Here is a 57,671-nt window from a genome sequence, read left to right on the forward strand (position 1 = left end):
TTGGCCAGCGAAGGGCCGTTTACGCCCCACTTGCGGACGTTCGGGGCACTTTCGGGAGCACCTGAACGCCGTCGTTCTTTCAGCTTGCCGCCAAATGACCGTTGGCGACCCCCAAGAACGGCCCCTCGGGTGCAATTGTGTTAGCTCTGGGTGCGTCCCAGCAATGTCGTGAGTACGGCCGACAGCGTCCGGAAAGGAAATGGCTTGTTGAGCACCGGACGCCCCGGATAGTCGGCACTCGTTCCCTTGTCGGTGTAACCTGTCGAGAACAGGAACGGCACGCCGCGCGCGACCAGGGCGTCGGCCACGGGATAGCTTCTCGTCCCAGACAGATTGATGTCCAGCAAAGCGAGGTCGAAAATCTGGGAGCTGATCAGGGCGAGCGCATCTGTCACCGTCGCCGCGGCCGTCACGGAACTGCATCCAAGTTCGCCGAGCATGTTCTCGATCGACATCAGGACCATCATCTCGTCCTCGACGACAAGCACGTGGCGATCGGAGAGAAGGTCATCCATTATCGATCCCCTTCGGCGCCGGCATGTCGATCGTGCAGATTGCCCCACCGGGCGCGAATTCAAGATGGACCTCGGCGCGCAGCTCATGTGCGAGACCGCGCTCGAGAACTTGAGACCCGAACCCTCTTATCGAAGGCGCTGCGACCGGTGGTCCGTTGCTTTCCTTCCAGACCAAAACAAGGCGCGCGCCGGCTGTGGAGGGCTGGAGCGACCATGAGATCCGGACCAGTCCGGTTTCACTTGAGAGCGCCCCATATTTCACGGCATTCGTCGCGAGCTCGTGAAACGCGATGCCCAAGGCCAAAGCCATGTTGGGCGGTACGCCGATATTGTCTCCCTCTATCGAAACGCGCTCCGACCAGCCCAAAGCCGCTCCGAACGGCTCCAGCGCCGCCTCGAGCAGATCGTGCAGTCCGGCTTCCTGCCAGCTGACCTGGGTCAGGAGGTCATGCGAACGCGACAGAGCAAAGACCCGCGATTCGATGGCTTCGCGCAGGGCCTCAGGGTCGAGCGACGCTTTTAGCGCCTGTGAGACGATCGACTGGACCGTGGCCAAGGTGTTTTTGACCCGATGGTTCAGTTCGTCGATGAGCAACTTTGCATGTGCCCGCTCTTCCCTGTGTCTAGTGAGATCGACGAGAGAGACGAAATGCTGCACGACCTCGCCGCCTTCGTCGCAGACCGGACTTACAAAGGTAGAAGCCCAGAAGGCGCTCCCGTCTTTGCGGCGATATGGGATATCAAGAGTAGCGCCGCGCTGGCTGCCGAACTCCTGCCTGACTTCGGAAATGGTCGGCGCATCGGACCCTTCGTCAACCAGAGAGTCGAAGCTTATCCCGAGTAATTCTTCCCGATCATACCCGGTTAAGCCGAGAAAACTATCGTTCGCGAATATGATATGATTGCCGGCGCTTCGCGCGTCGGTAAATACCATCGGCATTCTGGTTTTCTGAGCAGCGACTACAAATGGACCGAGGTGTTTCCGAAAATTCTCAACCTCAGATTCGGCACTTTCCTGTTCATGAGAATCCAAGTTTTTCATAATAAATATTAATAACCTAGATTAGGCCGTTAACCAAGAATATTCCCAGATCCTCTTAAAATGTGAGTTGACGTCGGTTGAACGAAGACGCCGGATGAAGCATTGCCCGAAATTGATTGTAACAAAATCTGCGTCCGCCGAAAGCTAATGGGGGCCAACCTCAAACGAATGTTAGACGAAACATCGAAATTGATGTAATCGTTTGAAATCACCGACAGCTTCTGGCCAAACGATGACTGAGAGACCGCGACGCGCTCCCGCCTAAACGGAGCGCGTATATCCGATTATCCTAAAACTGATCTTAGTCCGATGTTGAAACAGTTGGAGCAGTCGGCTCGGCTCCCCGCGTCGGATCGCACCGCGATCCTGGCTCTTCCTCACTTCATCCGGAACCACGGCACGGGTGAATTCATCATCCGGGAAGGAGATGAGGCATCCCATTCGTGCGTGCTGCTTTCCGGCTTTGCCGTCCGGCATAAACTCACGGGAAGTGGTGCCCGCCAGATCCTTTCACTCCATTTGGAAGGTGATCTGGTCGACCTCCAGAACTCGCTGCTCGGTTTTGCGGATCACAACGTGGAAACGCTCTCTCCCGTCGAGGCGGCATATATTCCGGTGAGCGTGATTACCGCTATCGCCGCGAACCACCCAGTGGTCGGCAAAACCATGTGGCGCGAGTGGGTTCGACCTGAATATGCGTGGATCACACGGCGTTGTTCTCCAGATTGATTGATCGATCATACTAACCTAAGTTAGCCAATCGCTGACCAACGTCTCAGGGTGTCAGCGACTGAGAGACAGTAGGGCTCCCCCTTTTTGCGGATGGAAAAGCCCATGCCCCGATATTTTTTCGACATCGTAGACGGCGAAGATCTTCCCGACGCGCAGGGTTCGATGCACGCGGACCTAGCGGCGGCGCGCGTCGAAGCGGTTCGCTATGCCGCGGAGGTTTTGAAGGAGATGCCAGAGCGATTCTGGAATTGTGAGCAGTGGACGATGTCTGTCTACGACTACAACCGCCTTCCACTGTTCACCCTGAAATTCCTAGCCGAGGATCTCGGCCGGATTTCTCCGCAGGCCGATCCCGTCTCCTAGCTAAATGCCCGTTTGGTCAACGATGATTGGCCACGCGCCCACTGGTTGCGCGGTCAGCTGAATCCCGAGCACTGGCAAATGATCGAACGTCAGGCGACCGGCTTCGCCACAACCCGGCATCAAAAGCTGGTGGAAGTCGCGTCGCCCGTGGCACTCCGAAGAGTTCCCGAACTGGTACGAGGGGCTTCCCGCAGCCGATGGTCGTGCGACGTACGGTGAGGCGTGCTGAAGGCGGGAAGTCGTCATTCGTGGCCTGCATCGAACCGAGACCGCTGCCCCGCGAACTGCCTGAGAGTCCGCAAGGGGTCGTTAGCCGCCATTCCCGGAGGTCCGACCCGGAACGGCAGCTATTGGGCGTTCGGTTCCCAAAAGCTGTCGGTCTGCAAACCACCATTCCCGGACGTTCGCTGGCGATCATCGGCGTGACCGCTTCTGAACGGCGGGAAGCGGCGGTTAGCTGCCGTTGGTTATTGCCAAGCGCTCTGCTTCGATAGCCAGAGCGGCAAGTTCATCTCGTTCCTCGGCGCCGACGGGCAGCGCTACGAGGGCAGCGCGCCGCCGAAGATGATCCACCTCACAGTCTCGCAGAGGACAGGACGTAAAATCGTCCCAATCCCAATCACCGCCCGAACCGTCGAGAAAAGCACGGATCGTCAGTGCGGCGTGTGCGGCTTCCTGCTGTCGATCTCTCATGCCATGAGCCTAACTGCATGCGGCAAATGTTCGCAATTGAGCGTTAGCCGGCGTTCGAGCGAATTAGCGACGAATGACTGCTTTCTGCCCTTTCACCCCGAAAGCGGACCGACCTCAATCCACCAGTTGCGGTCGTTCATCCAATCGTTCGGATTCCACATTGCGGACCGGCGGGGATGCGGCGATCATCGTTGGCATGACAAACCGATGGTTTGAACTTTTCATGGCGTTTGTGCTGGCAATCGGCGCGATTGGCCAGCTCGTAACGGGCCAGATTCAGTTGCCCGGAGGTCCGCCCGATTGGCGCCAGGTTGACCGACATGCTGATCCCGGCCGGTTCTGGGCGTTCTTTGTCGGCACAAGTATCGTTGCGATCGCACTCGCTATCGATGGCAGCTTTCATCTTATGTGAGCCGGAACCGACCGGACCGCTTTCCACCAGTTGCGGACATTCTGCGATGACCCAATTGCGGGCGCTTTGGACCGGCAGCCAATGGTGGATTCCTGCCTTACCGGTTTTAGGCGATGAAGCCCGGATAGCGGACATTCGGGTACCGATCTCGATCGGCGCCAGCGCACCCACTTTCGGACATTCTACCTACTCAAGACGGAGCCCCACAGCAGACGTTCGTTCATGCATCTACACACGCGGCTGGCTGCCGCCGCGCACTGCGTCGGTTGATGACGACCTGCAACCCCGCGCTAAATCCCAAAGCATCACATAACGAGTTGCCCGCCGATCGCCCCTTCGAGGGAGCCATGCCAGCCGGCAAGTGCAGTTTACGATGGCGACGCATGCGGGCGCCGACAGAACCGAAGCCGAGCAACATCATCGCCCAGGTGGCCGTCTCCGGCACGGCGGCATTGGTAGGCGTGAAGGTGAAGTTGATTCGCGGCGGTGGCATGCGGGGATCCACCGTTCCGTCTCCGCGGAATGCGCCTGTCCCGCCGGCGAACCGCCCGGTGCCGCCCAAGATCGTATAGTTGAACACCTGGTTGAACGTGCCGTCGCCGGCCGCCACTGCCTGTCCGACGATCGTGCCGTCAAACTGGTCGCTGTCGAAGAATACGGAGAAGATGCCGTGGACCGGCCCCGTTGCTCCGGTGATGCAAATCGAATGACTGTAGGTGAAGGCACCCAGGGACGACTGGCCGGATGAATTCGGACGCGCGATCATTCCGCGCAACGGCAGCGGCGCGCAACTCGCATCGGGCATCACCGTCGCAGTTGCACTCAGCGTGCCGCTGAAGTCGATCACCGCCGCGCTCGCCGGAACCCCGTTTAGACAGGCCGCCAGCAGGAGCGCCGTTCCTGCCGTAGTTGACCTACTGATCTTGAACATTCTCATCTTGAAACTCCCAGATCATAATCAGTGCGGCTCGTTCGCCCACCGACACCGCATGTTGATGGGCGCTGGAAAAAGGTGAATGATGCCGATCTGATCTTTGGCTGATGGATTTCCGGGGACGGGCCGATCGTGAACCCTTGGACAGACAAGGATGTTACTTCGCTCGCGCATTGCGGAGACCTGCGGCTGGGCGCGACCATCGTCCGACCCTCGATCCGCAGCCTGGACGGCCCGGAAGGCTCGATCAGGGTAGAGCCGCGAGTCATGCAGGTCCTTGTCGCTCTGGCAGACGGCACGGTTCGCACACGAGACCAGTTGGAACATCTGTGCTGGAACGGCCAGCTTGTGGGGGAAGACGCGCTCAATCGCGCGATCTTCGAGCTGCGGCGCGCAGCCAAGGCGATTGCCGCCGGTTTCAGTATCGAGACGATTCCCCGGATCGGCTACAGGCTGATTGAAGAAGCGCGCGATGCTTCTGTGCCCAAGGGCGGTTCACCGGTCGAAGTAGCGCCGGAGACAAGAGCGCGGAGGATTTCACGCCGGGGCCTGCTCGCAGGCGGCGCGGTCTCGGCTACGCTCGCGGGCCTCGGCGTAGCGGCGATCATAAACTCGAAACCCGATGCGCGGCTCGCCTCTCTTCTCGATCGCGGTCGACAGGCGCTGCGCGAAGAACTGCCGGACGAGAGGGATCAAGGGGTCCGATTCCTGAAGCAAGCGACGGAACTTGACCCAGATCGAGCCGAGGGCTGGGGCCTGCTTGCGCTCGCTTACCGCAACACCGCCGAGAATGCAGAGCCCGCCAACGTCTCCAATGCGGTTCGTGAAAGCGAAGCGGCGGCAAGGCGTGCACTGGCGCTCGACCCGAGGGAGGGCAACGCGCTCACGGCACTGGCGACGATCCGTCCTTATTTCGGCGACTGGGTTGCGGCGGAAGATCGACTGCGTCGGGTGCTTGCCATCGCGCCGGATAACCAAGCAGCCATGAACCACCTCGTTACTTTGCTACAATCCGTGGGGCTGGATCGCGCATCGTGGGATTGGAACGAGAAGGTTCTTGCCCAAGACCCGCTTTCGCCGATTCCGCAGTTCCGGCGGGCCTACAAGCACTGGATTTTTGGCAATGTGGCGGCCGCGGATCAAGTGAGCGATCGCGCGCTCCAGCTTTGGCCGCGCCATCCGGCAGTCTGGAACGCGCGCCTGCTGATCTTCGCCTTTACCGGACGCCCCGCCGCGGCGCTGGCAATGATCGAGGATGTGGCAAGCCGGCCGGCGACGTTTGGCGGCCCGGCGCTGGCGCAATGGCGGGCATCGCTGATTGCGCTCCAGACCCGTTCGACCCGGGATGTCGCAGCGGCGCGTGCGCTGAATCTGGAGCTCGCGCCGCGCAGCCCAGGCTTCGCAGTCAATGCGATCCTCATTCTATCGGCGCTTAATGATCTAAATGCGGCTTTCGCAGTCGCTGAAGGGCTGTTGTTGCGGCGCGGGCAGTTTGTCGTAACGCTGTGGACGGGCCACGGACAGATGCCCGTCAACGACTTGCGCTGGCGACGGACACAACCTCTGTTCATCCCGGCCACCGCGAACATGCGGGCAGACCCGCGATTCGGCGGACTATGTCGCGAGATCGGCCTGGCTGCCTATTGGGATCAGCGCGGCGTTACTCCGGATTACGTCACACGAACGACTTGAGGTCCGATTTTCGATGTCCGGATCGTCGCGGGCTATAAATGGACGGATCGGAAAAGGCCGCGGCAGCGGTGCCAACCGATTCCGCGTCGCGGCCAGTATGCTTTTAGTCGGTGCGTTTCGCTCGGATAGTTCGCAATCAGACTTGATTCCCCGAAACCGGCCGTCTGCCTTCGGCCAGGTTCCGCCATTCGCTTAACAGTCGAAAGCCCACACAGGAAGGATGGCAGCTTTTGGCGATCCGGTCCTGATAGCCGTCGGTCCGCTAGCAGCCAGCTTGTGCCGAAAAGCAGCAAGTCGAACGGCGGCTTTCGGGCACCGCGACGAGCGCGAGAAACGGCAGACTTTGGGCGCGTTGCGGCCGCAGAGGAAATTAAGCCGCCCGGGACACGATCGGCACGAGCGCGCGCGCGACCAGCTCGTCGAGCCCTTCGGTGATGTAGCGCGAGTAATGCTGCTCGATCATCGCGACCGAAGTGTCGTGCAAGGCGGCGACCAGCCGGATGGGCAGGCCGGCGCGAAGCCCTCGCACGATCAAGCTGTGGCGCAGCGCATAGGGGATCGTGGCGACCGGCAGGCCGGCCTCGGCGACCGCGCGCTTCCACAGCCGGGTCACTTCGGACGGCGTCGACCAGGGGCCGCGGTCCACCCTCTCCCACTTCATCGGCCCGACCTGGCGGTGACGCCAGCGCTCCAGAAGCGGCGCCGAGGCCGGCCGGCCGGCGACGATCGGGGCGAGTGCCGCCAGCGTGTCCCTGCCGACCACGACCCGCACATATTGGAGCACGCGCTTCTTGCCCTTGAGCGACTGCGGGATCATCAGCCGGCCGTGTTCGGTCTGGACGTCGTGGACCTTCATGCGGGCGAGCTGCGAAAAGCGCGCGCCGGTGGCGGCGAGCAGGACGACCAACCGCCCAAAATCCTCGTCGAGCGCCAGCGAGGCGGCGACGATCCGGCGGACGGCATCGTCGCTGAGGATCTGGTTGTCGCAGGCAGCGGCGGCGAGCAGCTCGGGCGCATCGAGCTTGAGCCCGTATTTGATGACGATGGGAAAATCGGCCGGGAGGGAGCGCCGGTGGACATGGACGGCGGCGTTGAGCGCTGCCTTGAAATCGTTGACGATGCGCTGGAGCGTCGAGGGCGGCAGGCGGCGGTGGCGAAGCTGCCAGGCGAGCAGGTCGCTCTCGGCGAGATCGCACAGGCGCACGGGCGAGAGCTTGCGGTCTTCGAGCACATGGTTGGTGAAGTTGTAGTGGGCGTCGGAGTTGATCTGGCGGCCGGCCTGCGAGGCGCGGCGCGCGGCGCGCACTGCGATATAGGCGTCGACGGCGGCCGCGACGGTGATTTCGGGATCGCTTTCGGGGGCCCCTCCCCGCTTCTGGAGGTCGATCCAGCGCTGGGCTTTCTCGTTGGCCTGGCGGAAGTCGAGGATCTCGATGCCGTCGGCCTCGTGCACGTCGTCGGCCTCGCCGATGATCGCGCGGACATAGTCTTGGGTCTTGGCATTTTGGGCAATGGTAGCGCGCGGCCCAGGAGCCTTTGGTCTCGCCGCGGAAATAGCCGACATGGGCGCCTTCGGAGAGCATGCGCCAATAGGGTTTGTCGCGCGGCTTCAGCCTTGCCCGCGCGGTCTTGGCCTAGATCCTGACTTCCTTGAGCGAGCGCGCCATTTCCCTGCGCCTGCAAATCTGGCCGGAATACTAGCCAAACCTGCCCGGACGCGCAAGGAGCTTGTCAGCCTAAGTTGTTGATTTTCAAGGCGCTCGAGCACGTCCGAAGGCGTTTTTGGGAGGCTCTTTCACGACTGAAACACGGGTTCGATTCCCGTAGGGGTCACCAAGTATTTCAATGACTTAGCGGAAATAATCGCCGATTTTCGGGCGATTTATCTCATATTTCTCTCCTAAAGATTCTGGAACGTCCGGGGATTGCCTCGGACCTGATTGCAAGCTCACGATCGGGCGAATCAGCGGCGATCTCAGCAGAGGGACTTAGGGACATCCCGAGCCGGACTTGAGCGGAAGCTCCATCAAGAAGGCGAGCGTACATCGAGGGATCCCTAGGCCCGGGCCCGTCGCAGGTTCGAGTGTCTTTCGCCGCCCGCCTGACAGTTGCTGGCGAGCTGCGCACTTGGGCTGGGCAGTAACCCAGTAGTTTAGTCTGCCGGGACAGGTGCGGTACTGGGGCGCATGATCAACGCATAGGGAAGCTGACATTCCGTCGCGATCGCATCGCCCCCGCTGACTTGCGCTCGCATCAGCAAATCCACTGCGGTGGACCCCATCTCGGCATTGGGTTGACGCACCGTAGTGAGTTGGGGCCACGCCATGCGTGCGATCGGTGCATCGTCGAATCCCGCCACGGAAAGCTGTTCCGGCACAGCAATGCCGTGGCGCATCGCCACGACCAATACGGCGAGCGCCATCTCGTCATTTCCCGCGAATACGGCGGTCGGACGATTCGAATGACCTAAGAGCAACTCAGCAGCCTCGAGACCGGAGCGGAATGAAAAATCACCCTGGAGCACCCACGTGTCCGCCACCGCTAAACCCGCCTCCGTCATCGCTGCGCAGAATCCCTCAAATCGGCGCGCCGCGGCGTGGTGGGTCGGGTTGCCCTGGATAAAGGCGATATCGCGATGGCCCATGGCAACCAGCCGCACCGTCATCTCGCGCGCCGCACCGTAGTCGTCCATGTGCACTCTTGGCGTTCGACCAGGAAAATCGCCGGGCGCGATGCGAACAACGGGTACTTGGTGCTGATCGAGCAGGTCGAGTAACTCGGGCAGGTCGCAAAGCGGTGGGGTAAGTATCGCACCACCCAGCCGCACGACGCGCAGCGTCGCATCGCACTGCTCCAGCCAATCGGCGCGGTCAGGCTCGATCTGCTCGATCACCAGATGGTAACTGAGCGCACGACAGCGCGTGAGCGCGCCGCGCTGGATGTCTGCGGCATAGCCCGAAGCCGGATCGTCGAAGAACAGGCCGATCAAGAAGGAACGTGAGCTCGAAAGTCCGCGGGCAAAGGCATTTGGCCGATAGCCGAGCTCATCGACCACCTTCTGCACTGCCTCACGCAGTTCCGCGCGCACATAGGATTCACCGTTGATCACGCGCGAGACCGTTTTCGGGGATACGCCCGCGCGCGCCGCAACGTCCTTGATGGTGATGATGGTCATATCGTGACGTCAACCTTACGGCTCGGTTACACTTCCGGCAATCTGCGGGAATGGATGCCGGTCGAGGCGTCAATCGACGGGCGCTCGAGCTGGTGCCTGGGGTCGGTGGGGAGCCTTGCCCGCGCGGACATTATCGCCGTGGCGGGACAATGCAACGCGTGCGCCCGGCAAGGTTGACATCGATGTCAGATCGAGTCAGACATCGCTGTCAGATCCCGAGATCGGGACGATGCGCTTCCGCTAAAGGAAGCATTGGAGGGGGTATGCACAACGAGTGCACCGTTGCGTTTCGCGCAATTCGCGCCCTTCTTCCGCATAGTCCCGGCCGTATTGACGGTCATCCGTTTAGTCACCCCTCCGACCACCCCAAAGCGTCGGATATTCGCGGCCATCGCCTGATCTTCGGGCGATGGCCGCGCTTTTTTTTCGTGATGGATCGGACCGCCGACGGCGGTGCCGCCGCAACGAGCCCTCTGATGGAATTTTGTCGATAGATGACCCTGAAGCACGCCTCGATCGCAGTCGCCCTGCTGATGTCCGCCGCCCCTGTCGCCTTGACCGCGCAACAGGTTCCGCAGGCGAGTGAGGCGCAGCAATGGCTCGACAAGAGTCTTACCGCCGAGGCGCGGGCGGGCGCGCTGGTGAAAGCGATGACGCGCGAGGAAAAGCTGCGCTATGTCCACGGGCTGTTCCCGCCGCGCATCGATCCGCAGCCGAGCGACATGATTCCTTCGGCCGGCTATGTGCCCGGCGTGCCACGTCTCGGCATTCCCACGTTGCGCGAAAGCGACGCCAGCCTCGGCGTTGCGAACCAGGTGGAGCAGCGCAAGGGCGATACGGCGACCGCCCTGCCCTCCGCCCTCACTACCGCAGCGACCTTCGATCCCGAATATGCGCGGCTTGGCGGCGCGATGATCGGGGCAGAGGCTCGCGCCAAGACTTTCAATGTGCTGCTCGCCGGCGGCGTAAACCTCACGCGGGACGCCTGGAACGGCCGCAACTTCGAATATCTGGGCGAGGATCCGCTTCTGGCCGGCGCTATGGCCGGCGCAGCGGTGCAAGGCGTTCAATCGAACAACATCGTTTCGACGGTGAAGCATTTCATCCTCAACAGCCAGGAAACCGGCCGCTCGGTCCTCAATGCCCGAATCGACGAAGCGGCGCTGCGCGAGAGCGACCTGCTCGCGTTCGAGATCGCGATTGCCGTGGGCCGTCCGGGATCGGTGATGTGCGCCTACAACCGCATAGACGGCGATTATGCCTGCGAAAGCCATCGCATGCTGACCGACGTGCTTCGGGGCGACTGGAAATATTCCGGCTGGGTGATGAGCGACTGGGGCGCCGTGCATTCGACCGAGAAGGCGGCACTGGCGGGGCTCGACCAGCAATCGGGCCAAGAGCTCGACAAGCTGATCTATTTTGGTGCGCCACTGCAGGCGGCGATCGCGGAAGGCCGCGTTCCCGAGGCGCGGCTCGACGAGATGGTGCACCGCATTCTTGTCGGCGTGATCGCGAGCGGCCTCTATGATCATCCGACGCCGGCGACCGCCCAGCCGATCGATTACAAGGCGCATGCCGACGTGGCGCAGCGCGTCGCCGAGGCGGGAATCGTCCTGCTGCGCAATGAAGGCCAGGTGTTGCCGCTGGCCAGACAGGCGAAGCGCATCGTCCTGATCGGCGGCCACGCGGATGTCGGCGTGCTCTCGGGCGGCGGATCGAGCCAGGTCCGCTCCGTGGGCGGCGTGCCGGTGGAGATCCCGCTGACCAGCGGCGCGGCGGCGTCGTTCGCGCGCGTGACGTGGCATAGCTCGTCACCGCTCCGCGCGATCCGGGTGCTCGCGCCGCAGGCGCAGGTGACCTATGTCGACGGCAGCGATCCCGCCGCGGCGGCGGCTGCCGCGCGCAATGCCGATATCGCGATCGTCTTTGCGACGCAGTGGACCACCGAAGCCCAGGATCCGCCCTCTCTCTCGCTGCCGGACAATCAGGACGCACTTATCGCGGCGGTAGCGAAGGCAAATTCGAAGACCGTCGTGGTGCTGGAGACCGGCGGCCCGGTGCTGATGCCGTGGCTCGAACAGGTCCCGGCGGTCGTCCAGGCCTGGTATCCCGGCCAGCGCGGCGGCGAGGCGCTCGCCGCGATCCTGTTCGGCGACGTAAACCCTTCGGGCAGGCTCCCGATCAGCTTCCCCCGCACGGTGGAGCAATTGCCCCGGCCCACACCGGTCGTGCCGGCCGGCGGAACACCCGATTCGGCGAGCAACGCCGGCGCCGGCGATGGCAGTGCGCTCCCTGCATGGGATGTCGATTACGGCGAAGGCGCCAATGTCGGCTATCGCTGGTACGCCGCGAAGAACGACAAGCCGCTGTTTCCGTTCGGCTACGGCCTCAGCTATTCGACGTTCGGCTTTTCCGGCGCCAAATTCGCGGGCGGTGCGGCACCGAGTGTGACCTTCACCGTGCGCAACGACGGCAAGCGCGCCGGGGCGGTGGTGCCGCAGCTCTATGTCGCCGCGCCTGATGGTTCGCCGCTGCGATTGGCAGGCTGGAAGCGCCAGACGCTCGCGCCGGGCGAGGCCGCGCGCGTCACGATCACCGCCGATCGCTACGCCCTTGCCCGCTGGCGAGCGGGATGGAAGATCGCCGGTGGAAAGTATCGTTTGTCGTTAGCGCAAGATAGCGAGCACGTCATTGCCAATGCATTGGTCGATATTGAAGCAGGTTTCGTCGAAAAATGACTCATTTGAGGGAGCTTTCTGCCGTTATCACTTGACAACGTTGTCGTTTTATTTTTGTTAAACTGGATAGGTCCATCGAAAATCAAGCCGACCGGCAGTGTCGGCATGGGAGGGATGTATGAAGAACTTCAAGCAATTGACGCTAAGCCGCACCGTTTCTTTGGCCGCACTCGCCGCGGCTCTCGCAATGCCCGGCATTGCCGCGGCGCAGACCGCGGACGCGCCGGCCGCAGATGCCCAGGCTAGCGACGCGCAGGCGCCGGACGACCAGAACACGGACATCGTCGTGACCGGCGTGCGCGCATCGCTCGAACGCTCGATCGCGATCAAGCGTGACTCGAACGGCATCGTTGATGCGATTTCCGCGGAGGATATCGGCAAGTTCGCCAACACGAACCTCGCGGAATCGCTCCAGCGCATCACCGGCGTGTCGATCGACCGCGTGAACGGCGAAGGTTCGACCGTCACGGTCCGCGGCTTTGGCGCGCAATACAATCTCGTGACCCTCAACGGGCGCCAGCTCGCCACGTCGAACATCGTCGCCGTCGGCGGCGACCAGAATGGCGACGGCGCAGGCGGCTTCGGCCGTTCGTTCGACTTTTCGAACCTCGCGTCGGAAGGCGTGAAGACGCTCGAGGTCTACAAGACCGGGCGCGCGGCGATTCCGTCGGGCGGCATCGGCGCAACGATCAACATCGCCGGCGTGCGGCCGCTGGACCAGAAGGCCGGCTTCACCGGTTCGCTCGGCGCCAAGGCGAGCTATGACACGAGCGCCGACGACTGCATCGAGTGCGGCAGCCACGTGACCCCCGAATTCTCGGGGATTGCGAGCTGGACCAACGAGGATCAGACCTTCGGCGTGACGCTGTTCGGCAGCTATCAGAAGCGCAACTTCAGCTTCCCGAGCCAGGCGAACAATTATTGGAACATGCCGACGCTGACGGACTTCCTCGATCCGTCGAAAGGCTTTGTGCGCTCGACGACGAAGATCAACAACATGCCGACCAACACCAATGTGCTGGTCGCGGTCCCCGACGATTACCGCCACCACTTCTCCGAAGCGAGCCGCGAGCGGTTGAATGGCCAGGCGGTCATGCAGTTCAAGCCGACCGACTCGCTGACGCTGACGGTGGACGGCCTCTATGCCCAGTTGCGCGAGTCCGAGCGGCGCTCGAGCCAGTCGAACTGGTTCAGCCGTCCGTTTGACGAAGTGACCTTCGACGACGCCAGCAACGGCATCGCGACGACGAAGTACCTCCATGAAACGCTTACGGGCGTGAAGGACGAAGGCTTCGAGAACGCCTATCGCGCGCAGAAGAACAAGCTGTACGACATTGGCGGCAACGTGAAATGGGATGTCGCCGACAATTTCTCTATCACCGCCGACGGCCATATCGGCAAGGCCGAGAGCTTGCCCGACAATCCCAACGGCCAGACTTCGACCACGGTGGCGTTCAACGGGAATATCGTAAGCTCGCACTCGCTGAGCTGGAGCGACGACGGTTTCCCGACCCAGACGATGACGATCAACGACTGCTATCAGCAGGTGTCGCCGACCGGTACGCCGTTCAAGAACGGCAATTGCAACGGCGTGTTCGATGCGGGCGATCTCTCGGCCGCAGTGCAGCGCCAGTTCGCCTCGACCCAGACGCAGGACATCAAGGAAGCGCGTATCGACGCCGGTTGGGATCTGGGCGGCGGCAGCCGCTTCGATTTCGGCGGCGACTATCGCACCACCGATACGCGCCAGACCCAGGTCAACACGCGCCAGGTGCTGGGCGACTGGAACAACGCGCTGCCGCCCGACGTCGCTGCGTTTGCGCCGGGCCTGGTCCAGCAATATTGCCTGGTCTGCCAGTTCCACCACAACAGTGCGATCACCGACGCCGTGAGCCAGATCGCCTGGCGGGCGCAGGACACCACCGCGCTCTACAACGCGCTCTACAACCACTATATCGGCATCACCAACGACGGCATCAACCACCAGAACAACCTCGACAACAACAGCGACAACCGCGTCAAGGAAGACATCTGGGCAGCCTATGCGCAGATGACCTGGAAGGGCGAGATCGCCGGCCGCAAGACCAGCCTGGTCGCCGGCGTGCGGTTCGAAAGCACCAAGGTGCATTCGACGTCGCTGCAGCAGGTACCGATCGCGGTGGTGTGGCAGGCCGATAACGACTTCACCGTCCTCAATTCGGCGGATCGCCAGGCGGTGACGGGCAAGGGCAGCTATAACAATCTGCTGCCGTCGTTCGACTTCCAGATCGAGCCGCTCGACAATGTGATCGCCCGCGTTTCGTACAGCAAGACGATCTCGCGCGCACCGTACGGCAATTTGTTCGCGTCGACGAGCGCTGGTGCGCTCAACAACCCGACTTCGCTGGGCGGTACGGCAAGCGGCTTCCAGAACGACACCGGTCTGAAGCCGCTGGATTCGGATAACTTCGACGTCTCGCTCGAATGGTATCCGCACAAGGACGTGTATCTGTCGGTCGGCTTCTTCGACAAGCGGGTGCACAACTTCATCGGCAACACGGTCGTGCAGCGTAACCTGTTCGGCCTGCGTGACCCGACTGCGGGCCCGAACGCAACCACGGCGCGCAACATCGTGACCGGGCTTGGCGGCGACATTACCAACGTCAACCTGTTCACCAGCGCTGCCGTGCTGCAGAAGTATAACGGCAACGTGGCCCAGGCGACGACGGAGCTGACCGCGAACTATTCGGCGGCCACGCGCACGTTCGACTCGACCTATATCAGCAACATCCTCGCCACGCTCGACGTCTCGCCGACCACGGGCGATCCGTTGCTGAACTTCGCGGTCAACACGCCGATCAACAACAAGGACGCGGAGATCTACGGCGTCGAAATCGCCGGCCAGTATTTCCTCGGCAATACCGGCCTCGGCATCGCGGCGAGCTACACGCTGGTCCGCGGCAATATCGGGTTCAACGTCACCGCGGATCCGAACGCGAACCAGTTCGCGCTGGTGGGCCTCAGCGACACGGCGAACGCGACGCTGATCTACGAGAAGTACGGGATCTCGGCGCGCCTCGCCTATAACTGGCGCGGCAAGTTCCTGAGCGACGTCAACCGCGGCGCCGCCCATAATCCCGTGTTCAGCGATCCGTACGGCCAGCTCGATCTGAGCCTGTCCTACGATCTCACGCGGAATATCTCGCTCACCTTCGAAGGCATCAACCTGCTGGAAGAAGGCGTGCGCAGCTACAGCCGCGATTACATCGACACCTGGTACGAAGCGGAAGGATCCGCCCGTTACCTGGCCGGTGCGCGCTTCCGCTTCTAAGCGGCCGCGACCAACATGACGGAAAGGCCGCTCCCCGGAGCGGCCTTTCTTGTCTATGCAAGGGGCCATCATGAGCCAGCCCGTACTTCTCAATAATGTCGATCACGCCGATCTACGCGTGGTGCTCGAGCGCCGCGCGGCGTTCGGCGATACGGTCAACCAAGCGGTGGTCTTCCCGACCGAATTCGAGGCACTGCAACGCGAATATGCGATTCTGTTCCGCCGTGACGCCGCCGGCGCCTGGCGCTCGACGGCCCTGCTCGGGCTCGATGCCGACGAGAATCTGTTCCTCGACGGCGAGCGCTGGGACGCGAACTATATTCCGGCGCTGATGCAGCGCGGCCCCTTCTCGATCGGCCTGCCGCGCCCTGGCGAGCCGGGCGAACCGATGATCCATATCGATCTGGAGCATCCCCGTATCAGCCGCAACGAAGGCGCGCCGCTGTTCCGCGATCATGGCGGCAACTCTCCCTATCTCGATCAGGTCTCCGGGGTCCTGCAGACGATCTTCGTCGGCGACCAGGCAGGCCCGGCGATGTTCGCGGCGTTCGAACGCGCCAACCTGCTCGAGCCCGTCATGCTCGACATCGAGCTCGAGCACGGTGCCCATTACAAGATTCCGGATTGCTATACCGTCGACGCCCAGCGCCTTGCGCAGCTCGACGGGCCCGCGCTCGCTGCGCTCCACCGCGACGACTTCCTGCGCTGTGCGATCTGGCAGAGCTCGTCGCTCGAAAACATCCGCCAGCTCGCTGCGCGGAAGGAACGGCGCCGGACCTGAAGCGCCTCCGATGTCTCACCCTCGCATGAACGGACCGAACCAATGACCGAAGCACCACGCAGCCGGGTCGTGATCGCTGGCGGAGGGACGGCAGGCTGGGTCGCCGCTGCGGCGCTGATCCGCCATTTCGGGCCGCTGCTCGACGTGACGCTCGTCGAATCGGATGCGATCGGCACGGTGGGCGTGGGCGAATCGACCATCCCCACGGCGCGCACCTTCCATGCGCTGCTCGGCATTCACGAGCACGTCTTCATGCGGGAGACGAACGCGACCTTCAAACTCGGCATCGCGTTCGAGAACTGGAATCGCGACGGGGATCGCTATTTCCATCCTTTCGGCACGATCGGGCGATCGCTGCCGCTTGCCGAGTTCCAGCATTTCTGGCTGGAAGCGCGCGGCCGCGGATTCGGTGGCGCCTATATCGATTATTCGCTCGAGGGCCAGGCGGCTGCGGCCGGCAAGTTCGCGCTCGGCGATCCCGCTCCGCTCGCTTATGCCTATCATCTCGACGCGACCGCCTATGCAAAGTTCCTGCGCTCGCTCGCCGAACCGGCCGGCGTGCATCGCGTCGAAGGTAAGATCACCAGCGTCGAGCGCGACAGCGAAAGCGGCGATATTGCTGCTTTGGTTCTCGACTCGGGCGTGCGCATCGAGGGCGATCTCTTCATCGACTGTACCGGCTTCCGCGCGCTGTTGATCGAGGGCGCGCTGGAAACCGGGTTCGACGACTGGGGCGAATGGTTGCCCACCGACAGCGCGTTCGCCGTGCAGTCGGAAACGACTGAGGCGCCGGTGCCCTATACCCGCGCGATCGCGCACGGCGCCGGCTGGCGCTGGCGCATCCCGCTGCAGCACCGCATGGGCAACGGCCTGGTCTATTCCAGCGCGCATCTTTCCGATGACGAAGCACGGTCCCGTCTGCTGGACGCGGTGCCAGGCAAGCCGCTCTTCGATCCGCGGCTGCTCCGCTACCGCACCGGCGCCCGGCGCAAGATGTGGAACCGGAATTGCGTATCGCTCGGCCTTGCGAGCGGCTTCATCGAGCCGCTCGAATCGACAAGCATTCACCTGGTGATGATCGCGGTCACGCGGCTGCTGCAGAATTTCCCGTTCCGCCGCGATACGGAAGCGCTCGCCGAGCGCTTCAATGTCCAGTCGCGCGCCGAGTGGGAGCATGTCCGCGACTTCATCATTCTCCACTACAAACTCAACCAGCGCGACGACACGGACTTCTGGCGCGAGCATGCGGCGCGGGCGATCCCGGATACCCTCGCCGAACGCATCGCGCTCTTCCGCGAAGCCGCGATCGCCTATCAGGGTTCGGACGATCTGTTCCGCATCGACAGCTGGAACGCGGTGATGATGGGCCAGGGCATCATGCCGCACGATCATCACCGCATGCCGGCCATGATGCCCAGCGCCGATCTGGAGCGCGCGCTGAGCGACCTGAGGGCGGGCATTGCGGCGACGCTGCCGACGCTGCCGAGCCACGCCGATTTCCTGGCGCAATATTGCGCACGGGCGGAGGGCAACGTTGCTTAGAATCCGCCAGTCGTCGGTTCCGCGAACTGCTGTTTGAGCGATGCAGTCAGGGACTTTGAACGCAGGGATATTGCGAGAGGCCAGCGATTCTCAAGGCTACATAATCTCGTACGTGAGGACGCTACGTTTTATCTCTCGCGTCACCGGCTAGCCTTGAACGCCTCCCAACGCGCCTGGCGCTCGTCGCGATACGCGGGATTGAGTTCGGCGATCATATCTCCGCGATACAATGGCAGGCCGCAGGTTTCGCACACCGGGCCCAATCCCGCCGGGCCGCCACAGGTCTGGTGGGTATAGTAGATCGCCCGGCCTTCCTCAGGCGACTTGCACCACGCCTCGCCCCAAGCGCGTAGCGCCAGGATCACCGGATAAAAGGCCTCGCCTTTCTCGGTCAGGTGATATTCGTGTCGCCGCGGCCGCTCGCTGTAGAGCCGCCGCTCGACCAGCCCATCGGCCTCAAGAGCCTTCAGGCGCGCCGCGACCATCTGCGGCGTGGCGCCCGTCTGCGCCTGAATTTCCTCGAAGCGATGACTGCGCATGAACAGCTCGCGGAGGATCACCACGGTCCAGCGATCGCCAACGACGGCCTCGCTGCGCGCAACCGGGCAGAGGGTTTGGGGAGCGTTATCATCCATAAATATAGTCACTTTTATTTTCATAGTCACTTGAAGCTATGATTGTCATAGCAAATATGGGCTGCCGTTGCAGCGGATGCAACCGGCCCGCTCCGACGGCCGAGATTCAGAAAGGAAATGACGATGGAAGCGTACCGCACCCATCCGAACGAGAAGCTTCTCTACACCGCCCGGACTCACACGATCGGTGGTCGCGAGCAGGGCCATGCCCAAAGCTCGGACGGTCAGCTCGACGTCCGGCTCTCGATCCCCGGCTCGAGCCGGCCCGGCACCAATCCCGAACAACTACTCGCAGCGGGCTGGTCGGCCTGTTTCGAAGGCGCGCTCGGCCGCGCGGCACGCGCGCACGGCGTCAAGCTTGAGACCGGTCCCGAGATCGATGCCGAGATCGACCTCAACCAGGCCGACGACGGCCTGTTCCTCCGCGCCCGGCTCTCGGTGACCCTGCCCGGCGTCGACCGCGCGGTCGCGGAGACGCTCATCGCTGAAGCCGAGCAAACCTGCCCCTATTCCAAGGCGCTGCGCGGCAATGTCGATGTCGCCATCACGCTGATCTGAAAGGATTTATCATGAACGACCATGAAATCGTCGATTCGAGCTTCTCCGCGATCATCAATGCGCCGCTCGACAAGATCGATCTGCCCAAATGGGCCTTCACGCTGCCCGAGCATGAATATCAGGGCGCCTCGCCCGCGCACGTCGCTGCTGGCTTCACCACCGCCCCAGATGGCAAGCGGATGTCGATCAATGTCGAGGTCATCGGCGGCAGCCCGATGGTGCAGCATTATGTCGAGACGCTGGGCGAGAAGCACCATCTGGTCCTGGAATCGGTCTCCGACGTGTTCACCCCCACCGGCCGCACCACGATCCACGTGCTGTGGGAACTGAGCGTCAAGGCGCTCGACGACGGACGCGTCGAGTTCACCAACCATGTCCGCTCGCGCGCGACTGAGGAGCATCTGGCGTTCCTCGATCGCCAGGGCATCCCCTTCGAGGTGTTCCGCGCGCAGCGCCAGCCCATGTCGATCGCCCATAACCAGGGCGAGACGCCGCTCTTCGCAGCCAGCATCGAACGCGCGGCGTTGGGGAACTAACCGCTTGTCGCGTCAATACTTCAAATCTGGAGGCGCCCTCCACACGGCGGGTCAGCAGCCACTCAAATCTATGAACAAATGGAGAAACTAGTCATGTCGAGGCTTGCAATCATCGGTACAATCGAGGTCGTGCCGGGCACGAGAGAGCGGCTTTTGACCGCGCTGGCGGCGCACAAGGCGCGTTGCCTGGCCAATGAGCCCGGGACGCTGCAGTTCGAGATCCTTGCCCCGCGCGAGGAGGAAGCACGCGTGCTGCTCTACGAGGTCTATCAGGACGATGATGCATTCGAGGTGCATCGAAACGGACCGTCCATCGCGCGATTTCGAGAAGAGACCGCGAGAATGGTCGAAGGCCTTCATGTGACGAAGTGCACGTTCGTGCCCTAACCACGAAAGGGCCGCCCAAGGTTGGGGACAATAGCGTCCGATGTCGTTTGGCCGCCCGAGTGCTCAACACGCCTTAGTCGAGGGATCGGAAACGTATCGCCGTCCCGCCGCCGGCCGCCAACGCCAGGGTCAGCGTGTCTGCCCGCGTCACGATACGCTTTTCGATCCGATAGGCAGTCGGGTTGGTCCGATAGTCCGCGCCTGGGGCGTCCGCGTAGATCTGCGCCTCATAGCGCTTGCCTGGCGCCAGGAAATCGAGCGGCTGCGAGAGGGTCCGCATGTTCTCGTCGGTGATCGCGCCCAGATACCATTCGCCGGCCCCTCCGCGCTGCTGCCGGGCAACCACGACGAAATCGCCGATCTCGGCCTGGAGCGTGCGCGACGTCTCCCAGTCGGTCGGCACATCGCGGATGAACTGGAAGGCGTCCGGACGCACGTCGTAATTCTCGGGCAAATCGGCTGCCATCTGCACCGGCGAATAGAGCACGACATATTCGGCCAGCTGCGTCGCGAGCGTCGATTGGACGCGTAGCGTCACGTCGGTCTGGCCGTGCGCAAGGTCGAAGATTCCCGGCGTGAAATCCATCGGTCCGCCCAGCATGCGTGTGAACGGAAGGATCGCGAGATGCTCGGGCGGATTGGTGGGTATGCCCCAGGCGTTGAACTCCTGACCCCGCGCGCCCTCGCGACTGATCATGTTCGGCCAGGTGCGCCGCAGGCCGGTGTCCTTCACCGGCTCGTGCGCGTCGATCGCGATGCGGTATTTCGCGGCAACCTGCGCGACCTTCAGATTGTGGCGGACCATGTATTGGCCGGCAAACCATTGCAGGCCGCCATCCGCATCGACGATGTCGCCACTATGGTGGACATAACCGGTCTTGACCACATGGACGCCAAGCTTGGCATAGAACGCCATCGCGTCCTCGAGTTGCGCCTCGTAATTGACGACCGCGCCGCCGGTCTCGTTATGCCCGATCAGCGCGACGCTCTTGCTCTTGGCATAGGCGGAGAGCCCGGGGGCGTCGAAATCGGGATAGGATTTGGTGAAGCTGAACTTGTCGCCATTGGCGATCCAGTCGCCGTCCCAGCCCTGGTTCCAGCCTTCGACCAGCACTCCGTCGAAGCCGTTCTTGGCGGCGAAATCGATGTACCGCTTCACATTCTCGGTGTTCGCGCCGTGCCGATAACCGCTGCCCCAGGTCGAATGCTTGAGATGCATTTCCCACCACACGCCGACATATTTACCGGGCTTGAAATAGCTGACATCGCCCAGCTTGTTGGGCTCGTTGAGATTGAGCTCGATCCGGCTGTCGGCAAGCGCGCCGGGCGTGTCGCCGATCAGCACCGTCCGCCACGGCGTGGTGAACGACCCGGTCTTGCGTGCAGCGACCCCGTCCGGCCACGGCATCAGCGACGCGGTCAGCGTGCCCGTGCCGTTACCCGCGAGCAGCATGCTCGGGAAATCGACCAGGGCCGCCTCGTGGAACGACAGATACAGACCGTTCGCGCCCTTCAGCGTCAGCGGCGTCTCCGCCAGCGTGATCCGGCGGGCATCGGTCTGGGTATAGAGATACTCGTCGCGCTCCTGGCCGAGCGCCTGATACCACCAGGCCTGGTAGGATCCGACCGGGCGGAACTGGGTGCGATCCGCGGTCACCTTCACCGCCTGCCCTGCCGGTATGCTCGCATAGCCATAGCGGAATCCGATGCCGTCATCGAATATCCGGAAGGTCACGTCGACATGGGCGTTGAGCGATGTGTCGCCCGTCAGCGTGACTATCAGCTCGTTGTGCCGATCGCGGATGACGCGCTGTTCGCCCCAGGGCTGCTCCCAGCTCGTGTCGACCGAGCTCCGGCGCGGATTGCCGATGGCGCTGAAGCGCGCGCTCTGTTCGCCGTCGAAGCTCAGCCCGAGTTCCGCCGGTGCCAGTATCTCGGTCCCCCGCCGCATGACCGAATAGAGCGCCCTGCCGCCCTCCACGTCGACACACACCTCCAGGACATTTCCCGGCGACTTGGCGCATTCGCGTGCTTGGGCGACGGCCGTGCTCGACAGGAGAGCCGCAAGGGAGAGAGCGAGAGGGCGGAACATGGAGAGTCCTTTGCTTCGGAGTTTGGTCGGCAGGCGGCGGGGCACGGTCACGGTCCGCGCGCCAACCTGATTCGCAATTGCTGCTTGAGTGCTGCACGATCGCGCGACGCCATCCTGCCGAGCGGCCCGCGCAACATCGCCGGCAAATGATCGGTGCGGTCGCCTTCGCTCTGGAAGACATAGGCGGCGAACATCGCGCGCCAATATTCGCGCTCGGGCGCCGGAAGGTCCTTCAGCGCCAGCAGCGCGGCGAGGAAGATATCGTGCGGATTCTCCAGCCCGTCGGGCTGCGCGCCCCACCAGTAATTGACCATCGCGTTATAGGGCGCCGCGGAGGTGACGTGATGCCACCAGTAACGCGGCATGACGATCGCATCGCCCGGCTCGAGATGCGCGACCCGGGCGGCGGCGAGCGCGGCGGCGAAGCGCGGAAAGTGCGCGAGATCGGGCGCCTCCGGATCGACCAGCGACAGCGGCGGTGGATTGTCCGGCGGGCCGATATAGAGATTGCCGACCTGATCGGGCGGAAACAGCACGAAACGCCGCTGGCCCGCGATCACCACCGCCAGGTTGTGGTCGCGGTCATTGTGGATCTGCGTCTTGACCGGCCCGCCGAGCCAGAGCCGCGGCGTCGTGTCGCCCGGCACTAGCGGCATCGGGTTTTCCGGCGCGAAGCCGGGCAGTTGTGCAAGTGGCAGCATCTGGATCGCCACGACCGGCGCCTCGGCCCGGCCGGCAAGCGCGGCAATCCGGTCGAGCGTCTCGCCCAATGGTCTTTGCCGCTTGGTGAAGCTGAACTCGCTCAGATCGGGTCCATAGCCGAAGTGCCCAAGCGCAGCGGCCGGCGCTTCCATTACAGGTACGGAAACACCCTCGCCCATCGCCCGCAAATAGGTGTTGAGCACATCGGGCGAGCGGCGCCCGGCCGCCACCGATGGCCACAGGGCGGCGAGCCCCTGGACGACGGCCGGCTGGCCCTGTTCGACCAATTCGGCCAGCGCTTCGGGCGTCGAGACACTGCGCTCCGCAATACGCGGCAGATCATCGAGCATTGTCATCGTGGTGCGGCCGGCCGCAGACCGGCGAGATACTGGTCATGGTTGGGTTGAGCGAGCACCTTGTCCTTGATGAAACCCAGCATGCGGCGGAATTCGGTATGCATGAGCTCCGGCGCGACCGGGTCGATCTCGGGAATCCAGCTGTTGGAGATCAGCCCGTGACCCAGGAACAGCGCGTGCCAGCTGTCGTTCGGAAAACTCTCATCCTCGAGCACCGCGATCTGGCCACGTGCCGCAAAGGTATCGATCTTGTGCGCCAGTGTGACGGGGCAGCAGCAGGCGCGCGCCTTGTCCCAGAAGTCGCCGGCATAGCGGGCCAGCCGGTAGTGCGCCGCCTGGAAATCGCAGAGCCGGTCCAGCAGCCGCGCCATCGCCTCGTTATAGTCGCGGCGCTCGGCGGCGAAGTCGGCGGTGGCGGGAAAGCGCGACAGCAAATGGACCAGGCTCAGCTGGACGCCAAGCATCTCGATGCCGTGCAGCGGATCGAAACGCGCGGACGCTGGCCCAATTGCCACGCAGTTCGCTACCCAAGGTGCCCCGTGTCGCCCCGGATCCGAGGCCAAAAGCGAGACTTCAGCGGGCACGAAGCCACAGAGCGAGGGCAGCCCGTCAAACACCTTCTCCTCGGCTGCTTCGGTCGAAAAGGCAGCGACAAGGTGCGTCTGCTCCTGGCTGGGATGGAGGCTCGCCCAGCCCCAGTCGGTCGCGACGACCTGGCCATAAGCCGGAATGCTGCGCATCCGAGGACCCCGCGCGCGCAACACGCGATCGGCGGGAACGATATCGCGCCAGCTCAACCACTCGGTCCCCGGCATGTGGCCGATCAGCAGCCCCAGATCGCTGGCATCGACGAAAAAGTCTCCCGCGACCCGCAAGCCGTCGTCCAGCCCCACGGCCGCGATCGCGCCATTGTCATGCTTCTCGACAACTAGGCCGGCAGTTTCGTGCACAATCGTGCCGTCCTGCTTCACCAGCGCGCGGAGGCTCCGCGCATAAGCGGCCGCGGGCAGGTGATAGCCATAGTCGGTCCGGCCGAAGATCTCGGTATCCGCATCGGGAAGCAACATGCGGCCATTGAGCGCCGCCGCTTGTGTCAGGCTGAAATCGCCGAACGCCGCCGCGAGGCCATGACGCCGCGCCTTGAGCCAGTAGGCAAGGAATTCCTTCCCCTCGACCGGCGCGCCATGCGAACCATAAGCGTGGAAGAACGGCGGCTGCATGCCCGCACCATCGATAAATCGCTGCCCTAGCGAAAAGCTGCCGCGCGTCGCCCTGAGCAAATTGGTCTCGGAGATGCGCAGGATGTTGTGCAGCGCTTCGAGGGCCGGCTGGGTGACATAGACGTGCGAGGCGTCGATCGTCGATGGCAGCGAGACGACCTCTACCGTGACGCCCGCGGGCGCAAGCGCCGCGCGGATCACGCTGGCCGCAAGCCAGAGCGGCGCGTCCTGGCCGACCAGGACGACGCGCGAGACCGGCCCGCTCACGCCGGCACCCGATCGAGTACGCAATAGGAATCGATGAAGTCCGCGTGCGAGGTCATCGCGCTGACGTTCAGCGCAATCCGGTTCGCGAAATAGCCGAGCCGTTCCTCGATATCGTCCAGTTCGAGCGCATCGGCGAGCCGGTCATAGGCGCGAGGCTCGACGCCCTGGCCGATCAGCACCGAGAGCCAGCTGTCGCGCGCGAACAGGCCGAACCGGTAATCGGGCGCCGCGCCTCGTGCCTCGAACAGGGCGATCTTGTGCTGCAGGCTGTCGGGCAGCGCCATGGTGCGAACATGATCCCATAGTGGCTCACCCAGGCGCCGATTGGCGGTGTAGTGCAGCACCAGGAAATCGCGGACGCGATCATATTGCATCTCGAACAGCCGGTTGAACTCGGCCGCGAGACGGGGATCCGCGCGGTCGCCCCCGCGCTTCGGCATCAGCGTGATCAGATCGTGCACGCCCGCCTGGATCAGGAAGATGCTGGTCGATTCGAGCGGCTCGAGAAACCCGCTCGCCAGCCCGATCGCGACGCAGTTGCCGCGCCAGCCCTGCAGCCGGCGCCCCGCCCTGAAGCGCAGCAGCCGCGGCTCGGCGATCGGCGCGCCGTCCAGCGCGGCGAGCAGCGTCTCACGCGCGCGGTCCTCGTCGGTGAACCGGCTGGAGAAGACATAGCCGTTGCCGGTCCGGTGCTGGAGCGGAATACGCCAGGTCCAGCCGGCCTCGCGCGCGGTGGCGCGGGTGAAGGGCGTGAAGTCCTCGGCGCGTTCGCTCGGTACCGCCAGCGCGCGATCGCAAGGCAACCATTCGCTCCAGTCCTGCCAGCCGACCTCCATCGTCTGGCCGACGAGCAGCGCGCGAAAGCCCGAGCAATCGACGAACAGATTGCCCGCGATCGCCTGCCCCGATTGCAATGTTAGCGCGGTGACGTCGCCACTTTGGGGCGCGCGCGCCACGCTCTGCACCATGCCTTCGATCCGCGTCACGCCGCGTTCGATCGCCCAGCGGCGCAGGAACTCGGCATAGAGCCCGGCGTCGAAATGATAGGCATACGAAAAGGTCGAGCGGATCGAACCGGGGTCTTCGTTGGGAAATTCGAAGACGCGCGCGCGCGCCGCCATGACCGCGAAGGAATAGGCCTCGATCGGCTTGACCGCCCTGCCCGCCTGGCGCGCCCGCAGCCAGTGGTGCTGGAACTGCACGCCGCCCCAGGGCTCTCCGAACGCGCCGAAGGGATGGATATAGCTGTCGCCGGGCCGGTCCCAGTCGCGGAACTCGATGCCGAGTTTGAAGGTCGCGCGCGTCTCCGCCATGAAGCGCGCCTCGTCGATGCCGAGCCCGTCGTTGAAGATCTTGATATGCGGCAGCGTGGCCTCGCCGACGCCCACCGTGCCGATCTCGTCGGATTCGATCAGGGTGATCTGATAGTCGCGCGGGTCCAGGTGCCGGACGAGCCCGGCGGCGCACATCCAGCCGGCGGTCCCGCCGCCCAGGATGACGATCTTCAGGGGGTCGTTTGCTTCGCTCTCAGTTGGCATGGCCGACTGCTCCTCGGCACCCAAAAAGGGCGCGCCGCCACGAAGGGATCGCGGCGGCGCGAGGGAGGGTAGTCAGAATTTCGCGCGCACTCCGAACTGGAAGCGGCGGTCAACCCGGCTCCAGGCGGAGTCCTGGAACACCGGCTTGGCATTCGGTGTCGCCGGCGAGTCCCCGAAGATCTGCTGCTGGTAGACGCTCTTGGTGTTGAGCAGGTTCGAAGCGTCGACGGACAGTTCGACGAAGCGGTTGACCGAGAAGCGGAGCGACCCGTCCAGATATCCCGCCGCCTTCTGGAACACCGGCAGCCCGATGCAGCAGTCGAGATTCTGGGTCAGGTACCGCGAGCGCCAATTATAGGCGAGGCGAAAGCCGACCGGGCCCTTTTCGTAGAGCATGACCGCGTTGAACGTGTGATCGGAGATGCCCGCCAGGCGATGCGAGTCGATCACGTTTCCGGTTCCGCCCAGCGCCGGCTGGCCGATGCCTACCGCGCCGACATCGCCGCTCGACGAGGCGTTGATCAGGTTGGAATTGTTGATCCCGGACTGGTGGACATAGGTGTAGTTGAGCTGCGTGCCCAAACCGCTCAGCAGCCCCGGCAGGAAGTCGAAGAACGACTGGTACGCCGCCTCGAAACCCACCAACTCGCCGCCGTCGTCCGCATTGTGCGGCCCGAGCAGCTGGATCGTCTGGGTCGAGCCGTTATTGGTGAAGGTGCGGTTGAACTGGCCGAAGCTGATGCTGTTGTTGAGCTTCTTGTAGAAACCGCTCAACGTGAACGAGCTGCTGCGGCCCATATAACGCTCGAACGACAGGTCGAACTGGTCGGCCGTCACCGGTTTCAGACCGGCATTGCCGGCATTGGCTGCGAAAATGAAATTGTATCCGACGACGTTCGCGGCGGTGTGTGCCGCGTTCGGCGAGTTATAGACGATATAGGGCGAGTCCGGCCCTGTGTTGGACAGGAACGAGTTGATCGCGACGGTGTTGCGCAGATAGCCGAAATCGGGACGCGACAGCGCCCGCGAATATGCGAAGCGGATGAAGTTCTTGTCATCCAGCCCGAACCGGACGTTGAAGCTCGGCAACCAGTCGGTCGTCGAGGCCTTGTAGGTGTTGGCCGTGGCGCTGCCGTTCGCGAACCCCAGGATGGCGGGCGTCAGATAGCAGCTTGGATTGACGATGTTGTTGCCGGTCAGTGGCGTGCCGCACGCCGGCAGGTTGTTGAAGACGCTGGCCGCGGGGAAGGCGACGCTGCCGTCGCTAATCTCGCGCGTCTTGACTACGCGCACGCCAACATTGCCGACCACGTTGACGCCGCCGATCATCTTGTCGTCCCCGCCGAAGCGCAGCATCGCATAGGCCGCCTCGGTCTTCTCGCGGACCTCCATAACCTCGCCCGGCGTGAAGCAATCGTCGACGGTCGCCTCGGCTCGGTCGCAGATCGCGGAATAGCCCGGCAGCAGCGGCGAATTGGTCTTGGCGGCGCTGAGCGAATTGATCAGCCGGCCGAAATCCTTCAGCGTGTCGCGGTTGAGGAAGACGAGCGAGCCGTTGTTGTAGACGTTGCCGTCGTACAGGCCACTCATGTCGTAGGATTCCCAGATCCCCGCGCCATAGCCGGTGAACGGTGCGTGTCCGGCATTGCCGCCGCAATTGCCGGTGTTGGTCGGATACGCTCCGCCGGTAGTGTTATCGATGTTGAAGCCCGGCCCGTTGCAGTTCCAGTTCGCCGCGATCGGGGACCAGTTGAAGGTCGAGTAGCGCACCTTCTGATGGCGATCGGCATAGCGGACGCCGACCTTCAGCGAGTCCAGCCAGCCGCCTTCGCCGAATTCATATTCCATGTCGCCGCGCAGCGCGACCTCGTCGGCATTATTGTCCTCGACATGGCCCTGGATGAACGGGAGCCAGTAATTGTGCGGATTGGCGAGGCCGCCCGTCGCATAGTTCACGTTCGAACCCGGCAGCAGCTTGATCTGCGGCGTCCCGTCGCCGTTCACGCTGTACTGGTAATTCGCCATCGATCCGGTGGCGACCAGAATATCGTTATTATAGGTCGAGGCCTCGATATATTGGCCGTCGAGATTGACGTGCAGTCGGTCGCTCACGTCCCACTTGATGTTGCCCGAAAAGTCGCGCGTGCCTTCCCGGTGGGCGAAATTGCGCGCCTCGTTCTGCAGGTAGAGGCCATCGCGGAGCGTCGAGCAGACCGACGGTGCGGCGCAATTGTTGACGAAGGGGATGCCAGGGACCGCCGAGCCGGCGTTGATCGCCGCCTGCACGCTTTCCCAGGTGCCGCTGAAGCTGCCATGCGGCTGGGTCAGCGTGCCCGACTGGAGCATGCCGTCCGCCCCGAACACCAGCGGCCCCGTACCGTCTGCCGGCCCGATGTTCGATGAGGTGCGCGGGTTGAATGCCGGCGTATTGAAATAGGTGCCCTCGATGATCGCGTGGCTCGCCCGCTCGAACCAGCCGTTGCGATAGTGCGAATCGACATATTGCACGGTCGCGCGAAGGGTGCCGCTGTTGTTCTCATACTGGCCAGCAACCGCGATGCCGCGGCGCTTGCGGTCGTAGTCGACCTCGGAATAGCGGATGCCGTCCGGAATCAGCGCGAAATTGGTGCCGCCGAACGGATTGGCCGTGCAGCCGATCGCGCCGCCCGAGGTGACGTTGCCCGCGGCCGGCGTGCCGAAGCCCGCGGTGCAATAGGTGTCGATCTTGTCCATGATCACGCTCTCGGTACGCGTGATCACATGGCTCTGGGCATAGTCCGCCAGCAGACCGAAACGGCCGATCGGCGTCTCCCAGGTGTTGCTGATCAGCGCCGAGAATTCGGGCGTCCAGCGCTCCGAGCGATCGCCATAATTATATTTGAAGTTGCCGGTGACCAGCAGGCCCTTCTGATCGAACGGCAGGCGCGTGCGCAGGTTGACAGTGCCGGCGATGCCGCCCTCGATCATCTCCGCGGTCTGGTTCTTATAGGCATCGACGCCGGCCAGCAGTTCGGGCGAGACGTCGTTGAACTGGAGTCCGCGCGCCGAATCCGCCGAGAAGCTGTCGCGGCCGTTGAATTCGGTCCGGACCTGAGGGAGGCCGCGGATCAGCACGCCGGTTGGCTCGCCCGAGGGGTGGGTGCTGTCGTCCGCGGATTGGAGGCGATTGACCGTGATGCCCGGCACGCGGGCCAGCGCTTCGGCTGCCGATTTGTCCGGGAAGGCGCCGATATCGGTCGCGGTGATCGAATCGACGAAGGTGTCGGCGTTCTTCTTGATGTTCTGCGAGGTGTCGAGCGCAGCACGGACGCCAACGACGACGATCGCCTGGCCGTCGTCGGTCGCGTCTTCGCCCGCCTGGGCGCTTGCGCTCGATGCCTGTTGTGCCTGTGACGGCGTATCGGCGGTCTGCGCGTGTGCCGCCGAGGCGAAGCCCATCGCCGCCAGTGCGCAAAGCGAAACGCCGCAATTCAATGCGCGAAATCGACGACTCGAGTCGAGGTCTCTCATGCCTTCCTCCCCTTTTGTGCTCCGCTTTTGCGGAGGCGTTATGGGCGCGCGGTATCACCGGCGCTGCAATCTTTGCGTAAAATTGCGTATTTTTGCATTGCTTGCAAGTGGGATTCTTTGGGTAGCGCTACCAGTTTCCCGCACATTCCCCTCCTATGAGGGGGTTTCATTCGCGAAATTGGAGATTCCTCAGCATTGCCGGCGGGTAGATTTAATGCAATATTGCATTAAATCTCTTGGCTACGGCGTCCCGATGGAATGGTGAGCGCGAGGCAAGCGCCGACGATAAGCGCGGCAGCGCCGACGATCAGCGCGCCTTCGGCATGGCCGTCGAACGGCACGCGCACGACGAACCCCATGGTCGATGCCGCGACCAGCTGGGGCAGGACGATGAAGATGTTATGGATGCCCATATAGACGCCCATCTTCCGCGCGGGCACGCCGTCCGACAGCATCGCATAGGGCAGCGAGAGGATCGCCGCCCAGGCGATGCCGATGCCAAGCGCTGGCAGCCACAGATCGTGCGCCTGATGCATCGTGGCGAAGCCCAGCATGCCGAGCGCGCCACAAGCGAGACAGATGGCATGGCAGGCACGCCGGCCGATGTGCCGCGCGACGAACGGCAGGAGCAGGGCTGCGACGGCGGCGACCGCGTTATACTCGGCGAACAACATGCCGACCCAATCCGCGCTTTCGCCATAAGCGGGCGAGGCCGGATCGACCGTGCCGAAATCGAGCGCGGCAACGGCCGGAATCGCGTACACCCAGAGCGCGAACATTCCGAACCAGGTGAAGAACTGGACGATCGCCAGGCGCTTCAGCACCAGCGGCATGTGGAGGATATCCTCGACGATGACGATCATGCCGATCGAGGCGCGGCCGCTACGGCGCAGCAGCACCGCGCCGAACTGGAGCACGCCGAAAATGGCAGCGATTCCTGCAACCAGATAGAGCTCGCGGGCGGATCCCAAGAAAGCGGTGACCCCGGCAAGCGCCAGCCCGCCCGCGGTCCAGGCAATTCCACTGAACACCAGTGCCGCGGCGCCGCTCGCGCTGGGCACCTCGGGATGGGGCACTTCTTCCGGGCCGGGTGCGAGTTGCTCTGGCGGCCGCTCGCGCGTCGTCGCCACCGACCAGCCTACCGTCGCCAGCAGCACGACGGCGCCGATCACATAGGCGGCGCCGACCGATTCCGCATGCGCGCCCGGCGATTGCCCGCCCAGGCCGAACCAGTTGGTCAGCATCCAGGGCAGCGCCGAGGCGAACACCGCCCCTGCCCCGATGAAGAACACCTGCAAGGCATAGGCCGAAGTGCGCCGCGGCTCGGGCAGCGTATCGGCGACAAGCGCGCGGAACGGCTCCATCGCGATGTTGATCGCGGCGGTGAGCAGCCACAGCATCAGGCTTGCCGACCAGAGAGTCGTCGCGACCGGCATCGCAACCAGTGCCAGTGCGGTGAGCAGCGCGCCCGCCACGATATAGGGCCGGCGGCGGCCCAGCGGACCCCAGGTACGGTCGCTCAGATGCCCGATGACCGGCTGGACGAGCAGCCCGGTGATCGGCGCCGCGATCCACAGCAGCGCCAGTTCGTCGACATTGGCGCCGAGCGTCTGAAAGATGCGGCTGGTGTTGACGTTCTGCAGGCCCCAGACGACCTGCACGCCGAACAGCCCGAGGCACATATTCCAGAGCTGCCAGGCCGGTGGACGGAGCGACGGATCGGAGCCGAAACGCCCCGCGCCGGACGATCGCCGCTTGATCGCTTGCAAAGGGCCCCTCTCAATGCGCTAATGGGCCGTATTCGGCATCGCCGACAGCTTGGGTCCAATGGGCAGCAATAGCAATAACAATACCACCCTGCAGGATCTGGCACGACTGGCGGGCGTGTCGGCATCGACGGTGTCGCGCGCACTCAACGATCATCCGCTGATCAGCACGCGGACCAAGCAGCGGATCTGGGCGCTCGCGCGCGATCACGACTATCCGTTCAAGCCGACCATGCCGACTGGCCCGATCGGCGCCGTCGGATCGATCGCGATCGTCACCCCGGTGATGCGCGGCCGCCCTCTCCCGCTGTCGCACCCCTTCTTCCTCGAGCTGCTGGCCAATATTGGCGAAGCGGCACGCGAGCGGGACTGCGACTTCACCGTCAGCCATAGCTCTCCGACCAGCTTCGACGACCTCGTTATCGCGACGACGACCAGCCGGGCGGACGGTGTGATCTTCCTCGGCCAGAGCATGCTTCACGACGAGTTCAACCAGCTGGCGGATACCGGCGCGCGCTTCGTGGTGTGGGGTGCGCATCTGCCGGGGCAGCGTTATTGCTCGATCGGATCGGACAATCTGCTCGGCGGCAGGCGTGCCACCCGGCACCTCGCGCGACTGGGCCGCAGCCGGATCATCTTCCTGGGCGGCAGCGATCCCGAAGCGATGCAGCGCCGCCGCGGCTATCTCGACGCGCTGACCGAAAGCGGCCTGGAACCCGATCCCGACCGCATCCTCACGGTCGAGTTCGAGCTCGAATCCGCCTTTGCGGCGGTAAGCGGCCTGCTTCGCCGCGGGGTGAAGTTCGACGGGATCGTCGCAACGAGCGACCTGATCGCGCTGGGCGCGATGCAGGCGCTGCGCCGCGGCGGGGTCTCCGTGCCGCAGGACGTCTCGGTAGTCGGCTATGACGATATGCTGCTGAGCCGCCTGAGCACCCCAACGCTCACGACGGTGCGCCAGGATACGTTCGAGGCCGGGCGGCTGCTCGTCTCGCGGATCATGGACAAGGACGATCATCAGGAAAGCAAGCGCTTGCCTACTGAACTTATCGTTCGTGAGTCCTGCGGGGGCTGAGGGAATACGGCACGGGATGCACTGAGATGGCGACGCCTTCGATCGAGGACCGCAAGCACGCCGCGGCCGAGGCCGCAGTGGCGGAAGTCGCGAGCGGCATGATCGTCGGTCTCGGCACCGGCACCACCGCCGCTCATGCGATCGCGGCGCTTGCGGCACGGGTGTCGGCCGGCCTCGCCGTCGACGCGGTCGCCACGTCGCACCGTACCGCCGAGGCCGCGCGTGCCGCCGGCATCCGCGTGATCGATTTCGCCAATGTCGCCGCGATCGACCTGTGCATCGACGGCGTCGACGAGATCGACCCACAGTTGCGCGCGATCAAGGGCGCCGGCGGCGCGATGCTGTGCGAGAAGATCGTCGCTTCCGCCGCCGCGCGGATGATCGCCATCGCCGACTCTTCCAAGGACGTGGCGCAACTCGGCGCCAAGCCGGTGCCTGTCGAGATATTGCCGTTCGCGCAGGCATTTCTGGAGCGGCGGATCGAACGCCTCGGAGGGGTACCGTCGCTGCGGATGGCTGCGGACGGCGCCGCCTTCCGCACCGATCAGAACAATATGGTACTCGATTGCGCCTTCGGTCCGATCGCCGATCCCGACGCGCTGGCGACGTTCCTGTCAAATTTGCCAGGCCTGCTCGGGCACGGCCTGTTCCTGCGCGAAATCGACACCATCTATCTCGGGACGGAGGTGGGTGTCACCCGGCGCGACAGGCGGTTCTAGGTTTACGTTCGAAATCCGGTGTCCGGCGGCATCCTTCCCATTGGTTCCTCGTTTGGCGCTTACAAGGATCAAGGATGACGATGATCGAAGCTCCCACCGCCGCCGCGGGCCTGCACGAAGACGGCTCCCCCACCCGCCTCGCGATCGACACTATCCGCACCCTGGCCATGGATGCCGTGCAAAAGGCGAATTCGGGCCATCCGGGCACGCCGATGGCACTCGCTCCGGTCGCCTACACGCTGTGGCATGATTTCCTGCGCTACGATCCGGAGGCGCCGGACTGGCCCAATCGGGACCGGTTCGTCCTGTCGGTCGGACATGCCTCGATGCTGCTCTATGCGGTGCTGCATCTCGCCGGGGTCCGCGAGATCGACGCGGACGGCAAGCCAACCGGCAAGCCGGCGGTGAGCCTCGACGACATCAAGGCATTCCGCCAGCTCGACTCCAAGACGCCGGGCCATCCGGAATATCGGATGACCACCGGCGTCGAGACCACCACCGGGCCCCTCGGCCAGGGCTGCGGCAATTCGGTGGGTATGGCGATCGCCGAGTGTGCGCTTGCCGCGCGCTTCAACCGCAATGGCTTCACGCTCTTCGACCATGACGTCTTTGTGCTGTGCGGCGACGGCGACATGATGGAAGGCGTCTCGTCCGAGGCGGCATCGATCGCCGGTCACCTCAAGCTCTCCAACCTGTGCTGGATCTACGACAGCAACCAGATCACGATCGAGGGATCAACTGCCCTCGCTTTCGACGAGGATGTCGGCAAACGGTTCGAGGCCTATGGCTGGAACGTCCTTCATGTCGACGACGCCAACGATACCAATGCCGTGGAGCAGGCCCTCGCAGCGTTTCGCGCCACCGACGATCGTCCGACCTTCATCCTCGTCCATTCGGTGATCGGCTGGGGTTCCCCGCGCGCCGGCAGCGAGAAGGCGCATGGCGAGGCACTGGGCGAGGACAATGTCCGCGCGACCAAGCGCGCTTATGGCTGGCCCGAGGATGCACAGTTCCTGGTGCCTGACGGCGTTCAGGAGGCTTTCACCAAGGCGGTGGCGAGCCGTGGCAAACCAGCGCGGGATGCCTGGGAAGCGCTGTTCGAGCGCTATCGCGAGGCCTTCCCGGCCGAAGCCGCCGAGCTCGACCTGCTCCGCCAGGGCAAGCTGCCCGAGGGCTGGCAGTCCGACATTCCGAGCTTCCCGCCAGACGCCAAGGGCGTGGCCTCGCGCGACGCGGGCGGCAAGGTGCTCAACGCGATCGCCCAGCATGTGCCGATGCTGATGGGCGGTGCCGCGGATCTCTCGCCCTCGACCAAGACCAACCTCACCTTCGACGGTGCCGGATCGTTCGAGCCCGGCGACTATGGCGGCCGCAACATGCATTTCGGCGTGCGCGAACATGCGATGGGAGCGATCTCCAATGGCATGGCGCTCTCATACTTGCGTCCATATTGCGCGACATTCCTCGTCTTCGCAGATTATATGCGCGCGCCGATCCGGCTGGCCGCGATCATGGAGTTGCCCGTCGTGTTCGTCTTCACCCATGACAGCATCGGCGTGGGCGAGGACGGGCCGACGCACCAGCCGATCGAGCATCTCGCTACGCTGCGGGCGATCCCCGGTCTCGACACGATTCGCCCCGGCGACGCCAACGAAGTCGCGGCGGCGTGGAGGGTCGCGTTGTCGCACACGCACGAGCCGACCGCGCTCATCCTCTCCCGCCAGGCCATCCCCACACTCGACCGCGCGAAATACGCCTCGGCCGACGGACTGGAGAAAGGCGGCTATATCCTCGCCGATGCCGAGGACGGCAATCCGGACATAATCCTGATCGGGACCGGAAGCGAACTGCCGATGGTCGTCGCTGCGCATGAAAGGCTCACCGCCGACGGCGTCCGGTCGCGGGTCGTGTCCTTGCCGAGCTGGTATCTGTTCGAGCAGCAGGACGACGCCTATCGCCAGTCGGTATTTCCTAATGCTGTGCGCGTCCGCCTCGCGGTGGAACAGGCCGGGCCGCTCGGCTGGGACCGCTATGTCGGCCCGTACGGGGCCACGATCACGATGAAGTCCTTCGGAGCCTCGGCCCCCTTGGCAGCACTACAGGACAAGTTCGGCTTCACCGTTGAGAATATCTGCGCCGTCGCGCGCACGCTTATCGAGAAGAACAAATGACCAATCGCCTGAAGCAGCTCGGCGAGGCCGGCCAGGCCGTGTGGCTCGACTTTGTCGACCGTAATTTCCTGAACGAGGGCGGCCTGCGCAAGCTCGTCGAGGAGGATGGACTGACCGGAGTCACCTCCAACCCCTCGATCTTCGAAAAGGCGATGGGCCATAGCGACGCCTATGATACCGGCTTCGCCGCCTTCCTGGGCAAAGGGGATGCCAGCGTCCAGGACCTGTATGAGAGCCAGGCCATCGCCGACATCCAGGCCGCGGCGGCCGATCTACGCCCGGTCTATGACCGGCTGGAGCGTCGCGACGGTTATGTCAGCCTCGAAGTATCCCCTTATCTCGCGGACGCGACCCAGGCGACGATCGACGAGGCCCGGCGGCTATGGGCCGCGGTCGATGTACCGAACCTGATGATCAAGGTGCCCGGGACCCATGCCGGCACCCCCGCGATCCGCACGCTGATCGAGGACGGGATCAACATCAACGTCACGTTGCTGTTCTCGCTCGCCGCCTATCAGGCGGTGGCGGGAGCCTATCTCCACGGCCTGGAGGCGCGCGTAGCGAAAGGCGAGCCGATCGACGGGATCGCGAGCGTCGCCAGCTTCTTCGTCAGCCGCATCGACGCGAAGATCGACAAGGCGATCGACGCCCGTGTCGCCGCGGGCGATGCTGATAGCGACGCGCTGAAGGCGCTGCGCGGCAAGGTCGCGATCGCCAACGCCAAGCTTGCCTATGCCTGGTACCAGGAGATGATCGCGAGCCCGCGCTGGCAGGCGCTGGCCGCCAAGGGCGCGATGCCGCAGCGGCTGCTCTGGGCATCAACCGGCGTCAAGGATCCGGCCTATCCCGACACGCTCTATATCGACTCGCTGATTGGGCCGGACACGGTCAACACGATCCCGCCCAAGACGATGGACGCGTTCCGCGACCATGGCACCGTGCACGACACGCTGACCGAGGATCTGGACGGCGCCCGCCACATCATCGCCGAGGCGAAGCGGCTCGGTCTCGGACTCGACGATGTCACCGCCGCCCTGGTCCCCGAAGGCGTCAAGCTGTTCGCCGATGCCGCCGATGCGCTGCTTGGCGCAGTGGCGGCCAAGCGCACGGCGTTCCTTGGCGACCGCGAGAATGCGATGGAGGCCACCCTCCCCGCTGCCCTAGACAAAGCGGTAGAAGCCCGTCTCGAAACCGCCCGGGCCCAGGCTTGGCCCCGCCGGCTGTGGCAGGGCGATGCGTCGCTATGGACCGGCAAGGACGAAGCCAAGTGGCTCGGCTGGCTCGCCGCCGCGCGCGGCGAACAGGTCGATCCCGAAGCACTGAAGACGCTCGCCGAACGCGCCCGGGGCCACAAGGACGCGGTTCTGCTCGGCATGGGCGGATCGAGCCTGGGGCCGGAAGTGCTCTCGCTGATCCTCGGCAATGCAGAGGGGAGCCCACGCCTCCATGTCCTCAACACCACCGACCCCGGTCAGATCGCCACCGTCGCCGCCGCGATCGACCCCAAGGAAGCGCTGTTCATCGTCTCGTCCAAATCGGGTTCGACGATGGAGCCCGAATTGCTACGCGCCTACTTCTGGGCGCTGTCGGGCAAGGATGGCAGCCGCTTCGTCGCGGTCACCGATCCCGGATCGAAGCTGGAGGCGACCGCCAAGGCGGACGGCTTTGCGATGATCTTCCCCGGCGATCCCGCAATCGGCGGCCGCTATTCGGTGCTCTCGGCGTTCGGCATGGTGCCGGCGGCGGCAATGGGCATCGACACCAGCGCCTTTTTCGAGGCGACTGCGCCGATGGTTTTCGCCTGCGGGGCCGATGTGCCACCCGCGGCCAATCCCGGCGTCCGCCTGGGCGCGATCCTGGGTGAGGCGGCGCTGTCCGGGCGCGACAAGCTCACCATCCTCCCCTCGCCCGGCCTGGCGCCATTCGGGGCGTGGCTTGAGCAATTGGTTGCCGAAAGCACCGGCAAGCAGGGCAAAGGCATCATTCCCGTCGATCTCGAGCCCGGCGGCGAAGCCGTGTCCTACGGCACCGACCGGTTGTTCGTGCATCTCCATCTCGAAGGCGACGAGGATGTTGCACTCGAAGCGAAGCTGGAGGCGCTGGTCGCGGCCGGCCAGCCGCTGGTCACCATCCGCGTCGGGAGGCCCGAGCTGATCGGCCAGGAATTCTTCCGCTGGGAGATCGCCACCGCCATCGCCGGCGCGGTGATCGGGATCGACCCGTTCGACCAGCCCGATGTCGAGGATGCCAAGATCGCGACCCGCAAGCTGGTCGATGCTTATGAGCGGACCGGTGCGCTGGAGCCCGCGACGCCGATCGTCGACACGCCCGATTTCGCGATCTTCGGACCCGGCAGCAGCGAATTCGCCGCGACCGATCCAGTCGAACTGGTGCGCCTCCACTTCGCCGAGCTCTTCCCGCCCCGCTATGCGGGCTTCCTCGCTTATATCGAGCGGAATGCCGAGAATGCCGAGGCTATCGAGGCGATGCGCGTTGCCGTTCGCGACGCGACGCAAGTCGCGACCGTCGCCGGCTTCGGCCCGCGCTTTCTCCATTCGACGGGCCAGGCCTACAAGGGCGGCCCCGCGACCGGCGATTTCCTCGTCATCACGCGCGACCCCGAACCCGACCTTGCCATTCCGGGCCACCGCGCCAGCTTCGGCACGGTGCAGCTTGCTCAGGCCCGCGGCGACATGGATGTGCTGGCGGCGCGCGGCCAGCGCGTGATGCGCGTCCATCTCCATCGCGGCGGCCGCGGCATCGCCGCGCTCGTCGAGGCCGTCCGCGCGGCCGTCCGTCCCTGAAGAAAGGAAATGCCATGCGTCTTGCGATGATCGGCCTCGGCCGGATGGGTGCCAATATCGCGCGCCGGCTGATGCTCGGCAAACACGAGATCGTCGCGTTCGATCGGGACGCCAAGGCAGTCGCCGAGCTGGCCGGAGAAGGCGCCACCGCCGCCACGTCGCTGGAGGATGTCGTCGCGAAACTCGCGGCGCCCCGCATCTTCTGGGTGATGCTGCCGGCCGGCGCCCCGACCGAGGATACCGTCAATCGCCTGATGGAGCTGACCGAACCCGGCGACATCATCATCGACGGCGGCAACACCTTCTACCGGGACGATATCCGCCGCGCCGCAGCGGCAAGGGAAAACCAGCTCCATTATGTCGATGTCGGCACCTCGGGTGGCGTCTGGGGGCTGGAACGCGGCTATTGCATGATGATCGGCGGCGACAAGGAGACGGTCGACCTACTCGATCCGATCTTCGATACGCTGGCGCCTGGCTATGGCTCGATCCCGTGCACGCCGGGGCGTAACACGCCCGGCGACCGCGCCGAACGCGGTTATATCCATGCCGGCCCCTCGGGTGCCGGCCATTTCGTCAAGATGGTCCATAACGGCATCGAATATGGCCTGATGCAGGCCTATGCCGAGGGTTTCGACATCCTGAAGGGCAAGGCATCCGAAAAGCTCCCGCCTGAGGAGCAGTTCCAGATCAACCTGCCCGATGTCGCCGAAGTCTGGCGCCGCGGCAGCGTCATCTCGTCCTGGCTGCTCGATCTCTGCGCGATTGGCCTCGTCAAGGATCCGATGCTCGAGCAATTCACCGGGCACGTCTCCGATTCCGGAGAAGGCCAGTGGACGATCGACGCGGCGATGGAAGAGGCAGTGCCAGCCTATGTGCTCTCCGCGGCATTGTTCGCGCGCTATCGCAGCCGCGTCGATCACACGTTCGGCGATAAGCTCCTCTCCGCGATGCGCTTCGGCTTCGGAGGCCATGTTGAGATGCCGCAGTGAGCGACGCGCCCCGCGCGCCTGCCGCGACCCTGGTGATCTTCGGCGCGATGGGCGATCTCGCCCGGCGCCTGCTGGTGCCGGCGCTCGTCAATCTCTCGCGCGACGGCCTGATCGACGAGGCGACGACCATCCTCGGCGTCAGCCACCACGATGCCGATGACGACGCCCTTCGTGAGGCGCTCGACGATTTCATCGAGGATCAAGACAGCTGGTCGAAGCTGCGCGACCGTGTCGCTTATCTGAAGGGCGATTTCGAGCAGGCCTCCACCTTCGCCGCCCTCGCCGAACGCGTGAAGGGCAACGCCGTCTTCTATCTGGCGACCGCGCCCAATTTCTTCGGTCCCGTGGTGGACGCACTCGCCGATGCCGGCCTGCTCGACGAGGGCGCCGGCTTCCGCCGCGTGGTGATCGAAAAGCCGTTTGGCCACGATCTCACCTCCGCCCAGGCGCTCAACGCACGCATTCTCGCTCGCGCCGAGGAACAGCAGATTTACCGGATCGATCATTTCCTCGGCAAGGAAACGGTCCAGAACATCATGGTGGCGCGCTTCGGCAACGTGATGCTCGGGGCGGTGTGGAACAATCGCTACATCGATCACGTCCAGATCACCGCGGCCGAGGCCGTCACCGTCGGCACCCGCGGCAAATTCTACGATTCCACCGGCGCGCTGCGCGACATGGTGCCGAACCATCTGTTCCAGTTACTGGCGCTGATTGGCATGGAACCGCCGAACAGCTTCGATGCCGACGCGATCCGCACCGAAAAATCCAAGGTGATTGCCGCCGCCAAGCCGGTGCCTCCCGAGGACGCAGTGCGCGGCCGCTACGAGGCGGGCACGATTGCAGGCAAGCCGGTCGCGGCCTATCTCGAAGAAGCTGAGGTCGACCCCACCGGCCGCACCGAAACCTACGCCGCGCTCAAGGTGCAGGTCGAGACCTGGCGCTGGTCGGGCGTGCCCTTCTACCTGCGCACCGGCAAGGGACTGACCGCGCGCGATACCGAGATCGTTGTCCAGTTCCGCGACGTGCCGATCGCATTGTTCCGGGGCACCAAGGCCGCCGGTTGTCCATGGGGAAACCGCCTGCGCCTCCAGCTTCAGCCGAACGAAGGGCTCAGCCTCGAATTCGTCGCCAAGGTGCCGGGACCGGTGATGGAGACCGCGCCGGTCAGCATGGACTTCCACTATGCCGATCGCTTCGCCGTCGGCCACCAGACCGGTTATGAGACGCTCCTCTACGACGTGCTGACCGGCGACCAGACTTTGTTCCAGCGCGCGGACCAGATCGAGGGCGGCTGGCGCGTGGTGCAGCCCTTGCTCGACGCGTGGCGCGCCGGCGAACCCGAAGGCTATGCCGCCGGGAGTGCCGGCCCGGCCGGTGCCGATGCGCTGATCGCGCGCGACGGCCGCTGTTGGAGCGAGCTGGCCTGATGCCCGATCCAATCCGCCTATTGGTCTCCGATATCGACGGGACCTTGGTTCGCAACGACAAGACCTTGTCGGAGGGCGTGGTCGCCGCTGCGAGGCGTGTCCGCAAGGCAGGGATCATGATGAGCCTGATCAGCGCCCGGCCGCCCTGCGGCATGCTGTGGATCGCCGAAACGCTTGGTCTGGACGGGCCGATCGGCGCATTCAACGGCGGCACCCTCGTCATGCCGGGCGGGCTGGTCCTGTCGGCCGATCATCTCGATCCCGCTGCCGCCGCTCGCGCTCTCGCGCTGCTCGACCAGCCGGGCGTGACGCCATGGCTGTTCACCAACGGCAAATGGTATGCCCGCGATCGCACCAATTCCCATCTCCCACGCGAACGACGCGCTGCCAATCTCGAGCCGATCTTCGATACGGACTTCGCAACCCTGCTCGACCGGGTCGACAAGCTGGTCGGCGTCAGCGAGGATCACGCTCTGCTCGCAATGATCGAGGGCGAGACGCGGGCTGTGCTGGGCGACGGTGCCAATGTCGCGCGCTCGCAGCCTTATTATCTCGATGTAACCGCGCCGCGCGCCAACAAGGGTGATGGCGTCACGGCGCTCGCTGCGGCGTACGGCGTGCCGCTTTCGGCGGTGGCCGTGCTCGGCGACCAGCACAACGACCTGCCGATGTTCGCGCGCGCGGCGCTGTCGGTCGCGATGGGCCAGGCGCCCGAGGCGGTCCGCGCCGCGGCGACCCATGTCGCCCGCTCGAACGAAGAAGACGGCGTCGCCGATGCCATCGCCCGCTTCATCTTGCCGGCGTTCACCGAATGAAGCACCTGATCGCATTCGACCTCGACGGGACTCTGGCCGAAAGCAAACAGCCGCTCGGCGAGCCCATGGCGGTTCTGCTCGGCCGGCTGCTGGACGTCGCGAGGGTCGCGGTGATCTCGGGTGGCGACTGGCCGCAGTTCGAGACACAGCTGGTCTCGCGCCTGCCCGCCGATGCCGATCTCACCAGGCTGTTCGTCCTGCCTACCACCGGCACCAAGCTGTTCCGGTTCGAGGGCGGCCAATGGCAACGGGTCTATGCCGACAATTTCTCACCGCAGGAAAGCGCGGCAATCCGTGCGGCGCTAGACAAGGGGTCGCACGAACAGGGCCTGACCGAAGCAAAGAGCTGGGGCGAACGCATCGAGGATCGCGGCAGCCAGATCACCTTCTCGGGTCTTGGGCAGCAGGCGCCGCTCGACGCGAAGCAGGCATGGGATCCGGATTTCGCCAAGCGCAAGCGGCTGCAGGCGGCGTTGCAGGCCCAGCTGCCGGATCTTTCGATCAATATCGGCGGTTCGACCTCGATCGATATCACCCGCAAGGGCGTCGACAAGGCCTATGGCATGCGGCGCCTTTTCGAGAGTAGCGGCATCACGCCGGACGCGACACTGTTCCTCGGCGATGCCATCTATCCGGGCGGAAACGACTATCCCGTCGCGCAGGCCGGCATCGACACGATCGCAGTGCGAGACGTTGCCGAGACAATGAGCGTGATCACTGGAATCATCGCCTGCCTGAAATAGTCCAGTGCCGGGTCGCCGACGTCCAAGCAATGGCTATCGCCAGGTGCCGAGCTTGACGCGCAACACCTGCGGGACCGACGTGAAATTGAGGCCATAATCGGTCTGGTCACCGTTCCAGACGCGCTCGAATACCCATTTCCCACGGTCGAAATGCCCCTCCTCGACGCGGTCGAAGATGAGATTGCCGCCACTTGCGTCCTTCAGGCCGAACTCGATGCGGGCGTCGAATCCGGTGACCAGATATTCGTCCGGCCCGAGCTGGGCGACCGCCAGGCCGCCGACCGGTTCGGCATTACCCTTGGGCGGTTCGACACCGAATTGCGGGCGCCCGAAAGTGACATTGGCCGTATACCGACCGAGATCAAGCCGCTGGCTATGCTTGGCATCGGGATCGGTGGGTTCGGCGACGCCCCACACCTTGCCTTCGAAGGCGAGCCGCGCCCATTCGCGCTGCATCGGACGAAACAGACGGTAATTGCGCTCGAACAGCGCCAGCGTCTCGGGATCGAGCTGACGCGCACCCAGGGGAAAGTTCGAATATTTGGTCGCATCCATGCCGAACACCGACCAGCCGATCGCGCCGCGCCCGATCGTCGGGAAGAAATAGCGCGCATAGGAGCGGGCATTGCCGGTCTCGGGCACGAACAGCGGATTGTCGGCGCGCGCATAGGCATCGAGGAAACCGAGATATTGCTTGTGATCGGGATTGTAGATGTCGGGGCCGATCGCATCGAGATGCGGCGCGGCGGCCTTGTACACATCGATCACGGTGTGCGCCGGGCCGCCGCTGGCATAGGTGTTGGGATCCTGCCAGATGAACGGGTTCGAGGTGAGCGCGGCATTGGCGTACATCGGCAGCGGCTTGACCGCCTTCCCCGCCGTCGCAACCTCGTCGATGTAGCGGGCGACGTACCAGCTGTGGAAGAACAGCTCGGCGTCGCGGCCATAGACCCCCACCCAGCTGCCGGGCTTCTTGCCGGTCTGCTTGAGTAGAACCGCCGGCACCGGCCCGGCGAACAATTTGTCGGCGGCGGGCGAGTGGTCGCGCGCGCTGCCATAGCTGCCCGCCTCATTCTCGACCTGCATCATGATCACGGTATTCTGCGGATCGACCGCCCGCAGATGGGTCATCAGCGCGACGAACGCCTTCTTGTCCGCCTCCAGCGTGGTGCGGCCGAGCGGGGTGAAGGCATAATGCGTCTTGCCCTTGCCATCGATCATGCGCGGAAAGCGCTTGCCGTCGAGCTTCACCCAGCGCGGGGCATAAGCGGTGCCGGTATTCTTCCAGGTGGCGAACCACAGCAGCACCAACCGCACGTCATGCTCGCGCGCCTGCTTGAGCAGCGTGTCGAGGAACGAGAAGTCGAACTTCCCCTCCTCGGGCTCGATCTGCTCCCAGGCGATCGGCACCTGCAGCGTGTTGGCCTGGATCTGGTCGATTACCGGCCACACCTTGGGCAGCATCGCGGGATAGTTGCTCGAATTGTTGACCTGCGCGCCCAGCATCAGGAACGGCCCGCTGTCGACGATCAACGCGTGGCGGCCGTCCTTCGAGACGACGTGTGGGACTTCCTGCGCCGCCGCAGAAGGAAAAGCGGCGGCGCAGAAAAGGGCGGCGGCGGTGAAAGCAGCGCGGATCATCGTCGCCCTGAGTGCCCGTGTTCGGATCAGTTGCGCAACCGCAGGCTCACGCCGATACGGCGATCCTCCTGCAGGAAATCGCGCGGATGCTCGGGGACCGCCTGGTAGCTCTCCTTGCGCTGCCGGAGCAGGTTCACCGCATCCAGCGTCACCGAGACGTGCCGGCTGAAGTCATAGGACAGGCTGGCATCGAGCTGTCCATAAGCACGGCGATAGATCGGCACCGCACCCGTACCGTTCCCGTTCACCGTATCGAGATAGTCGTCGCGCCAATTATACGCCGCACGCGCGGTGAAGCCGTATTTCTCGTAGAAGCCGATCAAATTGTAGCTCCACTTCGAGAGCCCCTGGAGCGGCGTCTGCAGCGGCCGGCCATTGGCGTCGAACGAGATCAGGCTCGGCGCCTTGGAGTCGACATAGGTGAGGTTGGCCAGCACGCCGAACCCGTCGAAGGGCGATGGCAGGAAACCGAAGAAGGTGTTGCCGCCGACCTCGAAGCCCTTGATCGTGCCGGTGTCGCCATTGACCTGAGTGGTCAACTGGAAGGTCTGATCGCCATAGCCGGGCACGGTGAAGCTGCTGTTCTCGATCGCGGTGGTCTCGAAATTCTTGACCTTCTTGTAGAACAAAGTGCCGTAGAGCATCGACGAACTGCTCGGATACCATTCGATCGCGACGTCCGCCTGGTTGGTCGTCAGCGGCTTGAGATTCGGATTGCCGCCATTGCCCGTATAGGTCACGTCGAAACAGCTATCGGGACCAGTTGCCGGCGTCACGGTCGAGCATGATGCACCGCCCGGCGTGATCGTCTTGTTGGGATTGAAGTTCGCGTTCTGCGTGACGTTGAAGATCGCCCGCATATCGTAGAAAGGCGGGCGCGACAGGCCGCGCGACGCGGCGGCACGGAGCTGCAGCTTGTCGGTGAGGTGATACCGCAAGTTCAGACTGGGCAAGAACTCGGTATAGTCTTGGTCGCCGCCAAACGGCGTGTCGATCGTGACCGGGTTCGCCGCGAGCGCTCCCGGGTGATAGGACAGGCGATAGGACCCGGCAGCCTCCGCCTTGGTCTGCACCACGCGGACGCCGATATTGCCGTCGAGCGGGAAACTGCCGCCGCCGCGCGCGAAGTCGAAGCGCAACATCGCATAGCCGGTATAGGTCTTTTCCGACTGCGTGTTGATGTCCTGGGTGGTGTAGTCGATCAGGGTGCGAGGATAGGGTCCGCAACAGGATGCACCCGCCGCCTGCGACAGCGCCAGGAAGGTCGCACCGCCATTCTGGAGCGACGTCCAGTTGTAGAACGGAACCCCGCCAACCACGCCGGTGCCCTTGCCGTAGAAGAAGGTCGAGTCGAACGGGTTGCTGATCGCGTAATTGGCCAGCCCGAGGCCTTGATTTGGCGGCGTATTGGCGTTCCCGCCCCAGGGGGCTGACAGGAACTGCCAGTTATAGGGCGTGCTGCGGTTGATCGCCGAACGGTCGGTGTACCGCACGCCCGCGGTGAAGGACTGGAGCGGGCTGCCCTCGTCGAAATCCCATTCCAGATCGAGGCGGCCGGCATATTCATGCGCGTTGCTGTCCTCGAGATGGTCCATCAGCGCGATGATGTAATAGTTCGTCGGATTGGTGGCACCCGGACCGAAGCTGATCTTCGGCAGGTCGCCGGAGAGATCGAGCGAGAAACTACCGCCATCCTGCTGCGGGAAGGTGGTGAAGCTGCGGTTCTCGGCGCTGCTGTCGATGTACTGGAAGTCGCCATTGACCTTCAGATGGTCCGAAACACCCCATTTGAAGCCCGCCGAATAGTCGGCGGTGATCGAGCGGTTCTTGGTATATTGCGAGTTGTTCGCCGTCGCGCCGAAGCCGCCAAAGCTGCCGCTGACGAAGTTACCGTCGCCATCGAACTGGAACGGCCCGTTCAGCGTCATCGTGTTGGTAGCACAGTTCACATCGGTGCCGCAGGTGACGAACGACGTGTAGTTGGGCGTCTCGATCGTATAATCGGTGCGGAAATACTGACCGTAGAATTCCAGATTGTTGGCCGGTGCCCATTGCACCGCCGCATAGGCGCCCTTGCGCTTGCGCTGGCCGAAGGTGATGCCGATTCCGGCGCCGTCGGGCACCGAAAGGGTCTGGCCGACATGGCCGGGTACGTCGGTCCGGTCGAAATAGGGCTCGATCGTGATGTCGTCCGACCGGAATGCGCCTTCGAAATAGGATAGATCGACCAGCACGCCGATCTCACCGATGCCGGTGTTCCACTTGTTGCTGACCAGCAACGATGCGTTGAACCGGCTGTCGTCGATCAGATCATAATAGTTGAGGCCGACCGTGCCCGAGACGAGCAGCCCGGACTGGTCGAACGGCATGCGCGTGCGCAGGTTGACCAGGCCGCCGACGCCGCCCTCGATCAGCTCGGCGTTGGGATTCTTGTAGACATCGATGCCGGCGAGAAGCTCGGACGGCACATCCTCGAAGCTCAGCGAGCGTCCACCGCTGGCGCCGAAGCTGTCGCGCCCGTTCACTTCGGTGCGAACCTGCGTCAGGCCGCGGATCGCGATGCTCGAGCCTTCGCCGCGGTTGCGGGTGATCTGGATGCCCGAGATGCGCTGCAGCGCTTCGGACACGTTGCTGTCGGGCAGCTTGCCGATGTCGATCGCGGTGATCGAATCGACGAACTGGCCGCTGTTCATCTTGATCGACTGCGCCGATGCCAGCGACGCGCGCAGGCCGGTGACGATGATGCCCTGCTCGTCTTCATCGCCTTGATCGTCCGATGCTTTCGCGGGAACGCTCTGGTCGGCTGGCGTCGCTTCCGGTTCGCTGGAAGTCTGCGCCAGCGCCGGCTCCGCCATGCCCATAGCGATCAGCGAGGCGCCGAGCAGCAGGCCCCGCCGCAACCCCGTCGCCAGTTGATCCGTGGAATTCCGCATTAAACCCTCCCTCTTCCAGGCGCGAACTGAGTTCGCTGTTCTGGCTCAGCCAATCGGGGAGTTTTCTACGGCAACGTTGTCGGCCGCAGGCCCTCCCCATCCCCGGATGTCGGCCGCAAGGCAGCCGCCCGAGTGTTTCTGGAAGGTAGCGCTATCACCGCGCTTCATGCTCGTCTACGAAAAAATGAACCACATATGAAAACTGACGGGTTGGCCCGCCGTCGCTGTGGTGCTAGCCGAAGGGCGGGAGAAGACGGATGACCGAGCGGCCAATACGCAAGCTTTTGATCGTCGGCGGGGGCACCGCAGGCTGGATGGCGGCTGCTGCATTCGCGCGCAGCCTTCCCCCGACCATCCAGACCCGGCTCGTCGAGTCGGAGGCGATCGGCACCGTCGGCGTGGGAGAGGCGACCATCCCCCCGATTCTGCATTTCAATCAGATGCTGGGCCTCGACGAGGACGATTTCGTCCGCCGTACGCGCGCGACCTTCAAGCTGGGTATCCAGTTCCGGAACTGGAGCACGCAGGGCTCGGAATATTTCCACCCGTTCGGCCGCTACGGCGCCGACATCGAGACTTTGCCCTTCCATCAATATTGGCTTCGCCTGCGCCATGATAGTCCGGAGCTGTCCGGCGCACTCGCCGAATACAGCCTGCCGACGATCGCGGCCGCGATGGGTAAATTCTGCCGCCCCTCGCCCGACCCAAAGAACACGCTGTCCAACCTTGCTTACGCCTATCATTTCGACGCCGGCCTCTATGCCAAGCTGTTGCGCGACTATGCCGAGGCGGCCGGCGTGGTACGCAGCGAAGGCCGCGTCGCCGAGGTCCTGATGCACGCCAACGGCTTCGTCTCGGGCGTGCGGCTCGAAAGTGGCGAGGTGCACGAAGCGGACTTCTTCATCGATTGCTCGGGCTTTCGCGGTCTGCTGATCGAGGGCGCGCTGAAAAGCGGCTATGACGAATGGACGCACTGGCTGCCCTGCGATCGCGCGATCGCGCTCCCCTGCGCCAGCGCCGGCGAGCCAACACCGTACACGCGCTCCACTGCACATGCGGCGGGCTGGCAATGGCGCATCCCGCTCCAGCACCGGACCGGAAACGGCCATGTCTATTCGAGCGCGTTCATGTCGGACGACGAGGCCGAGACGATCCTGCGCGCGAATCTCGATGGCGAAGTGCTGGCCGAGCCGAACAAGCTCCGCTTCGTCACCGGCAAGCGCCGCAAATTCTGGAACCGCAACGTCGTCGCGCTCGGCCTCGCCTCCGGGTTCATGGAGCCGCTCGAATCGACCAGCATCCATTTGATCCAGACCGGCATCTCGAAGCTGCTCAACCTGTTCCCGGATCGCGACTTCAACCAGGCCGATATCGACTATTACAACCGCTCGACCGCGATCGAATATGAGCGGATTCGCGACTTCCTGATCCTCCACTATCACGCCAACCAGCGCCCCGAGCCGCTCTGGGCGCAGTGCCGCACCATGGCACTGCCCGACACGCTCCGGGAGAAGCTGGCGCTATGGCGCAACCATGCCCGCCTTTTCCGGATCGACGACGAGCTTTTCGGCGAATCTAGCTGGTTGGCAGTGCTCGACGGACAGGGGATTCCGCCCCGTGGCTACGATCCGCTTGCCGATGCGGTGCCGCTCGAAAAGCTTCGTACCCTGCTCCCGCGCATACGCGCAGCGATCGGGCGCGGCGCCCAGGCCATGCCCCGGCACTCCGAATTCATTGCGGACAATTGCGCCTATGGCGCGTCGACCGTGCCTCCGGGCGGCCAGGCCGCGCCGCCTCCGAAAATCGAAAGCGCCTCTGCGCGCGGATTTGTGACGACAACCCTGTCGCGCTGATCAGGCCGCCGCGGCCTTGCGATCGTGCGCGAAGGCCGCGAGCGTCGCCGGTTTCATCTCGATCGAGAAGCCCGGCGCGCGTGGCACGCGATAGGCGCCCATGCGAACCTCGGACGGGTGCACGAAATGCTCGTGCAGGTGATCGACATATTCGGCCACCCTGCCCTCCTTGGTGCCGGAGATGCACAGATAGTCGATCATCGACAGGTGCTGCACATATTCGCACAGCCCGACCCCGCCGGCATGCGGGCATACCGGCAGGCCATATTTGGCGGCCATCAGCATCACCGCCAGGACCTCGTTGACACCGCCCAGTCGGCACGCGTCGATCTGCACGACGTCGATCGCGCCGCGCATGATGAACTGCTTGAAGACGATGCGGTTCTGGCACATCTCACCCGAGGCGACTCGGATCGGCGCGACCGCCTCGCGGATCGTGCGGTGCCCCTCGACATCGTCGGGGCTGGTCGGCTCCTCGACGAACCAGGGCTGGGCGAAATCGAGCGCCTTCACCCAATCGATCGCCTCGCCGACTTCCCACACCTGGTTGGCGTCGATCATCAATGCCCGATCGGGTCCGATCACCGCGCGGGCGATCGTCGCACGGCGGATATCCTCGCCCAGCGATCGGCCGACCTTGAGCTTCACATGGTTGAAGCCCTGTTCGACCGCTTCGCGACACAACCGCTCCAGCTTGGCATCGTCATAGCCGAGCCAGCCGGCCGAAGTGGTGTAGCAGGGATAGCCATCGGCCTCGAGATCGGCGATCCGCTCCGCCTTGCCGGCGGCAGTCATGGTCAGCAGCGCCAGTGCCTCGTCTGGCGTGATGCAATCGGTGATGTAGCGGAAATCGACCAGCCGGACGATCTGCTCGGGAGTCATGTCGCCGATCAGCCGCCACAGCGGCTTGCCCTCGGCCTTGGCCCAGAGGTCCCAGACCGCATTGACCACCGCACCGGTCGCGAGATGGATCACGCCCTTTTCCGGTCCGATCCAGCGCAGCTGGCTGTCGCCGGTCACATGCCGCCAGAAGCGGGCGCCGTCCTCGCGGATCCAGTCGAGATCCAGACCTTCGACCAGCGGCGCGAGCGCTTCGATTGCTGCGCAGCAAATGTCGTTGCCGCGCCCGATGGTGAAGGTCAGCCCGTGCCCCTGCAGCCCCGGCCGGTCGGTCTCGAGGATGCAATAGGCGGCCGAATAATCGGGATTCGGATTCATCGCGTCCGACCCGTCGAGGAAATCCGAGGTCGGGAAGCGGATGTCAAGCACGCGCAACTTCGTGATCGTCGTCATCCGGCGCGCCTGCCGTGCTGCTTCCCCTGCATCCCGTGCGGCATCGACCGGATCGCCCTTTTCCGCTCCAGCGCCCGCACCAGCGGCCGCAAACTAGCGCACCTCTTTCGCTGGTGCTGTTAGTTTTCATATTTGCCAATTGCGACTGGCGCAAGTTTGCATTTGTGATAATTCGTCGCGAGCTACGAAATGACACGAATGGCGAGTGGGTGAGGAAGGGCGAGATGGCGGGGCAGGCCGGCAGTAGCGAGGGCAATTCGACGCATCGCGTGTGTTTCGCGCTGGACGTCGCGAACGACCCCGAACTGATCGCCGAATATGAGGCGCGGCATTCACCGGGCGCGGTATGGCCGCAGGTGGTGGCGCATATCCGCGCGCAGGGCGTCGAGGCGATGGAGATCTGGCGCACCGGCGACCGGCTGGTGATGATCGCCGAAGTCGCGTCCGACTATCCCCGCCCAATGCCCGAACCGCTCGAAATCGCCGCGTGGGAAAAATTGATGTGGCGCTTCCAGCGGCCGCTCGCCCACGCAACGGAGGGCGAGAAATGGGTCGCGATGCGGCGTATCTTCAGCCTCGCAGAGCAATGAGCGGCACGCTCCCTCGCCGACCGATCGGGCGCATCGGCCTGTCCGTCCCCTGCCTGGGATTCGGCGCGGCGCCGCTCGGCAATCTCTATCGCGCGGTCAGCGATCAGGCTGCGCGCGACGCGCTCGATACCGCGCTCGATGCCGGCCTCACCTATGTCGACACCGCGCCTTATTACGGCTTCGGACTGAGCGAGCGGCGTGTCGGCGATGCGGTTCGAAGCCGTCCGGACACGGTCATTTCCACCAAGGTCGGGCGACTGCTGGAGCCCGTCGCCGGTGGTATGCCGCTGGCCGAGGAGCGCTACGGCTACCGCTCGCCGATGCCGTTCGAACCGGTATTCGATTACAGCTATGACGGCGTGTTGCGCTCGCACGAGGACAGCCTCCAGCGGCTGGGCCTCGCCCGGATCGACATCCTCTATGTCCATGACATCGACAGCGCGACGCACGGTGCCAGCCACCCGGCCCGCCTCGATCAGCTTGTTGCCGGCGGCGGAATCCGCGCGCTCCGCCGGTTGCGCGAGGAAGGCAGTATTGGCGCGATCGGGGTCGGGGTGAACGAGATCGATATCTGTCTCGACCTGATGGACCGCATCGAGCTCGACGTGATCCTGCTTGCCGGCCGCTATACTTTGCTCGAGCAAGGGGCACTCGACCTGTTGTTCCCGCGCTGCCTGGCGAACAACATCTCGGTGGTGATCGGCGGCCCCTATAATTCGGGCATCCTTGCGACCGGAACCCTGCCGCCGACACCGCACTACAACTACGCCCCCGCCCCTGCCGTGATAGTCGAGCGCGTCCGGAAGCTGCAGCAGATCTGCGCCGCGCATGACGTGCTGCTGGGCGCGGCGGCGCTGCAATTCGTGCTCGCGCATCCCGTGGTTGCCAGCGTCATCCCCGGCCTGTCGAACGTGGATGAGGTACGCGAAACTGTCGCGCGGGCGCAGGCACCGATCCCGCAGGCGCTCTGGGCGGAGCTCAAGGCCGAAGGGCTGCTGCATCCCCAGGCGCCAGTTCCCGACTAGGTCACGGCATGAGCATTGCGGCTAGACCCGGCTGTCGCCCTCGACGAGTTGGTCCGAAATCCGCTCCGCGGCCTGGCGCACGAGCACGGCTGCGTCCTTGGGCGCCATCGAGGGCTGGAGCTTCTTGAGATAGGGCACGGTAAGCGCTGCCGCCGCGCTGCCACCCCGCATCACCGGCGCCGAAATATCGGTCACGCCGGCGACGAACTTGCTCTGGGTCAGTTCGACCTTCCGCTCGCGCACGCCATCGGCATGCGCGCGGAACTCGGCGAGATCCGCCTCGGACAGCGGGGGGTTGAACAGCTTCTCCCAGCGCTGCCGGATGTCTTCGGGCTGGAAGGCATAGAGCACCGCGCCCGACGCCGCCTGATGCAACGGCCTGCGATAGCCGACCCGGACCGAGAAGCCGAGCTGCTCACTCGATTCCATCCGCGCCACCACCACCATCTCGCCCAGCGTGTGCAGCGCGAGGTGGCAGGATTGCCCGACCGAAAGCGCCAGCTGGCGCATGACCGGCAGAGCCAGCTCGATCAGGTTGCGCGTGCGCGGCTGCTGCATGCCGAGCGAGAAGAGCCGGTCGGTCAGCCGATAGCCGTCGTTCGACGGATCCTGTTCGATATAGCCGCGGAATTCGAGCACCTGGACCATGCGGAACAGCTCACCATGCGACCGCCCGAGCCGGTTGACGATCGCGGTCAGGGTCATCGGCTCGGATTCCGCGGCGAGCAGCTCGAGCACGTCGAGCCCCTTTTCGAGCGCTGGGGCGCGATAGCGGGAATCGACCGCATCCTCCTTCTCCGCGCCAATGTTCTTCGTACCCGCCATGATCCCTCCCGGTTGCGCATGAGAATGCATGATCGGCGCGGATGCGACAAGAAGCGTCGGGCAAGAATGTTCACCTATGAAAGTGTTTTTCAGTGGCGCAGGACGCGATACGCCCTTATCGTCGGGTCGGCCGGCACGAGACCGGTGTCATATCCGAGGGGAAAGGCCGAATGAAATGGATCGCCGTCCTTGCAGCGGCCATGCTGGCGCTGGCCGGCCAGGCAAGCGCGCAGACCAATGTCGATGGCGATCCGCACGTCGACGATCCGGTCGGCATAGTCGCCGATCCCTGCCCGGCGCATCCGATGCCGGTCGACGGCCAGGGCTGGCATCGGTGGAATCTCCACATGCTCACCCGCGATTTCGGCCAGCTCTGCCGCTATGCCGCCAGCAACCGAGAGGTGAAGCAGCCCGTGCGAGTCGTCTTCATGGGCGATTCGATCACCGATAACTGGATCAATCTCGATCCGTCGATGTTCACCGACGGCCTGGTCGATCGCGGCATCAGCGGCCAGACCACGCCGCAGATGCTCGTCCGCTTCCGCCAGGACGTGATCGCGCTCCATCCCCAGGCCGTCCACATCATGGCGGGCACGAACGACGTCGCCGGCAATACCGGCGCAGCGACGATCGAGACCGTGCAGGGCAATATCGAGAGCATGGCCGAGCTGGCCCGCGCGCATGGCATCAAAGTGATCCTCGCCTCGATCCCGCCGGCCAAGGCCTTCCCCTGGAGCCCGTCCAAGCGGCCCGCGCCGCAGATTGCCGAACTAAACGCGTGGCTCCAGGCCTATGCCCGCCGCAGCGGCTTCACTTATGTCGACTATCACAGTGCCATGGCGCAGCCGGACGGCGCGATGAAGCCGGGCCTCGCTTCCGACGGTGTGCATCCAACGAAACAAGGCTATGCCGTGATGCGCCCGCTCGCCGAAGCGGCGATCCGCGCGACCCTGGGCAAGCGCCGGTGATCGGTCGCCGCGGCTTCCTCGCCGGCGCCGCCGCGCTCGCCGCCGCCTGCGCGGCGCGGGCCGCCAGCCCGATGGGCCAGGCGCGCGGGCCTGTGCAGGCCAGCTGGCCTTCGCTGATCGCCAATTTTCGCTATCCTGACTGGTTTCGCGACGCCAAGCTCGGGCTCTGGGCGCATTGGGGGCCGCAGTCGGTGCCCGAACAGGGCGACTGGTATGGCCGCTTTCTCTATATGCAGGGCCATCCGGACTATGCGCACCATCTGAAGAATTACGGTCATCCCGCCGACACCGGCATGATGGAGATCGTCAATCGCTGGACCGCCGAGCGCTGGGATCCCGAAGCGCTGATGCGCAGATATGTGAAGGCAGGCGCCAAGTATTTCATGACGCTCGCCAATCACCACGACAATTTCGACTGCTACGACAGCCGCTATCACGCCTGGAATGCGTTGCGCATCGGCCCGAAACGCGACGTGGTCGGCACGTGGGAAAAGATCGCGCGCCGCGCGGGCCTCAAGTTCGGCGTGTCCAATCATTCGGCGCATGCCTGGCACTGGTACCAGCCCGGCTATGGCTATGACCCGACCGGGCCGCGCAAGGGCGAGCGCTACGATGCGTTCAAGCTGACCAAAGCCGATGGCCGCGGCAAATGGTGGGACGGCCTCGATCCCCAGGAGCTCTATACCGGCCGCCATATGGTCGTGCCCGACGGGATCGAGAGCATCGAGGCGATGAACAAATGGCACGACGCCAATGACGGCCAGTGGATGGAGCACGGCCCGCCCGACGACGCGCGCTACGTCCGGCAATGGCTGCTGCGTCAGACCGACCTGATCGCGAAGTACAAGCCCGATCTCTGCTATTTCGACGATTACGGCCTGCCCTTCGGCCCTGTCGGGCTCGAGGCGATAGCGGACTATTACAACCGCTCGATCGAATGGCACGGCAAGATCGATGTCGTGGTCACCGCCAAGAATTTGAAGGCGCACGAGCGCTTCGGCGTGGTCCAGGATGTCGAGCGCGGCTTCTCCGATCATCTCTGGGACGAGCCGTGGCAGACCGATACCTGCATCGGCGACTGGTTCTACAATGTCGCCCGACTTCGCGACCGCAGCTACAAGACCGCCGAGCAGGTGATCCAGCGGCTTGCCGATGTCGTCTCCAAGAACGGCAATCTGTTGCTCTCGATTCCCCAGCCTGGGGACGGTTCGATCGACGCGGAGGAAGAGAAGATCCTCGACGGCATGGCCGGCTGGATCGCGGTCCATGGCGAAGCGATTTTTGGCTCGCGGCCGTGGCGCATCTTCGGCGAAGGCCCGACGCGCCTCCAGGCCGGAATGCAGAACGAAGGCGCCGCCAAGCCCTTTCAGCCGGAAGATATCCGTTTCACCACCAACAAGGGGGCGCTCTACGCGCTGTTCCTCGCCCCGCCCTCCAAACCCATAACAGTGAAGGCTCTAGCCCATGGCGAATGGCGGGGCGAGATCGAGCGCGTCACCCTGCTCGGTGGCGGCCCGGTTCGGCACCGCCGGGACGCCGCCGGACTCCACCTCGATCTACCGCGAAGCGAAGGCTTCGTGCCGGTGGTGCGCATCGACGGACGAGGAATCTTCGCATGAGCGACACTGTCAGGAAATTGCTGCCGGTCGTGCTGATCGTCGCCCTCTTCTTCCTCTGGGGTCTCGCCAACAATCTCAACGACGTGCTGATCGCGCATTTCAAGAAGCTGTTCACGCTCAGCGATCTGCAGGCGGGGCTCGTCCAGTCGGCTTTCTATCTGGGCTATTTCTGCCTCGCGATTCCCGCCGCCTTGTTCATGCGTGCAAAGGGCTATCGCGCCGCGGTGCTGCTCGGCCTCGGGCTGTACGGCGCCGGCGCGCTGCTGTTCTGGCCGGCCGCGGGCGCGCAGAGCTATCCGTTTTTCCTGCTATCGCTATTCATTATCGCCAGTGGACTCGCCTTTCTCGAGACTTCCGCCAACCCGCTGATCGCGCGCCTTGGCACGCCGGAAAGCGCATCGCGCCGGCTCAATCTCGCCCAGGCATTCAATCCGCTCGGTTCGATCACCGGGGTGCTGATCGGAAGCCAGTTCATCCTTTCCGGGGTAACGCTCACCCCCGATCAAGTCGCCGGAATGACCCCCGCCGCGCTCGCCGCACACAACGCCGCTGAAGCCGCCGCCGTGCAGATGCCCTATCTGCTGATCGCGCTTGTCGTGCTCGGCTGGGCGCTGCTCATCCGCCTCACCCGCTTCCCCGCCATTGCCACCGAAAGCGATGTCGACGAGGGCGTCGGTGCGGTCGACGACTTCCGCGCGCTGCTCGGCAATCGCCGGGTGATGCTCGGCGTGGTCGCGCAATTCTTCTATGTCGGCGCACAGGTCGGCGTATGGAGCTTCCTCATCCGCTATGCCCAGGTCGCCGCGCCCGGCACTGGCGAGCATCTCGCCGCCGGCTATCTGACGATTTCGCTGGTCGTGTTCATGATCGGCCGCTTCGCCGGCACCGCCCTGATGGGGCGGATCGCACCTTTGCCGCTGCTCACGGGCTTTGCCGCGCTGGGCGCGATTCTGTGCATCCTGGCCGCGTTCATCGGCGGGATCCTCGGTATCTGGGCGTTGGTCGCCTCCAGCTTCTTCATGTCGATCATGTACCCGACGATCTTCGCGGAGTCGGTCCACGGTCTCGGCGCCCGCACCAAGTCCGCCTCCGCGCTGCTGGTGATGGCGATCATCGGCGGCGCCGTCGTCCCCGCGCTGATGGGCTGGGTGTCCGATCAGAGCGGATCGATTGTCTATGCCATGCTGGTGCCCGCCGCCTGTTTCACCGTGGTGATGGCATTCGGAGCCACCGCGAGAGCCGCACGCGCATGATCGACGCGCACGTCCATCTCTGGCGGATCGGGCAGAATGGCTGCACCTGGCCCACCCCCGACCTCGCGCCGATCTACCGCGATGTCGAACTTGCCGAACTCCGACAAGTGACCACCGCCGCCGGCATGCAGGGCGTGATCCTGGTCCAGAGCCAGGAGGATGTCACCGACACACGCTGGCTGCTGCAATTGGCGGCCGATCCGCTCGTCATGGGTGTCATCGGTTGGGTCGACCTGGCGGCGCCCGACGCCGATGCCCAGATCCGCACGCTGGCATCAGACCCGATGCTGCGCGGCCTGCGCCCAATGCTCCAGGACCAGCGCCCGGACTGGTGCGATCCCAGGCACGGCCTGGCACTGCGCGCGATGGCCGAACTCGGTCTGGTCTTCGACGCACTGATCCGCCCGCAACATCTCGCGACCCTCGAGCGCGTGGCAAGTCATCGCCCAAACCTTCGGATCGTCATCGATCACGCCGCAAAGCCCGACATGACCAACCGCGCCGGATGGGAAGATGCGATGGCATCGATCGCGCGCAACCCCAACATCGCCTGCAAGTTGTCCGGCCTGTTGACCGAACTCCGCCCCGGTCGGGGGAACGAGGCGATCGAACCGATATTCGCGCATCTGTGGCGCTGCTTCGGTCCGGGCCGGCTGATCTGGGGCAGCGACTGGCCCGTTCTGACGCTCGCCACCGATTACGCCGGTTGGCTCGATCGCGCGCGCGCGATGGTCCCGCCGAAACATCACGACGCCGTGTTCGGCGGCAACGCCCGGCGCGTCTACGGCCTCGCCCGGGCCGAGCCACTTCGCGCCCGCGCATGAAAAAGGAAGACGCACGATGACCCACGCCCCCGCCTCCATCTGGCGCCGCGCGATCCTCGCCGCCGGCGTCGCGTTCGCCCCGCTCGCCGCGGCCGCGCAGCCTATGGCGACCGTCGACCGCCACGGCAGCCAGGTCGCGATCGAACCCTACGCGCCCAACATCGTGCGCGTCACCATTGCGCTGGACCGTGCGCTTTCGGACGCTGCCCCCGGCTACGGCATTACCGGCAAAGCGGACCCCGAGGGCTGGACTCACCGCGTCGACGCGACCGGCGATGTCTTCGCCTCCCCGGCCCTGTCGCTTACCGTCAACGCGCAGCCCTGGCCCAAGGCGCCGAGCCAGATGGAGCGCTATTTCGTGCCATCGCTGCCGCCGGTGTCGATCGCGATCAGCGCCGCCGACGGGCGCGAGCTCGCCCGGATGAATGGGTGGGAGCTCGCGCCGCACACCGTCAACGGCGAGAAGACGTTTAAGGTCGGCGCCAGCTTCGCCGCGCCTACCGACGAGCATTATTACGGGCTCGGCCAGAACCAGGAGAGCACCGGGTCGCTCGATCTGCGCGGCCGCACGATCGACTGCCGTCACAATTACGATGCACCTG

The 57,671-nt window shown here is 64.3% G+C and carries 43 protein-coding genes (1 of these 43 running past the window's edge); 26 read left to right on the plus strand and 17 right to left on the minus strand.

The window, feature by feature from the left end; all coding sequences use genetic code 11:
* Nucleotides 1-140: 140 nt before the first annotated feature.
* A complete protein-coding gene (locus IAG41_RS07060) occupies nt 141-515 on the minus strand; it encodes a response regulator (RefSeq protein ID WP_187727934.1) in 375 nt (124 codons plus the stop codon).
* Entirely contained in the window at nt 508-1,455 is a 948-nt protein-coding gene (locus IAG41_RS07065) for an HWE histidine kinase domain-containing protein (protein ID WP_187727935.1), read from the minus strand. Before IAG41_RS07065 ends, IAG41_RS07060 begins: the two co-directional genes overlap by 8 nt.
* A 411-nt stretch (nt 1,456-1,866) precedes the next feature.
* Between IAG41_RS07065 and IAG41_RS07070 the strand changes: the two genes are divergently transcribed.
* Together IAG41_RS07070 and IAG41_RS07075 are read left to right on the plus strand one after the other, a co-directional pair.
* A complete protein-coding gene (locus tag IAG41_RS07070; RefSeq protein ID WP_187727936.1) occupies nt 1,867-2,286 on the plus strand; it encodes a Crp/Fnr family transcriptional regulator in 420 nt (139 codons plus the stop codon).
* Nucleotides 2,287-2,391: 105 nt separating this feature from the next.
* Nucleotides 2,392-2,652 (plus strand): DUF6894 family protein, encoded by a 261-nt coding sequence (locus tag IAG41_RS07075; RefSeq protein WP_187727937.1) that lies wholly within the window; start codon nt 2,392-2,394, stop codon nt 2,650-2,652.
* 829 nt (nt 2,653-3,481) lie between these two features.
* Here the strand turns inward: IAG41_RS07075 and IAG41_RS07080 are convergent.
* Nucleotides 3,482-3,928 (minus strand): hypothetical protein, encoded by a 447-nt coding sequence (locus IAG41_RS07080; RefSeq protein ID WP_187727938.1) that lies wholly within the window; start codon nt 3,926-3,928, stop codon nt 3,482-3,484.
* A 49-nt stretch (nt 3,929-3,977) separates the two neighbouring features.
* On the minus strand, nt 3,978-4,694 hold the full coding sequence (locus IAG41_RS07085) for a PEPxxWA-CTERM sorting domain-containing protein (RefSeq protein ID WP_262408535.1): 717 nt from the start codon (nt 4,692-4,694) through the stop codon (nt 3,978-3,980).
* A 264-nt stretch (nt 4,695-4,958) separates the two neighbouring features.
* Between IAG41_RS07085 and IAG41_RS07090 the strand changes: the two genes are divergently transcribed.
* Nucleotides 4,959-6,383, plus strand: coding sequence for a hypothetical protein (locus IAG41_RS07090; RefSeq protein WP_187727939.1), 1,425 nt, complete (start codon nt 4,959-4,961; stop codon nt 6,381-6,383).
* A gap of 370 nt (nt 6,384-6,753) precedes the next feature.
* Here IAG41_RS07090 and IAG41_RS07095 read toward each other — a convergent pair whose 3' ends face one another.
* Together IAG41_RS07095 and IAG41_RS07100 are read right to left on the minus strand one after the other, a co-directional pair.
* Entirely contained in the window at nt 6,754-7,947 is a 1,194-nt protein-coding gene (locus IAG41_RS07095; protein ID WP_187727940.1) for a tyrosine-type recombinase/integrase, read from the minus strand.
* A gap of 588 nt (nt 7,948-8,535) precedes the next feature.
* Nucleotides 8,536-9,558, minus strand: coding sequence for a LacI family DNA-binding transcriptional regulator (locus IAG41_RS07100; RefSeq protein ID WP_187727941.1), 1,023 nt, complete (start codon nt 9,556-9,558; stop codon nt 8,536-8,538).
* A 494-nt stretch (nt 9,559-10,052) separates the two neighbouring features.
* Between IAG41_RS07100 and IAG41_RS07105 the strand changes: the two genes are divergently transcribed.
* The 4 genes from IAG41_RS07105 to IAG41_RS07120 all read left to right on the plus strand — a co-directional run bounded on the left by IAG41_RS07105 (nt 10,053) and on the right by IAG41_RS07120 (nt 17,929).
* Nucleotides 10,053-12,296 (plus strand): beta-glucosidase, encoded by a 2,244-nt coding sequence (locus tag IAG41_RS07105; RefSeq protein WP_187727942.1) that lies wholly within the window; start codon nt 10,053-10,055, stop codon nt 12,294-12,296.
* Nucleotides 12,297-12,414: 118 nt separating this feature from the next.
* Nucleotides 12,415-15,606 carry a TonB-dependent receptor gene (locus IAG41_RS07110; protein WP_187727943.1) on the plus strand — a complete coding sequence of 1,064 codons (3,192 nt, stop codon included), beginning with the start codon at nt 12,415-12,417 and terminating at the stop codon, nt 15,604-15,606.
* A gap of 70 nt (nt 15,607-15,676) precedes the next feature.
* Entirely contained in the window at nt 15,677-16,387 is a 711-nt protein-coding gene (locus IAG41_RS07115) for a SapC family protein (protein WP_187727944.1), read from the plus strand.
* Nucleotides 16,388-16,429: 42 nt separating this feature from the next.
* Entirely contained in the window at nt 16,430-17,929 is a 1,500-nt protein-coding gene (locus IAG41_RS07120) for a tryptophan halogenase family protein (protein ID WP_187727945.1), read from the plus strand.
* Nucleotides 17,930-18,069: 140 nt separating this feature from the next.
* Here the strand turns inward: IAG41_RS07120 and IAG41_RS07125 are convergent, their stop codons facing one another.
* Nucleotides 18,070-18,564: a winged helix-turn-helix transcriptional regulator gene (locus IAG41_RS07125; RefSeq protein WP_187727946.1), complete on the minus strand. Its 495-nt coding sequence runs from the start codon at nt 18,562-18,564 to the stop codon at nt 18,070-18,072.
* Between the two features lie 123 nt (nt 18,565-18,687).
* On the opposite strand from IAG41_RS07125, the gene IAG41_RS07130 reads away from it, so the two are divergent.
* The 3 genes from IAG41_RS07130 to IAG41_RS07140 all read left to right on the plus strand — a co-directional run bounded on the left by IAG41_RS07130 (nt 18,688) and on the right by IAG41_RS07140 (nt 20,045).
* Nucleotides 18,688-19,122: an organic hydroperoxide resistance protein gene (locus IAG41_RS07130; protein WP_187727947.1), complete on the plus strand. Its 435-nt coding sequence runs from the start codon at nt 18,688-18,690 to the stop codon at nt 19,120-19,122.
* Nucleotides 19,123-19,133: 11 nt separating this feature from the next.
* Nucleotides 19,134-19,658, plus strand: a complete 525-nt coding sequence (locus IAG41_RS07135; RefSeq protein WP_187727948.1) for a hypothetical protein — start codon at nt 19,134-19,136, stop codon at nt 19,656-19,658.
* A gap of 93 nt (nt 19,659-19,751) precedes the next feature.
* Complete coding sequence (locus IAG41_RS07140; RefSeq protein WP_187727949.1) at nt 19,752-20,045, plus strand: putative quinol monooxygenase; 294 nt, start codon at nt 19,752-19,754, stop codon at nt 20,043-20,045.
* Nucleotides 20,046-20,118: 73 nt separating this feature from the next.
* On the opposite strand, the gene IAG41_RS07145 is transcribed toward IAG41_RS07140, so the two are convergent.
* From IAG41_RS07145 to IAG41_RS07170, 6 genes are all read right to left on the minus strand, one after another.
* Nucleotides 20,119-22,137, minus strand: a complete 2,019-nt coding sequence (locus IAG41_RS07145) for a glycoside hydrolase family 97 protein (protein WP_187727950.1) — start codon at nt 22,135-22,137, stop codon at nt 20,119-20,121.
* Between the two features lie 47 nt (nt 22,138-22,184).
* Nucleotides 22,185-23,195 carry a cupin-like domain-containing protein gene (locus IAG41_RS07150; protein ID WP_187727951.1) on the minus strand — a complete coding sequence of 337 codons (1,011 nt, stop codon included), beginning with the start codon at nt 23,193-23,195 and terminating at the stop codon, nt 22,185-22,187.
* A complete protein-coding gene (locus tag IAG41_RS07155; protein WP_187727952.1) occupies nt 23,192-24,682 on the minus strand; it encodes a tryptophan 7-halogenase in 1,491 nt (496 codons plus the stop codon). Before IAG41_RS07155 ends, IAG41_RS07150 begins: the two co-directional genes overlap by 4 nt.
* Nucleotides 24,679-26,220: a tryptophan halogenase family protein gene (locus tag IAG41_RS07160; protein ID WP_187727953.1), complete on the minus strand. Its 1,542-nt coding sequence runs from the start codon at nt 26,218-26,220 to the stop codon at nt 24,679-24,681. Before IAG41_RS07160 ends, IAG41_RS07155 begins: the two co-directional genes overlap by 4 nt.
* Nucleotides 26,221-26,292: 72 nt before the next feature.
* Nucleotides 26,293-29,730 (minus strand): TonB-dependent receptor, encoded by a 3,438-nt coding sequence (locus IAG41_RS07165; RefSeq protein ID WP_187727954.1) that lies wholly within the window; start codon nt 29,728-29,730, stop codon nt 26,293-26,295.
* 227 nt (nt 29,731-29,957) lie between these two features.
* Nucleotides 29,958-31,499 carry an MFS transporter gene (locus tag IAG41_RS07170; RefSeq protein ID WP_262408536.1) on the minus strand — a complete coding sequence of 514 codons (1,542 nt, stop codon included), beginning with the start codon at nt 31,497-31,499 and terminating at the stop codon, nt 29,958-29,960.
* 58 nt (nt 31,500-31,557) lie between these two features.
* Between IAG41_RS07170 and IAG41_RS07175 the strand changes: the two genes are divergently transcribed.
* The 8 genes from IAG41_RS07175 (at nt 31,558) to IAG41_RS07210 (ending at nt 42,245) form a co-directional block, all read left to right on the plus strand.
* Nucleotides 31,558-32,571, plus strand: a complete 1,014-nt coding sequence (locus IAG41_RS07175) for a LacI family DNA-binding transcriptional regulator (RefSeq protein ID WP_187727955.1) — start codon at nt 31,558-31,560, stop codon at nt 32,569-32,571.
* Nucleotides 32,572-32,597: 26 nt separating this feature from the next.
* The gene (gene rpiA, locus IAG41_RS07180) at nt 32,598-33,290 is read left to right on the plus strand and encodes a ribose-5-phosphate isomerase RpiA (RefSeq protein WP_187727956.1); all 693 of its coding nucleotides are present in this window, start codon (nt 32,598-32,600) and stop codon (nt 33,288-33,290) included.
* Between the two features lie 74 nt (nt 33,291-33,364).
* A complete protein-coding gene (gene tkt, locus IAG41_RS07185) occupies nt 33,365-35,461 on the plus strand; it encodes a transketolase (protein ID WP_410468074.1) in 2,097 nt (698 codons plus the stop codon).
* Entirely contained in the window at nt 35,458-38,265 is a 2,808-nt protein-coding gene (locus IAG41_RS07190) for a bifunctional transaldolase/phosoglucose isomerase (protein WP_187727957.1), read from the plus strand. The genes tkt and IAG41_RS07190 overlap by 4 nt, the downstream gene beginning before the upstream one ends.
* A gap of 14 nt (nt 38,266-38,279) precedes the next feature.
* A complete protein-coding gene (gnd, locus tag IAG41_RS07195) occupies nt 38,280-39,257 on the plus strand; it encodes a phosphogluconate dehydrogenase (NAD(+)-dependent, decarboxylating) (RefSeq protein WP_187727958.1) in 978 nt (325 codons plus the stop codon).
* Complete coding sequence (zwf, locus tag IAG41_RS07200) at nt 39,254-40,687, plus strand: glucose-6-phosphate dehydrogenase (protein WP_187727959.1); 1,434 nt, start codon at nt 39,254-39,256, stop codon at nt 40,685-40,687. Before gnd ends, zwf begins: the two co-directional genes overlap by 4 nt.
* Entirely contained in the window at nt 40,687-41,502 is an 816-nt protein-coding gene (locus tag IAG41_RS07205; protein ID WP_187727960.1) for a Cof-type HAD-IIB family hydrolase, read from the plus strand. The genes zwf and IAG41_RS07205 overlap by 1 nt, the downstream gene beginning before the upstream one ends.
* Nucleotides 41,499-42,245: an HAD-IIB family hydrolase gene (locus tag IAG41_RS07210; RefSeq protein WP_187727961.1), complete on the plus strand. Its 747-nt coding sequence runs from the start codon at nt 41,499-41,501 to the stop codon at nt 42,243-42,245. The genes IAG41_RS07205 and IAG41_RS07210 overlap by 4 nt, the downstream gene beginning before the upstream one ends.
* 33 nt (nt 42,246-42,278) lie before the next feature.
* Here the strand turns inward: IAG41_RS07210 and IAG41_RS07215 are convergent, their stop codons facing one another.
* Both IAG41_RS07215 and IAG41_RS07220 read right to left on the minus strand, forming a co-directional pair.
* A complete protein-coding gene (locus IAG41_RS07215; RefSeq protein ID WP_187727962.1) occupies nt 42,279-43,886 on the minus strand; it encodes a DUF5597 domain-containing protein in 1,608 nt (535 codons plus the stop codon).
* Nucleotides 43,887-43,912: 26 nt separating this feature from the next.
* A complete protein-coding gene (locus IAG41_RS07220; RefSeq protein WP_187727963.1) occupies nt 43,913-46,819 on the minus strand; it encodes a TonB-dependent receptor in 2,907 nt (968 codons plus the stop codon).
* Nucleotides 46,820-47,076: 257 nt separating this feature from the next.
* Between IAG41_RS07220 and IAG41_RS07225 the strand changes: the two genes are divergently transcribed.
* Nucleotides 47,077-48,672, plus strand: coding sequence for a tryptophan halogenase family protein (locus tag IAG41_RS07225; protein ID WP_187727964.1), 1,596 nt, complete (start codon nt 47,077-47,079; stop codon nt 48,670-48,672).
* Here the strand turns inward: IAG41_RS07225 and IAG41_RS07230 are convergent, their stop codons facing one another.
* Nucleotides 48,673-49,965, minus strand: coding sequence for an L-fuconate dehydratase (locus tag IAG41_RS07230; RefSeq protein WP_187727965.1), 1,293 nt, complete (start codon nt 49,963-49,965; stop codon nt 48,673-48,675). It abuts the gene before it with no gap.
* A 224-nt stretch (nt 49,966-50,189) separates the two neighbouring features.
* Here IAG41_RS07230 and IAG41_RS07235 point away from each other — a divergent pair, with 224 nt between their 5' ends.
* Both IAG41_RS07235 and IAG41_RS07240 read left to right on the plus strand, forming a co-directional pair.
* Complete coding sequence (locus IAG41_RS07235) at nt 50,190-50,555, plus strand: L-rhamnose mutarotase (protein WP_187727966.1); 366 nt, start codon at nt 50,190-50,192, stop codon at nt 50,553-50,555.
* Nucleotides 50,552-51,580: an aldo/keto reductase gene (locus tag IAG41_RS07240; RefSeq protein WP_187727967.1), complete on the plus strand. Its 1,029-nt coding sequence runs from the start codon at nt 50,552-50,554 to the stop codon at nt 51,578-51,580. The genes IAG41_RS07235 and IAG41_RS07240 overlap by 4 nt, the downstream gene beginning before the upstream one ends.
* A 21-nt stretch (nt 51,581-51,601) precedes the next feature.
* Here the strand turns inward: IAG41_RS07240 and IAG41_RS07245 are convergent, their stop codons facing one another.
* On the minus strand, nt 51,602-52,405 hold the full coding sequence (locus tag IAG41_RS07245; protein WP_187727968.1) for an IclR family transcriptional regulator: 804 nt from the start codon (nt 52,403-52,405) through the stop codon (nt 51,602-51,604).
* Nucleotides 52,406-52,575: 170 nt separating this feature from the next.
* Between IAG41_RS07245 and IAG41_RS07250 the strand changes: the two genes are divergently transcribed.
* The 5 genes from IAG41_RS07250 to IAG41_RS07270 all read left to right on the plus strand — a co-directional run.
* Nucleotides 52,576-53,373, plus strand: a complete 798-nt coding sequence (locus IAG41_RS07250; protein WP_187727969.1) for an SGNH/GDSL hydrolase family protein — start codon at nt 52,576-52,578, stop codon at nt 53,371-53,373.
* Between the two features lie 71 nt (nt 53,374-53,444).
* A complete protein-coding gene (locus IAG41_RS07255; protein ID WP_187728576.1) occupies nt 53,445-54,992 on the plus strand; it encodes an alpha-L-fucosidase in 1,548 nt (515 codons plus the stop codon).
* The gene (gene fucP, locus IAG41_RS07260; protein WP_187727970.1) at nt 54,989-56,245 is read left to right on the plus strand and encodes an L-fucose:H+ symporter permease; all 1,257 of its coding nucleotides are present in this window, start codon (nt 54,989-54,991) and stop codon (nt 56,243-56,245) included. The genes IAG41_RS07255 and fucP overlap by 4 nt, the downstream gene beginning before the upstream one ends.
* Nucleotides 56,242-57,069, plus strand: a complete 828-nt coding sequence (locus tag IAG41_RS07265; RefSeq protein WP_187727971.1) for an amidohydrolase family protein — start codon at nt 56,242-56,244, stop codon at nt 57,067-57,069. Before fucP ends, IAG41_RS07265 begins: the two co-directional genes overlap by 4 nt.
* A 16-nt stretch (nt 57,070-57,085) precedes the next feature.
* Nucleotides 57,086-57,671, plus strand: the 5' portion of a protein-coding gene (locus tag IAG41_RS07270; RefSeq protein WP_187727972.1) for a TIM-barrel domain-containing protein. 1,772 nt of this gene lie beyond the right edge of the window; 586 of the gene's 2,358 nt are visible here — the first part of the coding sequence; its start codon is at nt 57,086-57,088; the stop codon falls past the right edge of the window.

It is taken from the genome of Sphingomonas sp. JC676, assembly GCF_014489075.1.
GTDB lineage: Bacteria > Pseudomonadota > Alphaproteobacteria > Sphingomonadales > Sphingomonadaceae > Sphingomonas.

Bases quoted from the DNA above. Each gene is read 5' to 3' on its own strand.
- IAG41_RS07060 (WP_187727934.1), bottom strand. From the start codon at position 515: ATGGATGACCTTCTCTCCGATCGCCACGTGCTTGTCGTCGAGGACGAG.
- IAG41_RS07065 (WP_187727935.1), bottom strand. From the start codon at position 1,455: ATGCCGATGGTATTTACCGACGCGCGAAGCGCCGGCAATCATATCATA.
- IAG41_RS07070 (WP_187727936.1), top strand. From the start codon at position 1,867: ATGTTGAAACAGTTGGAGCAGTCGGCTCGGCTCCCCGCGTCGGATCGC.
- IAG41_RS07075 (WP_187727937.1), top strand. From the start codon at position 2,392: ATGCCCCGATATTTTTTCGACATCGTAGACGGCGAAGATCTTCCCGAC.
- IAG41_RS07085 (WP_262408535.1), bottom strand. From the start codon at position 4,694: ATGAGAATGTTCAAGATCAGTAGGTCAACTACGGCAGGAACGGCGCTC.
- IAG41_RS07090 (WP_187727939.1), top strand. From the start codon at position 4,959: ATGCAGGTCCTTGTCGCTCTGGCAGACGGCACGGTTCGCACACGAGAC.
- IAG41_RS07095 (WP_187727940.1), bottom strand. From the start codon at position 7,947: ATGTCGGCTATTTCCGCGGCGAGACCAAAGGCTCCTGGGCCGCGCGCT.
- IAG41_RS07100 (WP_187727941.1), bottom strand. From the start codon at position 9,558: ATGACCATCATCACCATCAAGGACGTTGCGGCGCGCGCGGGCGTATCC.
- IAG41_RS07105 (WP_187727942.1), top strand. From the start codon at position 10,053: ATGACCCTGAAGCACGCCTCGATCGCAGTCGCCCTGCTGATGTCCGCC.
- IAG41_RS07110 (WP_187727943.1), top strand. From the start codon at position 12,415: ATGAAGAACTTCAAGCAATTGACGCTAAGCCGCACCGTTTCTTTGGCC.
- IAG41_RS07115 (WP_187727944.1), top strand. From the start codon at position 15,677: ATGAGCCAGCCCGTACTTCTCAATAATGTCGATCACGCCGATCTACGC.
- IAG41_RS07120 (WP_187727945.1), top strand. From the start codon at position 16,430: ATGACCGAAGCACCACGCAGCCGGGTCGTGATCGCTGGCGGAGGGACG.
- IAG41_RS07125 (WP_187727946.1), bottom strand. From the start codon at position 18,564: ATGGATGATAACGCTCCCCAAACCCTCTGCCCGGTTGCGCGCAGCGAG.
- IAG41_RS07130 (WP_187727947.1), top strand. From the start codon at position 18,688: ATGGAAGCGTACCGCACCCATCCGAACGAGAAGCTTCTCTACACCGCC.
- IAG41_RS07135 (WP_187727948.1), top strand. From the start codon at position 19,134: ATGAACGACCATGAAATCGTCGATTCGAGCTTCTCCGCGATCATCAAT.
- IAG41_RS07140 (WP_187727949.1), top strand. From the start codon at position 19,752: ATGTCGAGGCTTGCAATCATCGGTACAATCGAGGTCGTGCCGGGCACG.
- IAG41_RS07145 (WP_187727950.1), bottom strand. From the start codon at position 22,137: ATGTTCCGCCCTCTCGCTCTCTCCCTTGCGGCTCTCCTGTCGAGCACG.
- IAG41_RS07150 (WP_187727951.1), bottom strand. From the start codon at position 23,195: ATGACAATGCTCGATGATCTGCCGCGTATTGCGGAGCGCAGTGTCTCG.
- IAG41_RS07160 (WP_187727953.1), bottom strand. From the start codon at position 26,220: ATGCCAACTGAGAGCGAAGCAAACGACCCCCTGAAGATCGTCATCCTG.
- IAG41_RS07165 (WP_187727954.1), bottom strand. From the start codon at position 29,730: ATGAGAGACCTCGACTCGAGTCGTCGATTTCGCGCATTGAATTGCGGC.
- IAG41_RS07175 (WP_187727955.1), top strand. From the start codon at position 31,558: ATGGGCAGCAATAGCAATAACAATACCACCCTGCAGGATCTGGCACGA.
- rpiA (WP_187727956.1), top strand. From the start codon at position 32,598: ATGGCGACGCCTTCGATCGAGGACCGCAAGCACGCCGCGGCCGAGGCC.
- tkt (WP_410468074.1), top strand. From the start codon at position 33,365: ATGACGATGATCGAAGCTCCCACCGCCGCCGCGGGCCTGCACGAAGAC.
- IAG41_RS07190 (WP_187727957.1), top strand. From the start codon at position 35,458: ATGACCAATCGCCTGAAGCAGCTCGGCGAGGCCGGCCAGGCCGTGTGG.
- gnd (WP_187727958.1), top strand. From the start codon at position 38,280: ATGCGTCTTGCGATGATCGGCCTCGGCCGGATGGGTGCCAATATCGCG.
- IAG41_RS07205 (WP_187727960.1), top strand. From the start codon at position 40,687: ATGCCCGATCCAATCCGCCTATTGGTCTCCGATATCGACGGGACCTTG.
- IAG41_RS07210 (WP_187727961.1), top strand. From the start codon at position 41,499: ATGAAGCACCTGATCGCATTCGACCTCGACGGGACTCTGGCCGAAAGC.
- IAG41_RS07215 (WP_187727962.1), bottom strand. From the start codon at position 43,886: ATGATCCGCGCTGCTTTCACCGCCGCCGCCCTTTTCTGCGCCGCCGCT.
- IAG41_RS07220 (WP_187727963.1), bottom strand. From the start codon at position 46,819: ATGCGGAATTCCACGGATCAACTGGCGACGGGGTTGCGGCGGGGCCTG.
- IAG41_RS07225 (WP_187727964.1), top strand. From the start codon at position 47,077: ATGACCGAGCGGCCAATACGCAAGCTTTTGATCGTCGGCGGGGGCACC.
- IAG41_RS07230 (WP_187727965.1), bottom strand. From the start codon at position 49,965: ATGACGACGATCACGAAGTTGCGCGTGCTTGACATCCGCTTCCCGACC.
- IAG41_RS07235 (WP_187727966.1), top strand. From the start codon at position 50,190: ATGGCGGGGCAGGCCGGCAGTAGCGAGGGCAATTCGACGCATCGCGTG.
- IAG41_RS07240 (WP_187727967.1), top strand. From the start codon at position 50,552: ATGAGCGGCACGCTCCCTCGCCGACCGATCGGGCGCATCGGCCTGTCC.
- IAG41_RS07245 (WP_187727968.1), bottom strand. From the start codon at position 52,405: ATGGCGGGTACGAAGAACATTGGCGCGGAGAAGGAGGATGCGGTCGAT.
- IAG41_RS07250 (WP_187727969.1), top strand. From the start codon at position 52,576: ATGAAATGGATCGCCGTCCTTGCAGCGGCCATGCTGGCGCTGGCCGGC.
- IAG41_RS07255 (WP_187728576.1), top strand. From the start codon at position 53,445: ATGGGCCAGGCGCGCGGGCCTGTGCAGGCCAGCTGGCCTTCGCTGATC.
- fucP (WP_187727970.1), top strand. From the start codon at position 54,989: ATGAGCGACACTGTCAGGAAATTGCTGCCGGTCGTGCTGATCGTCGCC.
- IAG41_RS07265 (WP_187727971.1), top strand. From the start codon at position 56,242: ATGATCGACGCGCACGTCCATCTCTGGCGGATCGGGCAGAATGGCTGC.